This window comes from Pseudomonas sp. GW821-FHT05H12 (assembly GCF_059419385.1).
In genome coordinates, this window is record NZ_JBWKRS010000031.1 from 1 (window position 1) to 57,671 (window position 57,671).

48 protein-coding genes are annotated in these 57,671 nt (G+C 60.0%); 11 read left to right on the plus strand and 37 right to left on the minus strand.

The window, feature by feature from the left end; translation table 11 throughout:
• Positions 1-67: 67 nt before the first annotated feature.
• The gene (locus AC07SU_RS23325) at positions 68-541 is read right to left on the minus strand and encodes an Lrp/AsnC family transcriptional regulator (RefSeq protein ID WP_494998388.1); all 474 of its coding nucleotides are present in this window, start codon (positions 539-541) and stop codon (positions 68-70) included.
• Positions 542-677: 136 nt separating this feature from the next.
• On the opposite strand from AC07SU_RS23325, the gene AC07SU_RS23330 reads away from it, so the two are divergent.
• From AC07SU_RS23330 to pbpC, 3 genes are all read left to right on the plus strand, one after another.
• A complete protein-coding gene (locus AC07SU_RS23330) occupies positions 678-1,307 on the plus strand; it encodes a LysE family translocator (RefSeq protein WP_494998353.1) in 630 nt (209 codons plus the stop codon).
• A 78-nt stretch (positions 1,308-1,385) separates the two neighbouring features.
• The gene (locus tag AC07SU_RS23335; protein WP_494998354.1) at positions 1,386-7,196 is read left to right on the plus strand and encodes an alpha-2-macroglobulin; all 5,811 of its coding nucleotides are present in this window, start codon (positions 1,386-1,388) and stop codon (positions 7,194-7,196) included.
• Positions 7,177-9,474 carry a penicillin-binding protein 1C gene (pbpC, locus tag AC07SU_RS23340; protein ID WP_494998355.1) on the plus strand — a complete coding sequence of 766 codons (2,298 nt, stop codon included), beginning with the start codon at positions 7,177-7,179 and terminating at the stop codon, positions 9,472-9,474. Before AC07SU_RS23335 ends, pbpC begins: the two co-directional genes overlap by 20 nt.
• Here pbpC and AC07SU_RS23345 read toward each other — a convergent pair whose 3' ends face one another.
• The 27 genes from AC07SU_RS23345 to rpmH form a co-directional block, all read right to left on the minus strand.
• Entirely contained in the window at positions 9,475-10,641 is a 1,167-nt protein-coding gene (locus AC07SU_RS23345) for a hypothetical protein (protein WP_494998356.1), read from the minus strand.
• Positions 10,638-11,219 carry a LemA family protein gene (locus AC07SU_RS23350; RefSeq protein ID WP_494998357.1) on the minus strand — a complete coding sequence of 194 codons (582 nt, stop codon included), beginning with the start codon at positions 11,217-11,219 and terminating at the stop codon, positions 10,638-10,640. The genes AC07SU_RS23345 and AC07SU_RS23350 overlap by 4 nt, the downstream gene beginning before the upstream one ends.
• A gap of 98 nt (positions 11,220-11,317) precedes the next feature.
• Positions 11,318-12,829, minus strand: a complete 1,512-nt coding sequence (locus AC07SU_RS23355; RefSeq protein WP_494998358.1) for a class I adenylate-forming enzyme family protein — start codon at positions 12,827-12,829, stop codon at positions 11,318-11,320.
• A gap of 145 nt (positions 12,830-12,974) precedes the next feature.
• Positions 12,975-14,084 carry an alkene reductase gene (locus AC07SU_RS23360; protein ID WP_494998359.1) on the minus strand — a complete coding sequence of 370 codons (1,110 nt, stop codon included), beginning with the start codon at positions 14,082-14,084 and terminating at the stop codon, positions 12,975-12,977.
• Positions 14,085-14,117: 33 nt separating this feature from the next.
• A complete protein-coding gene (locus AC07SU_RS23365; protein WP_494998360.1) occupies positions 14,118-14,867 on the minus strand; it encodes an SDR family NAD(P)-dependent oxidoreductase in 750 nt (249 codons plus the stop codon).
• 137 nt (positions 14,868-15,004) lie between these two features.
• Positions 15,005-15,904, minus strand: a complete 900-nt coding sequence (locus AC07SU_RS23370) for a LysR family transcriptional regulator (RefSeq protein WP_494998361.1) — start codon at positions 15,902-15,904, stop codon at positions 15,005-15,007.
• A gap of 6 nt (positions 15,905-15,910) precedes the next feature.
• Complete coding sequence (gene glmS, locus AC07SU_RS23375; protein ID WP_178920934.1) at positions 15,911-17,743, minus strand: glutamine--fructose-6-phosphate transaminase (isomerizing); 1,833 nt, start codon at positions 17,741-17,743, stop codon at positions 15,911-15,913.
• Between the two features lie 10 nt (positions 17,744-17,753).
• Positions 17,754-18,521: a DeoR/GlpR family DNA-binding transcription regulator gene (locus tag AC07SU_RS23380; protein WP_122716288.1), complete on the minus strand. Its 768-nt coding sequence runs from the start codon at positions 18,519-18,521 to the stop codon at positions 17,754-17,756.
• Between the two features lie 229 nt (positions 18,522-18,750).
• On the minus strand, positions 18,751-20,118 hold the full coding sequence (gene glmU, locus AC07SU_RS23385; protein ID WP_176994568.1) for a bifunctional UDP-N-acetylglucosamine diphosphorylase/glucosamine-1-phosphate N-acetyltransferase GlmU: 1,368 nt from the start codon (positions 20,116-20,118) through the stop codon (positions 18,751-18,753).
• A 123-nt stretch (positions 20,119-20,241) separates the two neighbouring features.
• Positions 20,242-20,658 (minus strand): F0F1 ATP synthase subunit epsilon, encoded by a 417-nt coding sequence (locus AC07SU_RS23390; RefSeq protein ID WP_178920930.1) that lies wholly within the window; start codon positions 20,656-20,658, stop codon positions 20,242-20,244.
• A 44-nt stretch (positions 20,659-20,702) separates the two neighbouring features.
• The gene (gene atpD, locus AC07SU_RS23395; RefSeq protein WP_176994569.1) at positions 20,703-22,079 is read right to left on the minus strand and encodes a F0F1 ATP synthase subunit beta; all 1,377 of its coding nucleotides are present in this window, start codon (positions 22,077-22,079) and stop codon (positions 20,703-20,705) included.
• 27 nt (positions 22,080-22,106) lie between these two features.
• Positions 22,107-22,967 (minus strand): F0F1 ATP synthase subunit gamma, encoded by an 861-nt coding sequence (gene atpG / locus AC07SU_RS23400; protein ID WP_010207685.1) that lies wholly within the window; start codon positions 22,965-22,967, stop codon positions 22,107-22,109.
• A gap of 50 nt (positions 22,968-23,017) precedes the next feature.
• Positions 23,018-24,562 (minus strand): F0F1 ATP synthase subunit alpha, encoded by a 1,545-nt coding sequence (gene atpA / locus AC07SU_RS23405; RefSeq protein ID WP_016970694.1) that lies wholly within the window; start codon positions 24,560-24,562, stop codon positions 23,018-23,020.
• Between the two features lie 21 nt (positions 24,563-24,583).
• Positions 24,584-25,120 (minus strand): F0F1 ATP synthase subunit delta, encoded by a 537-nt coding sequence (locus AC07SU_RS23410; protein WP_176994570.1) that lies wholly within the window; start codon positions 25,118-25,120, stop codon positions 24,584-24,586.
• A 12-nt stretch (positions 25,121-25,132) separates the two neighbouring features.
• On the minus strand, positions 25,133-25,603 hold the full coding sequence (locus AC07SU_RS23415) for a F0F1 ATP synthase subunit B (RefSeq protein ID WP_060756576.1): 471 nt from the start codon (positions 25,601-25,603) through the stop codon (positions 25,133-25,135).
• Positions 25,604-25,659: 56 nt separating this feature from the next.
• Positions 25,660-25,917, minus strand: a complete 258-nt coding sequence (atpE, locus tag AC07SU_RS23420; protein ID WP_002555987.1) for a F0F1 ATP synthase subunit C — start codon at positions 25,915-25,917, stop codon at positions 25,660-25,662.
• A 133-nt stretch (positions 25,918-26,050) separates the two neighbouring features.
• Positions 26,051-26,920, minus strand: a complete 870-nt coding sequence (gene atpB, locus AC07SU_RS23425) for a F0F1 ATP synthase subunit A (protein ID WP_058424360.1) — start codon at positions 26,918-26,920, stop codon at positions 26,051-26,053.
• Between the two features lie 16 nt (positions 26,921-26,936).
• Complete coding sequence (locus AC07SU_RS23430; protein ID WP_071485335.1) at positions 26,937-27,344, minus strand: F0F1 ATP synthase subunit I; 408 nt, start codon at positions 27,342-27,344, stop codon at positions 26,937-26,939.
• Positions 27,345-27,492: 148 nt separating this feature from the next.
• On the minus strand, positions 27,493-28,365 hold the full coding sequence (locus AC07SU_RS23435) for a ParB/RepB/Spo0J family partition protein (RefSeq protein WP_016970690.1): 873 nt from the start codon (positions 28,363-28,365) through the stop codon (positions 27,493-27,495).
• Between the two features lie 9 nt (positions 28,366-28,374).
• Complete coding sequence (locus AC07SU_RS23440) at positions 28,375-29,172, minus strand: ParA family protein (RefSeq protein ID WP_494998362.1); 798 nt, start codon at positions 29,170-29,172, stop codon at positions 28,375-28,377.
• Between the two features lie 18 nt (positions 29,173-29,190).
• Positions 29,191-29,835, minus strand: a complete 645-nt coding sequence (gene rsmG, locus AC07SU_RS23445) for a 16S rRNA (guanine(527)-N(7))-methyltransferase RsmG (RefSeq protein ID WP_494998363.1) — start codon at positions 29,833-29,835, stop codon at positions 29,191-29,193.
• Positions 29,832-31,724 (minus strand): tRNA uridine-5-carboxymethylaminomethyl(34) synthesis enzyme MnmG, encoded by a 1,893-nt coding sequence (gene mnmG / locus AC07SU_RS23450; RefSeq protein WP_494998364.1) that lies wholly within the window; start codon positions 31,722-31,724, stop codon positions 29,832-29,834. The genes rsmG and mnmG overlap by 4 nt, the downstream gene beginning before the upstream one ends.
• 551 nt (positions 31,725-32,275) lie before the next feature.
• Positions 32,276-33,646: a tRNA uridine-5-carboxymethylaminomethyl(34) synthesis GTPase MnmE gene (mnmE, locus tag AC07SU_RS23455; protein WP_494998365.1), complete on the minus strand. Its 1,371-nt coding sequence runs from the start codon at positions 33,644-33,646 to the stop codon at positions 32,276-32,278.
• Positions 33,647-33,725: 79 nt separating this feature from the next.
• On the minus strand, positions 33,726-35,408 hold the full coding sequence (gene yidC, locus AC07SU_RS23460) for a membrane protein insertase YidC (RefSeq protein ID WP_176994575.1): 1,683 nt from the start codon (positions 35,406-35,408) through the stop codon (positions 33,726-33,728).
• A 2-nt stretch (positions 35,409-35,410) separates the two neighbouring features.
• Positions 35,411-35,656: a membrane protein insertion efficiency factor YidD gene (gene yidD, locus AC07SU_RS23465; RefSeq protein WP_003213574.1), complete on the minus strand. Its 246-nt coding sequence runs from the start codon at positions 35,654-35,656 to the stop codon at positions 35,411-35,413.
• Complete coding sequence (gene rnpA, locus AC07SU_RS23470; protein WP_020302575.1) at positions 35,649-36,056, minus strand: ribonuclease P protein component; 408 nt, start codon at positions 36,054-36,056, stop codon at positions 35,649-35,651. The genes yidD and rnpA overlap by 8 nt, the downstream gene beginning before the upstream one ends.
• A 13-nt stretch (positions 36,057-36,069) precedes the next feature.
• Complete coding sequence (gene rpmH / locus AC07SU_RS23475; RefSeq protein ID WP_003213577.1) at positions 36,070-36,204, minus strand: 50S ribosomal protein L34; 135 nt, start codon at positions 36,202-36,204, stop codon at positions 36,070-36,072.
• Positions 36,205-36,790: 586 nt separating this feature from the next.
• Between rpmH and dnaA the strand changes: the two genes are divergently transcribed.
• From dnaA to gyrB, 4 genes are read left to right on the plus strand one after another with little or no spacing between them, the layout of a single operon-like run.
• On the plus strand, positions 36,791-38,308 hold the full coding sequence (gene dnaA, locus AC07SU_RS23480) for a chromosomal replication initiator protein DnaA (protein ID WP_494998366.1): 1,518 nt from the start codon (positions 36,791-36,793) through the stop codon (positions 38,306-38,308).
• Between the two features lie 38 nt (positions 38,309-38,346).
• Positions 38,347-39,450 carry a DNA polymerase III subunit beta gene (gene dnaN, locus AC07SU_RS23485; protein WP_176994578.1) on the plus strand — a complete coding sequence of 368 codons (1,104 nt, stop codon included), beginning with the start codon at positions 38,347-38,349 and terminating at the stop codon, positions 39,448-39,450.
• A 20-nt stretch (positions 39,451-39,470) separates the two neighbouring features.
• A complete protein-coding gene (gene recF, locus AC07SU_RS23490) occupies positions 39,471-40,574 on the plus strand; it encodes a DNA replication/repair protein RecF (RefSeq protein ID WP_101265038.1) in 1,104 nt (367 codons plus the stop codon).
• Positions 40,575-40,578: 4 nt separating this feature from the next.
• Complete coding sequence (gyrB, locus tag AC07SU_RS23495) at positions 40,579-42,996, plus strand: DNA topoisomerase (ATP-hydrolyzing) subunit B (RefSeq protein ID WP_176994579.1); 2,418 nt, start codon at positions 40,579-40,581, stop codon at positions 42,994-42,996.
• Between the two features lie 104 nt (positions 42,997-43,100).
• Here gyrB and AC07SU_RS23500 read toward each other — a convergent pair whose 3' ends face one another.
• Positions 43,101-43,823, minus strand: a complete 723-nt coding sequence (locus AC07SU_RS23500) for a response regulator transcription factor (RefSeq protein WP_494998367.1) — start codon at positions 43,821-43,823, stop codon at positions 43,101-43,103.
• 284 nt (positions 43,824-44,107) lie between these two features.
• Here AC07SU_RS23500 and AC07SU_RS23505 point away from each other — a divergent pair, with 284 nt between their 5' ends.
• The gene (locus AC07SU_RS23505; protein ID WP_494998368.1) at positions 44,108-45,043 is read left to right on the plus strand and encodes a FecR family protein; all 936 of its coding nucleotides are present in this window, start codon (positions 44,108-44,110) and stop codon (positions 45,041-45,043) included.
• Between the two features lie 3 nt (positions 45,044-45,046).
• Positions 45,047-47,326 (plus strand): CHASE2 domain-containing protein, encoded by a 2,280-nt coding sequence (locus tag AC07SU_RS23510; RefSeq protein WP_494998369.1) that lies wholly within the window; start codon positions 45,047-45,049, stop codon positions 47,324-47,326.
• 181 nt (positions 47,327-47,507) lie between these two features.
• Here AC07SU_RS23510 and AC07SU_RS23515 read toward each other — a convergent pair whose 3' ends face one another.
• From AC07SU_RS23515 to glyQ, 4 genes are all read right to left on the minus strand, one after another.
• Positions 47,508-48,278 (minus strand): lysophospholipid acyltransferase family protein, encoded by a 771-nt coding sequence (locus AC07SU_RS23515; RefSeq protein ID WP_176994582.1) that lies wholly within the window; start codon positions 48,276-48,278, stop codon positions 47,508-47,510.
• Positions 48,279-48,360: 82 nt separating this feature from the next.
• Positions 48,361-48,897 carry a D-glycero-beta-D-manno-heptose 1,7-bisphosphate 7-phosphatase gene (gene gmhB / locus AC07SU_RS23520; protein ID WP_012721458.1) on the minus strand — a complete coding sequence of 179 codons (537 nt, stop codon included), beginning with the start codon at positions 48,895-48,897 and terminating at the stop codon, positions 48,361-48,363.
• Positions 48,898-48,899: 2 nt separating this feature from the next.
• On the minus strand, positions 48,900-50,954 hold the full coding sequence (glyS, locus tag AC07SU_RS23525; protein ID WP_494998370.1) for a glycine--tRNA ligase subunit beta: 2,055 nt from the start codon (positions 50,952-50,954) through the stop codon (positions 48,900-48,902).
• Positions 50,951-51,904: a glycine--tRNA ligase subunit alpha gene (gene glyQ / locus AC07SU_RS23530; RefSeq protein ID WP_003187265.1), complete on the minus strand. Its 954-nt coding sequence runs from the start codon at positions 51,902-51,904 to the stop codon at positions 50,951-50,953. The genes glyS and glyQ overlap by 4 nt, the downstream gene beginning before the upstream one ends.
• 81 nt (positions 51,905-51,985) lie before the next feature.
• Here glyQ and AC07SU_RS23535 point away from each other — a divergent pair, with 81 nt between their 5' ends.
• Both AC07SU_RS23535 and AC07SU_RS23540 read left to right on the plus strand, forming a co-directional pair.
• Complete coding sequence (locus AC07SU_RS23535) at positions 51,986-52,543, plus strand: DNA-3-methyladenine glycosylase I (protein ID WP_494998371.1); 558 nt, start codon at positions 51,986-51,988, stop codon at positions 52,541-52,543.
• Between the two features lie 40 nt (positions 52,544-52,583).
• Complete coding sequence (locus AC07SU_RS23540; protein WP_494998372.1) at positions 52,584-53,471, plus strand: lysophospholipid acyltransferase; 888 nt, start codon at positions 52,584-52,586, stop codon at positions 53,469-53,471.
• 131 nt (positions 53,472-53,602) lie between these two features.
• On the opposite strand, the gene AC07SU_RS23545 is transcribed toward AC07SU_RS23540, so the two are convergent.
• The 4 genes from AC07SU_RS23545 to fmt are packed head-to-tail and all read right to left on the minus strand — an operon-like array spanning position 53,603 to position 57,610.
• Complete coding sequence (locus AC07SU_RS23545) at positions 53,603-53,914, minus strand: hypothetical protein (RefSeq protein WP_176994587.1); 312 nt, start codon at positions 53,912-53,914, stop codon at positions 53,603-53,605.
• Positions 53,915-53,956: 42 nt separating this feature from the next.
• The gene (gene trkA, locus AC07SU_RS23550) at positions 53,957-55,330 is read right to left on the minus strand and encodes a Trk system potassium transporter TrkA (protein WP_176994588.1); all 1,374 of its coding nucleotides are present in this window, start codon (positions 55,328-55,330) and stop codon (positions 53,957-53,959) included.
• A 22-nt stretch (positions 55,331-55,352) separates the two neighbouring features.
• Complete coding sequence (gene rsmB, locus AC07SU_RS23555; protein ID WP_494998373.1) at positions 55,353-56,663, minus strand: 16S rRNA (cytosine(967)-C(5))-methyltransferase RsmB; 1,311 nt, start codon at positions 56,661-56,663, stop codon at positions 55,353-55,355.
• On the minus strand, positions 56,660-57,610 hold the full coding sequence (gene fmt, locus AC07SU_RS23560; protein WP_494998374.1) for a methionyl-tRNA formyltransferase: 951 nt from the start codon (positions 57,608-57,610) through the stop codon (positions 56,660-56,662). Before fmt ends, rsmB begins: the two co-directional genes overlap by 4 nt.
• Positions 57,611-57,671 lie beyond the last annotated feature (61 nt).

A 57,671-nucleotide genomic window follows, 5' to 3' on the forward strand; every position in this document is an offset into this window, starting at 1 on the left:
GCGATGGCGTCCTTAAGGGCCTCATCGCCGGCAAGCCGGCTCCTACAGGGGGTGGCGTGGTGGGCCGTTAGGTGGGTAGATGGCCCAACGGCAACGCTCCGGGGGTCTTCACGGTCTGGATCGCGAAGTTGCTGCGGATATCCCTCACCCCCGGCAGCTTCAAAAGGCTGCCGGTGACAAACCGTTCATACCCGCGCAAATCCGGCACCACCACCTGCAACAGAAAGTCCGACTCCCCCGACACCAGGAACGCCGAGATCACCTCGGGCAGTGCCGTCACCGCCTCACGAAAGGAATTGGCCTCGGTGTCGTTATGCCGCTCTACCTTCACGCCCACAAACACCATCATGCCCAGGCCCACTTCATCGCGATCCAGTGTGGCCTGGTAGCCCCGAATGACCCCGGCTTCTTCGAGCAGACGCACGCGGCGCAGGCAAGGTGATGCAGAAAGGCCAATCTCGTCGGCCAGTTGCACGTTGCTCAGGCGACCATCCCGTTGCAGGGCTTCTAGAATCTTGCGGTCAAAGGCATCGAGTTTCAGATTTGGCATAAGTGAATGGTCTTTGTAGTTGTTAGTGGTAGATAGTGCCAAGACTAGCCGATTTATCAGCTGACTACGCAACCACCTGCCCCACCCTTGCGCCCTAGAATTTGCCAACTATTCAAGGGGGTGAAACATGGCGGAACTCTGGTTGTTTTTGGTGGCTCTTTCGGTGGTGTATCTGCTGCCGGGGCCGGACATGATCCTGCTGCTGCAAACCGGCGCCCGCCAGGGCAAGGCTTTGGCGTTGACCACGGCGATTGGCCTGGGGGCTGCCCGGGCGTGCCACGTGGCGTTGGCCGGCATGGGCTTGGCGACGCTGTTCAAGGTGGCGCCGTGGACGTTTGACGTGGTGCGCCTGGGCGGTGCGGCCTACCTGTTGTGGTTGGGTGTGCAATGCCTGCGCGCGAACCTGTTGCCCAACCTCGACCCGACACACGCCATCACACAGGCCCACGCCTGGCGCGAAGCCTTCCAGCGTGGCCTGTTGACCAACCTGCTCAACCCCAAGGCGCTGCTGTTCTGTTCGGTGCTGCTGCCGCAGTTCATCAACCCGCAGGCCGGCCCGGTGGCGGCGCAGTTTGCCTTGCTGGGTGTGATCCTGGTGGCGGTCGGTTTTGCCTTCGACTGCTGCTACGCCCTGGCCGGTGCGCGCATCGGCCGATGGCTGGCGCGCAATCGTTCGGCGCAGCGGGTGCAACAATGGTTGTTCGGCAGTCTTTTGATCGGTTTTGCGGTACGCCTCACCTTTGTGCAACACGCCTGAGCGGTCCGGCGTATCCACGTCATCTTTTGTATCAAAGACGCGTGTAAGATACGCCGCACTTAGCCAGGGATGCTCACCATGTTCGATTCGTTGAAAGCGATCAGCCGCCGTATGACCAGTGCGTTACTGACTGTGGTGGGGGCCGTCTTTGGCGAATGGCATCCGCCGTTCTGGCTGCGCGCTATCGGCCGTGGCCTGGCGAACCTGGGCCACAAGGCCCGCGCCTATCCGCGCCAAGCCGGTGCTGGCGTGCTGGGCCTGGCGTTACTGGCCGGCGCCGGCTTCTATGGCTGGCAGTGGTATTCCCACCTGCCGCAGCCCCACACCGTGGGTTACTCGCTGCACAAGCCGAACCTGACCGACTACACCCAGCAACCACCGGTTGTGGATAACTTGCAGGTGCGCTTTGCCGAGTCCGTGGCCCCACTGGCTGCCATTGGCAAGCCGGTCACAGAAGGCATCACCCTCAAACCACCGGTGGCGGGCGCCTGGCGCTGGTCCGATGACCGCACCCTGCAGTTCGTGCCGGAAAAAGACTGGCCGATAGACGCCCATTACACCCTGGACCTGGCCAAGAAAAAGCTGCTGGCCGACGGCGTATTGCTCAGCCAGTACAGCAGCCAGTTTTCCACCCAACCGTTCCGCGCCACCCTGGCGCAAAACGAGCTGTACCAGGACCCGTCCAACCCGACGCTGAAACAACTGGTGGCGACCTTCCATTTTTCCCACCCGGTGGATGAAGACAACCTGCGTAAACGCGTGTCGGTGACCCTCGGCAAAGGCCTGGCCTACCGCGACGCCCAGTTGCCCAACCGCCCGGAAGTCACCTTCGACGACACCAGGCTCAACGCCTACGTCCGCTCCGCCGCCTTGGCGACGCCGCTGGAAAGCACGCCGGTGAGTGCCAAGCTCGATGAAGGCATCAAGGCCCGTGATGGCGGCAACGCCAGCACCGCGCCGCTGGTCTCGGAAGTCACCGTGCCCGGCCGCTATCGCCTGACGTTCACCGGCGCCGACGTGAGTTTTGTCGACAACCAACGCGGCGAGCCGGAGCCGGTGCTGATGTTCAGCAGTTCCAGCGCCGTCGCCGATGAAACCATCGCCGGTAAGGTCCAGGCCTGGTTGCTGCCGGAAAAAGCCCAGGACGACACGCGCCCCTATAACAGCAACGACATCGACGACGCCCTGCTGGCCCGCAGCACCAAGGTCACCCTGACCCACGTGCCCAGCGTCGAACCGCTGAACACCCTGCACGCCTTCAAGTTCAAGGCTCCGGCCGGTCGCGCCATTTACGTGCGCGTGCCTGCCAACCTGGAAGCCATCGGCGGCTACCTGGCGAAAAATCCTACGGCGTCGCTGATCAGCATGCCGGCGTACCCACGCACCCTGCAGTTCCTGTCTGACGGCGCGTTGCTCAGCCTCAACGGCGAAAAACGCCTGGGCTTCATGGCCCGTGGCGTGCCCGGCGCCCACGTGGAAATCGCCCGCCTGCTGCCTAACCAGTTGCAGCACCTGGTGGACCAGAGCAGCGGCAGCTTTGCCCGGCCGAACTTTGGCAACGAATACTTCGACCGCATGGTTGAGCGTCAGTCGCTGGACATTCCCCTGTCGTCCAACGACCCTGCGAAAACCGTCTACGACAATGTGGACCTCAGCCACTACCTCACCGCTAACGGCGGGCGTCGCGGCATTTTTGTGCTCAAGCTCAGCCCTCAGGATGACCCGGCCACCCGCACGTTCGAGTACGACCGCAGCAGCACCAGCGACCTGCGCTTCATCGTGGTGACGGACCTCGGCATCATCGCCAAGCGCTCCAGTGACGGCAGCCATGACGTGTATGTGCAGTCCATCGGCAACGGTTCGCCGGTGTCTGACGCCCAAGTCGACATCATTGGCCGCAACGGCTTACCGGTGAGCAGCGGCCGCACCGACGCCGAAGGCCACGCGCATTTCGCCAAGCTGGATGAACTGCGCCGTGAGAAAACCCCGCTGATGTATGTGGTCACACGGGGCAATGATCAGTCGTTCCTGCCGATTGCCCGCCAGTCCCAACAGTTGGATTTGTCGCGCTTCGACGTAGGCGGTTTGGAAGAGGACGGTGCGATTGATCGTCTCAGCGCCTACCTGTTCACCGACCGTGGCCTGTACCGGCCGGGCGAGACCGCGCACCTGGGCATGATCGTGCGCAGCGGCAACTGGAAAGGCGCCCTGCAGGGCTTGCCCGTCGAGCTGCAAATCACCGACCCACGGGGCCTGGAAGTGATTCGCCAACCCCTGAAACTGTCGGCCAGCGGCTTTGAAACCTTTGATTTCCCCAGCAGCGAAGTCGCCCCCGCCGGTGAGTACACCGCGACCTTGCAGTTGATTGGCGAGAAGCAGACCCGCACCGACCTGGGCAGTGTCAGCTTCAAGGTGCGGGATTTCGAGCCGGACCGCATGAAGGTCAGCCTGAGCCTGCACGACACGCCGGTGCTGGGTTGGATTCCACCGGACCAGGTGGTGGCCAAGGTCACCGCCATGCACCTGTTCGGCGCCCCGGCGTCCGGCCGCCGCGTCACCGCGAAAATGTCCCTGAGCCCAACGCTCGCGGCGTTCGACCGCTACCCGGATTACCGCTTCCGCCTGAACAACGCCCTGGAAGACGCCAGCACCGAAGACCTGGCCGAAACCACCGTGGATGACAACGGCCAGGCCACGCTCGACCTCAACCTGCAACGCTTCGCCAACAGCACCTATCGCCTGCAGGTGATGACCCAGGTGTTCGAAGCCGAGGGCGGTCGTAATGTGGCGGCGCAAAACGCCTTGCTGGTGTCGTCCGCGCCTTACCTGGTCGGTGTGAAAAGTCAGGATTCGCTGTCGTACGTCGCCAAGGATGCGCCGCGCCAGGTGCAATGGCTGGCCGTCGCGCCAGACCTTACGCCGCTCGCGGTAGACGGCCTGACCACTGAAGTGGTGGAACACCGTTACGTGTCGGTGCTGGTGAAGCAGTCCAACGGCACCTACAAATACGAGTCGCGCATCAAGAACATCAGCCAACCGGCTTCACCGCTGGTGATGACCAAAGACGGCGCCAAGCAGGCCCTGAACACCGGTACGCCGGGGGATTTCACCCTGCAACTCAAGGACGCCAACGGCAACCTGCTCAACCAGATCGACTACAGCGTGGCCGGGCGCGGCAACACTTCGCGCTCCCTGGAGCGCAACGCCGAACTGCAACTGCGCCTGGATAAACGCAGCTATGCCACCGGTGATGAGATCGCCATCAGCATCCGCGCGCCGTACACCGGCGCGGGCTTGATCACCATCGAGCGCGACAAGGTCTACACCCAGCAGTGGTTCAAGGCCGACAGCACCAACAGCGTGCAGCACATCCGTGTGCCAGCGGGGCTTGAGGGCAATGCCTACGTCAACGTGCAGTTTGTGCGGGACATGGGTTCGGCCGAGGTATACATGAGCCCGCTGTCCTATGGCGTGGTGCCGTTCAGCATCAACCTGGATGCGCGGCGCATGGCGCTGAAGGTCGAAGGCCCGGCGAAGATCGAGCCGGGGCAGACCCTGGACATCAAGGTCACCGCCGACCGCCCGGGCCGTGCCGTGGTTTACGCGGTGGACGAAGGCATCCTGCAAGTGGCGCGCTACCAGACGCCGGACCCGCTGGGCTTCTTCTTCCAGAAACGTGCGTTGGAGGTCGGCACCAGTCAGATCCTTGACCTGATCCTGCCGGAATTCAGCCGCCTGCTCAGTGGGGCAGCGCCTGGTGGTGATACAGAAGGCGCGCTGGCCAACCACCTCAATCCGTTCAAGCGTAAACACCAGCCGCCTGTGGCGTGGTGGTCCGGCTTGGTGGACCTGCCGGACGGTGAAACCGTGCTGCACTACCAGGTGCCGGACAGCTTCAACGGCAAACTGCACCTGTTTGCAGTGGCGGTGGATAACGACAGTGTCGGCGTCAACGACGCCAACACGGAAGTGCGCGGGCCGATCGTGATCACGCCAAACGTCCCCGCTTTTGTAGCGCCGGGCGATGTGTTCAACGTGAGCGCCGGGGTGTTCAGCAACCTCGACGCCGCGGCGGATGTGAAGTTTGAACTGCAGACCAGCGACGGCTTGAACGTTCAGGGCGACAAGGGCAGCACGCTGTCGCTGCAACCGCGCAAGGAAGGCACGGCTGAGTTCAAGATCAAGGTCGGCGAAACCCTGGGTTCGGCGGACCTGCGCTTTGTCGCCGTGCTGCCGGATGGCAAACGTATCCAGGTGGCGGAAACCACCTCGATCCGCCCACTGAGCGAGCACCGCGTGGCCTTGAGCCTGGGCCGTTTCGACAGCGCCAGCAAAGAGCTCAAGCCCACCCGCGAGCTGTTCAGCCAACTGCGCGATGTGCAAGTGGGCGTCGCCGCGTCGCCGCTGGTATGGGCCAACGGCCTCAAGCATTACCTGGACGACTACGGCTATGCCTGCACCGAGCAATTGGTGTCCAAGGCCATGCCGGCGCTGATCTGGGGTGGCAACGCGCCGGAAGCCGAACAGGCGTTCACAGGCGCGGTGCGCATGTTGCGCCAGCGTCAGAACGGGGCCGGTGGTTTTGGTCTGTGGGCCGCCAACCCGGACGTAGCGCCTTACGCCAGCCTGTACGCCACTGACTTCCTGATCGAAGCCAAGGAACGTGGGCTGCCAGTGCCGGAGGACCTGCTGGTGCGGTCCAATGCGTACCTGACCGACCTGGCCAACGGCCCGAGCGAAGGCTTGTCGGAATTGCGCAACCGCGCCTACGCCAGTTACCTGCTGAGTCGTCAGGGGATTCTGGTGAGCGGCGCCTTGAGTGATATCCGCGAGCGCTACGAGAGCTACTTCAAGGACACCTGGCAGAACGACCTGGGCGCCGCGTACCTGGCCGCCAGCTACAAGCTGCTCAAGCAGGATCGCCAGGCCGACACGCTGTTCCGCAAAATCCCGTGGCGCTCCCTTGTGGATAAGTGGGACAGCGACGGTCTGTACTACGACCCGCTGGTGCACGACGCAGAGCACCTGCACCTGCTGGCGCGGCACTTCCCGGAGATGATCGACGACGTGCCGACGGCGCTGCTGGATAAACTCGGCAAACGTCTCAACGAACAGCGTTACAACTCGCTGTCGGCCGCGCTGTTGCTGCGTGCGCTGGATAACTACGGCCAACGTGCGCAAAGCGACATGACCCTCAAGGCCACCGCGTGGCTGAGTGACAAACAACAGCAATTGCTGGAAATGGCTGGCCAGCCACCCCGCGCGGCCGTGCCGAGCGCCACGCAGAAACTGGTAATGGAAAAAACCGACGGCCCGGCCGCGTTCTACATGCTCAGCGAAGCCGGCTTCGACAAGGGTGCCAAGCTCAAGTCGATCACCAACGGCCTGGAAATCATCCACGAATACCTCGACCTCAAGGGCGACCCGGTGAGCAAAGTCGCCGTCGGCGATGAGTTCCTGGTGCGCCTGCGCCTGCGGGCTACCGACCGCGATCAAGTGCAACAGGTGGCCGTGGTCGACCTGCTGCCGGGCGGGGTCGAGCCTGTGTATAACCTGCCGTCGGAGCCGGAAGCCGCGAGCACCGAGGAAAGTGAAGGCGACGATGCCGAGTACGTGGAAACCAGCGAAGACAACCAAGAGGCCGATGCCTGGCAAGCGCCGATCGGCGAAACCGAGCTGAGTAACTGGCAGCCGGACTACGTCGACGTGCGTGATGACCGAGTGGTGTTGTACGGCACCGCGCTGCGCGATGTAGGCACTTTCGTGTACCGCGTGCGCGCCACCAACGCCGGGACCTTCAATACGCCACCGGCCTACGCCGAAGGCATGTACGAAACCACCCTGCAAGGGCGCGGCAAAGTAGGCCAGCTTGAAATTACCAAGCCTTAAACGCCTGGCGCCGCTGTTTGCAGCGGCGGTGGTGCTGGCGGGGTTGCGGCTTTGGCCGCACGCCCCGCTGGAACAGGCCGTGACCTCATCACGGGTGGTGCTGGCCGACGACGGCTCACTGCTGCGCATGACACTGGCGGACGACGGGCAGTACCGCTTGTGGCTACCCCTGGAGCGGATGTCGCCTTCATTGGTCGAAGCCTTGTTGCTCAAGGAAGACCGTAATTTCTACTGGCACCCGGGGGTTAATCCTCCGGCATTGCTGCGGGCGGCCATGGCTACTTACAGCGGTGGCCAGCGCCAGGGCGGCTCGACCTTGAGCATGCAGTTAGCACGACGCCTGTGGGACCTCAACACCCGCCAGGTCCCCGGCAAGGTGCAGCAGATGGCCCTGGCGCTGTGGCTGGAAGCACGCTACAGCAAGCACGACATCCTTGAGGCCTACCTGAACCTGGCGCCCATGGGCGGCAATATCGAAGGCGCCGAGGCGGCCAGCCGCATCTATTTTGGCAAGTCGGCGGCGCAGCTTTCGTTGTCTGAATCGCTGGCACTGGCCGTGATCCCTCAGCAACCCGGGCGGCGCGCGCGCTTCGGGCCGTCGCTGCAAAACGCCAGGCTGCGCTTGATGGCCGACTGGCGCGCCACTTATCCACAGGACCCGCGCAACGACAGCTTGCTGGACTTGCCCCTGGAAGCGCGCAACCGCCAGCAGATCCCGTTCCTGGCGCCGCACCTGAGTGAACAGCTGCTGGCGTCCCAGCCGGGCAACGAGCTCAACAGCACACTCAACCTACCACTGCAGCAGTTACTGGAACGCCTGATCACAGGCTTTATCGCCGAACGACGCAGCACCGGTGTGGAAAACGCCACGGCCATCCTGATCGACAGCCGCGACCAAAGCGTCAAGGCACTGGTGGGCTCGGCGGACTACTTATCCACAGGCATCCACGGCCAGGTCAACGGTGTACTGTCGCGGCGCTCGCCCGGGTCGACGCTCAAGCCGTTCCTGTATGGGCTGGCACTGGATCAGGGGGTGATTCACCCCATGAGCATCCTCAAGGACCTGCCGAGTAACTTCGGCTACTTCCAGCCGGAAAATTTCGACGGCAGTTTTGTCGGGCCACTGACGGCGCGGGATGCGTTGATCCGTAGTCGCAATATCCCGGCCGTGTGGCTGGCCAGCCAGGTGAAATCACCTTCGTTGTACGGGTTGCTGCAACGCGCCGGCATCAAGGGCCTGCGCGACGAAAGCCATTACGGCCTGGCCCTGGCGCTCGGCGGCGGCGAGATGACCCCGGAAGAGCTGGCCCGCCTGTACGTGATGCTGGCCGGCGACGGGCATTCGCGCCCGTTGCGCTATCTGCAGGAACAGCCTCAATCCACCGGCCCACAGTTGCTCACGCCCCAAGCAGCATTCATGGTGCGCGACATGTTGCGCCGCAACCCACGCCCCGACGGGTTGCCGAGCCGTCATTGGCGCACCGCCTGGAAAACAGGCACCTCCTGGGGGTTTCACGATGCGTGGAGTGCCGGCCTGGTGGGCCCCTACGTGCTGGTGGTGTGGGTGGGCAACTTCGATGGCCGGCCGAACCCGGCGTTTATCGGGGCCAAGACCGCCGCGCCGTTGTTCTTCCGCATCGCCGACGCGTTGCCCCTGGCGTTGCCCAACGTGGTGATCAAACCCGACAAGCCACCCGTGGGGCTGGTGCGCATCGACGTCTGCGCCGCGTCCGGCGAGTTGCCCAACCGCTGGTGCCCGCAAACCCGCAAGACCTGGTACATCCCCGGCGTCTCGCCGATTCGCGTGTCCAACCTGCATCGCCCGGTGCTGATCGACACCCGCACCGGCAAGGCCGCGTGCCCGCCCTTCGATGCCCAATACACCCGTGAAGAAGTCTTCGAATTCTGGCCCAGCGACGTGCAACGCCTGTACCGCGCAGCCGGCCTGCCTCGGCGCACGCCACCCAACGTGATGAAAAACTGCCAGCCCACTCGCATCAGTGACACGAGCGAAGCGCCGCAGATCCGCTCGCCACTGACCCAGGTGAGCTATCAGTTGCGCCTGTCTCAACCCCAGGAAAGCATCCCGCTGAACGCCAACGCCGCCAGCGATGCAACGACGCTGTACTGGTTCGCCGACCAGACCCTGATCGCCCAGGGCCCGCCGCAAGCCCTGTTGAACTGGCGGCCGGGCAAGTCGGGGGAGTATCGGTTGCGGGTCACCGATGATCAGGGGCGCAGCACCAGCCGGGGGCTGAAAGTGGAGTTTGTGCCCTGATCAGGCGTCTTCGTCGCTGAAACTGCCTTTGCTCACGCGCTTGGCAAAATGTTGATACGCCACGCCCATCTTGCGTTGCTCAAACAGCGAGAACGCCAGGGTGCCGAGCAAGATCAGCATCCAGATCAAAAATTGCTTCAATGCATCCACATGGGCGACAAACAGCAGCAAGGCCACCACCCCGCCGATGACCGCTCCCAACGCCGCCCACGCGCCGAGTACACGTCCCACGGCCAGGCGTATCCCTTTGGGCAGCAACAACCGGGTCCAGATCAGCACCATGAAAATCGTCAGCATGAAGCCGAACGCCGCCATGAACGGAATCGGAAAACCACCTTCGCGGTATAGCCAGGCGAGCAACTGATACACCGGACCCTGTCCGGCCATCTGTGGATAAGTGTCGGGCCCCGGTAAATGCAGTTGCGCAAAATGGGCCGGGGTCATGGCCATCACGCCGACGCCGAGCAGCCCGACTATCGCGCCATAGAAGCCACCGGCACGCCACAACGGCGCCAGCACGCGGCGGTTTTCCACATCGGCGGTCAACGCCGCGCCGAACACGGCTTTCGGGTCCTTGCCCTGTGCGATTACCGTATGGCCATCGCGCTCACAGGCGTCGCCGATCAGCATCACGTCCAGGTCCTGCACCAGCAGAAGTTCGCCCTGGCGTCGGGAACTGCCCAGCAACGCGTATTCGTCGGGCGATTTATTGCCGAACAGGTCAATACCCTCGGCAATCACCGCCACCTCACCGCTGGCGTCCTTCAGGCGAAAGTCATTGCAGCGCGCCTCGCCAGACACTCGGCTCCAGCTCCAATCGCCATCTTTGTCTTGGGTGCCCTCTTCGACAATCCACACATAACCCACGCACGGCTTGCCATTGACCGGCGACAGCATCGTCTTGTCCGCAATGACCTTGCCGCGCACCTCCACCAGGCCCATGGCCAACGAGCGTATCTGGCTGGTGGCCAGGCGCTGTTCGGTTTTGTAGAAGTTGGGGCCAAAGCTGACCAGCAGGCCGATCAGGATGAGCATCGGGAAAAACAGCGCGATCAGGATGTTCGGCGCGTACACCATCAAGGCGATAAAACCGGCGAGGAACATCAGGCCCAGCGCCGTTTTCCACTTCGGCTTTTTCACCACAACGCCCGCCTGAGTGGTTTTCATGCCCCCGGCACCTCAAGCTTCACGCCTTCGTAACGGGTTTCTTCGGCACTGATGGCCAGCAGCGGGATGCGCTGATAGCTGAGCATCCGCGCAAAGAACAGGTCGGGGAACACCGCAATGGCGATGTTGTAGAGGTTGACCGACTCATTGAAGAACTCACGGCGGTCGGCAATGCGCTCCTCCACGGCCGAGATGGCTTGCTGCAACTCGACCATGTTGGGGCCGGAGATCAACGTCGGGTAACCCTCCGCCACCGCAATCACCGACTTGAGCGCCGCGTTCAACTGGTTGGAAGCATCGACCTTGTCGTTGAGGCTGCTGGCATTCAGGTACTGCTGGCGCGCATCGCTGAGCCGGGTGAACAGCGCATGCTCGTGATTCATGGCGGTCTGCACCACACGCATCAGGTCCGGGATCTGATCGGCCCGCTGCTTGAGCAGCACATCGATGTTGGCGAACGCTTTATCCACGTCGTTACGCCGCATCACCAGGCTGTTGTAGACCCCCACCATCCAGCCCACCAGGCCGACGACAATGATCAGCACAACGATGCCGGCGATTAGCAGTTCGATATTCATGGTGAGCGCGTCCCTGGGTGAGTTATCCACAGGGGGCATTCTAGGGTTAAAGCCGGACCCTGCGCTCGGCAGTAGCCCACAGATTCGACAAGAGGTCGTTAATTGGATTGGGCCATTCGCACCACCTCATTCCGGTCCACCTTGCCCAGCGCATTACGCGGGATGGTCTGGCTCAACACGATGCGCTGGGGCAACTTGAACGGCGCCAGGCGCGTGCGCAGCCAGGCGAGAAGTTCATCCGCCGTGGTGCCGGCAGCCTCCTGTTCAAGCTTGACCAGCACCACCACGCGTTGCCCGGCGTTGCAATCCGGCGCGCCGGCCACGGCAGCGTCGGCGATTGCCGGGTGCAGGATCAGTTGGTTTTCCACTTCCACCGGGGAGATCTTGTCGGTGAAGCAGACGATCTGGTCTTTGCAGCGCCCCACAAAACGAAACTCGCCGTTGGGTTCCTGCTGCATCAGGTCGCCGGATGAAAACCAGCCATCACGGCTGTGGCTGATGATGTCGCCGGGGCCGGTCCAGTAGCCGAGGCTCAGGTTGGGGCCGCACATCTGCAATTCGCCCACCTCGCCCGGTGCCACGGCCACGCCGTTGGCATCCACCAGGCGCGCGCGCCCAGGCACGGCGGTGAGGGTGTCCCAGGCGGAGCCGAAGGCCATGCTGCCCAGGCATTCCGTCAGGCCATAGGTGTTGTTCAGGCGCAGGTCAAAGGTGTCCTGAAAAGTCTCGGCCACCATCGGCCGGCACGCGTCGCCGCCAATCCCGCAGACTTTCAACGAGCTGAGATCCCGTGGGCGCTTGCGCTGGGCGTCCACCAGCGGCGGGCAGATGAACGGCGCGACAAACAGCATGGAGCCGCCCTCTTGCTCGATGGCGTCGAGCAGTTTGTCGGCATCGAAGCGGCTGAACATGACTTCCTGGCAGCCCTTGATGATCGTCGCCATCAACACGAACGAGCCAGACACATGGGCCACCGGCGTGCTGCCGAGGGTGCACGAGTCCAGATCCAGCTGCCACGCGCCCAAGGCGCTGACCACGTGGGCAATCGCACGCTGGTTGTAGGCCACCAGCTTGGGCATGCCGGTGGTGCCAGAGGTTGCCAACAGCAGGCAGGTTGAGTCGATATCACCGGGCACTGCCGCCGTTTGCGGGCTGCCTTCGCCCAGCAGCGCGTGCCAGCTCGTGCTGCTGAAGGTGCGCGTGCGTTCGATAGCCGCGTCGTCTATCTGTGCGATGACGGATTGCAAATCCGCTTCATGGATAAACAGCCGAGGCCGCAGCCAGCCCAGGAACTCCTCCAGCTCCCGCGCAGTGAATTCAGTCTTGAGCGGCACCATGATTGCGCCGCTCATCATCGCGGCAAACAGGAACACCGCATACAGCGGCGAAGTGCGCACCAGCATGACGATACGATCACCCGGCTCGACGCCCTCACGCTTGAACCCATTGCTCAGGCGCACCACCTCACCGGCCAGGCGGTGATAGGACCACACGTCACCGTCGGCAATCAGAGCAATGGCATTGGGCCGTTCGGCCGCGTGCTGGAACAGTGCCTGCAACGGGGCTTGCGAGGCGGACAGGGCTTCAAGGGGTTCGAAACAGGTCAGCATGATGGTCTTCCAGGGGTGGCTTGGCGCGTTCTCCCCAAGGGAACACCTGGAAGGGCCGGTTTATTTCGTGAAGGTTCGTTTACGCTCAATCGTGCGTACACATCCGTGTGGCGAGGGCGCTTGTTCCCTCGCCACAAAGACAGCGTCAGGCGACGACTTCGTCGAGGAAGCTGTAATCGATGTAACCCTCACCACGGCCGCCGTAGAAGGTATTGCGGTCGTAATCATTGAGCGGCGCGCCGCTGCGCAGGCGCTCTGGCAGGTCGGGGTTGGAGATGAAGAGCCGACCGAACGCGACCAGGTCGGCATCGCCCGCCGCGATGATTTCTTCGGCGGTTTCCCGTGAGAATCCGCCGGCCGCCAGGATCGGTCCCTTGAAGATACCGCGCAGGCTTTTGGAGGCCACGGCGGGGACGTTCAGCTCGATGTCTTCGTAACCGCGAATGCGCGGCTCGATGACGTGCAGGTAGGCCAGGCCAAAGCGGTTGAGTGCCTCGGCCAGGTAACCGAAGGTCGCGGCCGGGTTGCTGTCCGACATGGTGCCGAACTGGCCGCTCGGTGAGATGCGCACGGCAACGCGATTGCCGCCCCACACCGAGACCAGTGCCTCGACGACTTCGAGCATGAACCGCGCGCGGTTCTCGATCGGGCCGCCATAAGCGTCGTCGCGGTGGTTGGAGCCGTCCTGCAGGAACTGATCCGGCAGGTAGCCGTTGGCGCCATGCAGTTCTACGCCGTCAAAGCCTGCGGCCTTGGCGCGTTCTGCGCCACGGCGGAATTCTTCGATAACGCCCGGGATCTCGTCGATCCTGAGCGCGCGTGGCACCACCTGATCCACCTCGGCGATGCTGTCGCCGTCGCGGATCACCGATTTTTCTTCACCGCGAATCGCCGAAGGGGCGACGGGTTGCGCACCGTCCAGGTTGCCCGGGTGTGCCTGGCGGCCGCCGTGCCAGATTTGCAGGTAGATGCTGGCGCCCTTGGCGTGCACGGCGTCGGTCACACGCTTCCAGCCAGCCACTTGCGCATCGGTGTAGATGCCGGGCGCGAGCGCATAAGCGATGCCCATGGGCGACACGCTGGTGGCTTCGGCGATCAGCAGCCCGCCTTTGGTGGCGCGCTGGGTGTAGTACTCGACCATCAGGTCGCCGGGTACATCGCCGGTTTCGGTGCGCAGGCGGGTAAGCGGTGCAAGCACGACGCGGTGAGCCAGGTTGAGGGTGCCGACTTGGGTGGAGCTGAATAGCTTGGTCATGATGAGTTCCGTGTTTTTGAGTGGATGCGGTGACTAGACCTGGGCGATGCCGCCATCGACAAACAGGTCGATACCGGCCACGAAGCTGCTGTCTTCAGAGGCGAGAAAGAGGGCAACCGATGCCACCTCTTCAGGCCGGCCAAGGCGTCCGAGGGGAGTGGCTTGTGCGAACTGAACGCGCAGGGCGTCAGCCTCTTCGGGCGTGGATACCTGGCTGTCCATGATCGGCGTATCGATGGCGCCCGGGCTGATGGTGTTGACCCGGATGCCGCGGTCTTTCAGCTCCATCGTCCAGGTGCGAGCAAACGAGCGGACCGCTGCCTTGCTGGCGCTGTAGGTGCCGTAGGTGGGGTAGCCTTTGACTCCGGCAATCGAGCCGGTGAGGATGACACTGGCGCCATCGCGCAGCAGCGGCAATGCCTTCTGCACGGTGAGCGCGAGGCCGCGCACGTTGACGTCGAAGGTCTTGTCGTAGTGTTCGGTAGAAAATGCTTCCAGGGGGCGAAGCTCCACCACACCTGCGTTGGCAAAGAGCACATCCAGCTTGCCCTTCGCCTGCTCGACCGTGGCGTAGAGCCGGTCGAGGTCGCGGGGTTCGGACGCGTCGCCCTGCACCGCCGTGATGTCGCCGCCAATCAGGCTGACGGCGTTGTCCAGTTCAGATTGGCGGCGGCCGAAGATGAAAACGCTGGCGCCTTCATCGACGAAACGCTTGGCCGTCGCCAGCCCGATACCGCTGTTGCCGCCTGTGATGACGGCGACCTTGCCTTGTAGCCTGGCCATGCAGTGCTCCACCTGATGAGTGCCCGTGGGTTACGGACCAAGGACTCAACGGTACTGAGGGAGGCACATGCCTTGTAGAGGGTGACCAAGCATGAAGGTTATTCCAGATCAGAATAGCTTGGCCTTGAGCAAGAGGATCAGGTCGGCGGGGATGCCGTTGCAATCCGCGATTCCACGAACGCAATAAAAGCCCGCGCCTTGGCGCTGGCCTGACGACCCGTGGGGAACACGGCCCACAGGTCGATAGGGGGCAGTGTCCAGTCTTGCAGCACGGGTTTCACGGTTCCGGCCTTTAGCTCGGGGGCGAACATCCATTCGGAGGAGATGGTGAGGCCCAGCCCCGCCAGCACCGCTTCACGAATACCTTCAGCCGCACTGATGCGCAGTCGCCCGCGAACGGTCACGGTGGTTTTTTCCGAGCCTTGCTGGAACGCCCACACCGCGCCACCGCCCCGTTGGTCGTAGACGACGGCTTGATGGGACGCTACATCTGCAGGTACCTGCGGCTCGCCAGCGCTTTCGAAATAGGCCGGCGTGCCGAGCACCAGGCGGCGAGACTGGGCGATTTTCCTGGCGGTCAAACCGGAGTCGACCAGGTCGCCCATCCTCAGCGCCACATCGATCCCGGCTTCGATGAGGTCCACGTTGCGGTCATCCAACACCACCTCGACCTCCAGCGACGGGTGCTCCGCGAGGAACTGCCCCAGGTGCGGCACGATATGCAGCCGTGCAAAGGTCACGGCGGCGCAAATCCGCAAACGGCCGGTGAGCGCCGTCGCGGCACCCCGCGCGGCCATGTCCGCCTCGTCGGCCTCTTCGATCGAACGTTTGGCGTGTTCGTAGAAGTTTTGTCCGGCTTCGGTGGGCGTCAGGCCGTGGGTCGAACGCAACAGCAGGCGCACACCCAGCCGCTCTTCGAGCTGGGCGATGGCTTTTGAAATCGCCGGCTGCCCCACGTGAAGCTGGCGTGCCGCACCGGAAAACGAACCGGTTTCGATGACGCGTACCAGGGCTTCCATGGCAGCCAGTCGATTCATGACGGGTTACTCCACGGTCACCGACTTCGCCAGGTTGCGCGGCTGGTCGACGTCGGTGCCTTTGAGCACGGCGACGTAGTACGACAGCAACTGCAGCGGGATGGTGTAGAGGATCGGCGACAAGGTGTCGTGGATGTGCGGCATGTTGATAACGTGGGTGCCTTCACCGTTGGTCATGCCAGCTTTTTCGTCGGCGAACACGATCAATTGGCCGCCACGGGCGCGCACTTCCTGCAGGTTCGACTTGAGCTTCTCCAGCAGTTCGTTGTTAGGCGCAACGGTGACCACCGGCATGTCGTCATCCACCAGGGCCAGTGGGCCGTGTTTCAGCTCGCCGGCCGGGTAGGCTTCGGCGTGGATGTACGAAATTTCCTTGAGTTTGAGCGAACCTTCCATCGCCACCGGGTACTGCGCGCCACGGCCGAGGAACAGGGTGTGGTTCTTGTCGGCAAACAGCTCGGCGACTTTTTCCACGGTGCTGTCCATCGCCAGGGCTTCGCCCAGACGGGTCGGCAAACGACGCAGTTCTTCTACCAGCGTGGCTTCGACGCCCTCGGCGAGGGTGCCGCGCACTTGGCCCAGGGACAAGGTCAGCAGCAGCAGGCCGACCAACTGGGTGGTGAAGGCCTTGGTGGACGCTACGCCGATTTCGCGACCGGCCTGGGTCAGCAGGGTCAGGTCGGATTCACGCACCAGCGAGCTGATGCTGACGTTGCAGATCGCCAGGCTGCCGAGGAAACCCAGCTCCTTGGCATTGCGCAGCGCGGCCAGGGTGTCGGCGGTTTCGCCGGACTGGGAGATGGTCACAAACAGGGTGTCAGGCTGCACCACCACCTTGCGGTAGCGGAACTCACTGGCGACTTCGACCTGGCACGGGATACCGGCCAGTTCTTCCAGCCAGTAACGCGCAACCATCCCGGCGTGGTAGCTGGTGCCGCAGGCAACGATCTGCACATTGCGTACTTTGGCGAACAGCTCGGCGGCTTGCGGGCCGAAGGCATTGACCAGCACCTGGTTCTGGCTCAGGCGACCTTCGAGGGTGCGTTGCACCACGGAAGGCTGCTCGTGGATTTCCTTGAGCATGAAGTGGCGGAACTCGCCCTTGTCGGCAGCCTCGGCACCGTCACGGTATTGCACGGCTTCGCGCTCGACGGAATTGCCGTTGACGTCCCAGATCTGCACGCTTTCACGGCGGATGTCGGCAATGTCGCCTTCTTCCAGGTACATGAAGCGGTCAGTGACCTGGCGCAGGGCCAGTTGGTCGGATGCGAGGAAGTTTTCCCCCAGGCCCAGGCCGATCACCAGCGGGCTGCCACTGCGGGCGGCAACCACGCGGTCGGGTTGGCTGGCGGACACGACGGCCAGGCCGTAGGCACCGTGCAGTTCCTTCACGGTGGCTTTCAGGGCCACGGTCAGGTCGCCCAGGGTCTTGAGCTTGTGGTTCAGCAGGTGAGCGATGACTTCGGTGTCGGTGTCCGAGGTGAACGCGTAGCCCAAGCCCTTGAGTTGTTCACGCAGTACTTCGTGGTTCTCGATGATGCCGTTATGCACCACGGCCAAGTCGCCGGAGAAATGCGGGTGGGCGTTACGCTCGCAGGGCGCACCGTGGGTGGCCCAACGGGTGTGGGCGATGCCCAAACGGCCCACCAACGGCTCGCCGGCCAGGGCCTGTTCCAACTCGCTGACCTTGCCCGGGCGACGCATGCGCTCAAGCTTGCCGGCGTTGGTAAATACGGCCACGCCGGCGCTGTCGTAGCCGCGGTATTCGAGGCGCTTGAGGCCTTCGAGCAGGATGGCGGTAACGTTGCGTTCAGCGACTGCGCCTACAATTCCACACATGGTGTTTCTCCTAGATGATTGCCGCGCATATCAGCGTAATGCCGCGGGCTTGGATCTGGTCGCGGGCCTCAAGCGGCAGGCGATCATCGGTAATAAGGGTATGGACGCTGCTCCAGGGCAGTTCCAGGTTGGGAATCTTGCGGCCGATCTTGTCGGATTCGACCATCACCACCACTTCACGGGCGACCTCAGCCATCACACGGCTCAGGCCCAACAGTTCGTTGAAGGTGGTGGTACCACGCTGCAGGTCGATGCCGTCGGCGCCGATGAACAGTTGATCAAAGTCGTAGGAACGCAGCACCTGCTCGGCAACCTGGCCCTGGAACGAGTCCGAATGCGGGTCCCAGGTGCCGCCGGTCATCAGCAGCACCGGTTCGTGCTCCAACTCACTCAAGGCGCTGGCCACATGCAGGGAGTTGGTCATCACCACCAGGCCAGGCTGGTGGCCCAACTCCGGGATCATGGCGGCGGTGGTGCTGCCGCTGTCGATGATGATGCGGGCGTGCTCACGCAAGCGCATCACGGCGGCACGGGCGATGGCGCGCTTGTACACCGAGATGGGCTGGGCGGCGTCACCCACCAGTTCCTGGGGCATGGTGATTGCACCGCCGTAGCGGCGCAGCAACAGACCATTGCTTTCGAGGGCAGCCAAGTCCTTACGGATGGTGACTTCCGAGGTTTCGAAACGCTTGGCCAATTCGTCCACGCTGACTTCGCCCTGTTCATTGAGCAAAGTCAGAATGTTGTGGCGCCGTTGGGGTGTATTTCGTTTCGACATGGTGATTATAAGTTTCGTTTCGAAAGATAACGAAGGCAATAAAAACCTATTGGCGAAAGATCGTCAAGCAGGGCGAGCAAATTTTTTGGGTCATCACAAACCAAATGTGGGAGCTGGCTTGCCTGCGATGGCGGAGTGTCAGGCGACACCCATCTTGGATGTCAGACCGCTATCGCAGGCAAGCCAGCTCCCACAGGGAACCGCACTAGGCCATAGAGCTGTGGATAACTCAGCTCTTTTTGATTTTGACCGGGCGTTTCCAGCCGTCGATGTTGCGCTGGCGGGCACGGGCCACGCCGAGCTGCAAGTTATCCACATCCACGTTGATGGTTGAGCCGGCCGCCGTAGTGGCGCCGTCGCCTACTTTCACCGGAGCGACCAACGAGTTGTTGGAGCCGATGAACACGTCTTCGCCCAATACGGTCTGGTGCTTGTTGGCCCCATCGTAGTTGCAGGTGATGGTACCCGCGCCAATGTTGGTGCGCGCGCCAACCACAGCATCCCCCAGGTAGGTCAAATGACCGGCCTTGGCGCCCTCGCCCAGGTGGGCGTTTTTCAGTTCGACAAAGTTACCCACATGGGCCTTGGCCTCCAGCACGCTGCCAGGGCGCAGGCGTGCAAACGGGCCGGCATCGCTGCCCTCGCCCATCACGGCACCTTCCAGGTGGCTGTTGGCTTTGACCACCACGCCTTTGCGCAGGGTGCTGTCCTTGATCACGCAGTTAGGCCCGATCACCACGTCGTCTTCGATGATCACGCGGCCTTCGAGGATCACGTTGATATCGATCAGCACGTCACGGCCGACGGTGACTTCGCCGCGTACATCAAAGCGAGCCGGGTCGCGCAGGGTTACGCCCTGAGCCATCAGGCGGCGGCCTTCACGCAGCTGGTAGTGACGCTCAAGCTCCGCAAGCTGCTTGCGGTCGTTGGCGCCCTGCACTTCCATCGGGTCGTGGGGCTGTTCCGTGGCAACCAGCAGGCCATCGCTCACGGCCATCTCGATGACGTCAGTGAGGTAGTACTCGCCCTGGGCGTTGTTGTTGGACAGGCGGCTCATCCAGTCGGCGAGCTTGTTGCCAGGCACCGCCATAATGCCGGTGTTGCCTTCGGTGATGGCGCGCTGGGCTTCGCTGGCATCTTTGTGCTCGACGATGGCGGCAACCTTTCCGCTGGCGTCACGCACGATGCGACCGTAGCCGGTGGGGTCATCCAGCTCTACGGTGAGTAGGCCCATTTGGCCAGGCACCACGTGCTTGAGCAGGCGCTGCAAGGTTTCGACTTCGATCAGCGGCACATCGCCGTAGAGGATCAGCACGGTGTCGGCGGTAATAAATGGCACGGCTTGCGCAGTGGCGTGGCCGGTGCCGAGTTGTTTGTCTTGCAATACGAAATTCAGGTCGTCGGCCGCCAGGCGTTCACGCACCACATCGGCACCGTGGCCGATCACCACGTGGATGCGCTGTGGATCAAGTTGCCGGGCGCTGTGGATAACGTGGCCCAGCATGGAATTGCCGGCAACCGGGTGCAGCACCTTGGGCAGGGCTGAACGCATGCGGGTGCCCTGGCCTGCGGCGAGAATGACGATTTCAAGAGACATGAATGGCTACCAATCCTGGGCGGTCCGTCTTCAGACCAGAGAAGTGTTTTGCTGAAAAAGAAAAAGGGTAGCCGAGGCTACCCTTTTTAATCAATCGCGCTTGAAGCATGACGGCGTGGCCGCTTACTTCTTGCGGATCTGCTGGAGCGTGCGCAGCTGGGCTGCAGCCTCGGCCAGACGTACAGCAGCAGCGCTGTAGTCGAAGTCCGCACCCTTTTCGTTCAGGGCCTTCTCAGCAGCCTTGACGGCTTCCTGAGCGGAGGCTTCATCCAGGTCGCCAGCACGTTGCACGGTGTCGGCAAGTACCTTGACCATGTTCGGCTGAACCTCGAGGAAACCACCGGAGATGTAAAACACCTCCTTGTCCCCGCCTTGCTTGGTCAGAGTGATCGGACCTGGCTTCAAGCTGGTGATCAGCGGTGCGTGGCCCATGGCAATACCAAGGTCACCCAGTTCGCCGTGTGCAATCACCATCTCTACCAGACCGGAGAAAATTTCCCCTTCCGCGCTGACGATATCGCAATGGACTGTCATAGCCATCTGATTGCCTCAACCTGATGAGCGCCCGTTTCCGGGCGCTTGGATTACAGTTTCTTGGCTTTCTCGATCGCTTCTTCGATGCCGCCGACCATGTAGAACGCTTGTTCTGGCAGGTGGTCGTAGTCACCGTTGAGGATGCCTTTGAAGCCAGCAATGGTGTCTTTCAGGGAAACGTATTTACCCGAGGCACCGGTGAAGACTTCAGCCACGAAGAACGGCTGCGACAAGAAACGCTGGATCTTACGAGCACGGTTTACCAACTGCTTGTCGGCTTCCGACAGCTCGTCCATACCCAGGATCGCAATGATGTCCTTCAGTTCTTTGTAACGCTGCAGCACGTACTGAACGCCGCGAGCGGTGTCGTAGTGCTCCTGGCCGATCACGTTCGGGTCCAGCTGGCGCGAAGTCGAGTCGAGTGGATCGACCGCTGGGTAGATACCCAGGGAAGCGATGTCACGGGACAGTACGACGGTGGCGTCCAAGTGGGCGAAGGTGGTCGCAGGCGACGGGTCAGTCAAGTCATCCGCAGGTACGTATACCGCTTGGATCGAGGTGATCGAACCTTCTTTGGTCGAAGTGATACGTTCTTGCAGAACGCCCATCTCTTCGGCCAGGGTCGGCTGGTAACCTACTGCCGAAGGCATACGGCCCAGCAGTGCGGATACTTCAGTACCGGCCAGGGTGTAACGGTAGATGTTGTCGACGAACAGCAGAACGTCGTTACCTTCGTCACGGAACTTCTCGGCCATGGTCAGGCCAGTCAGTGCTACGCGCAGACGGTTTCCCGGCGGCTCGTTCATCTGACCGTAAACCAGTGCCACTTTGTCCAGAACGTTGGAATCCTTCATCTCGTGGTAGAAGTCGTTACCCTCACGAGTACGCTCACCCACACCGGCGAACACGGAATAACCGCTGTGCTCGATGGCGATGTTACGGATCAGTTCCATCATGTTTACGGTCTTGCCTACACCGGCACCACCGAACAGACCGACTTTACCGCCCTTGGCGAACGGGCAAACCAGGTCGATAACCTTGATGCCGGTTTCCAGCAGGTCGTTGCCGCCAGCTTGCTCCGCGAACGAAGGTGCTGGACGGTGAATGCCCCAACGCTCTTCGGTGTCGATCGGGCCCGCTTCGTCAATCGGGTTGCCCAGTACGTCCATGATCCGGCCCAGGGTCGCTTTACCGACCGGTACGGAGATGGCTGCGCCAGAGTCGACAACGTCCAGACCGCGCTTCAAGCCTTCGGTGGAACCCATCGCAATGGTACGAACTACGCCGTCGCCCAGCTGCTGCTGAACTTCCAGAGTAGTTTCCGCGCCTTGTACTTTCAGCGCGTTGTAGATGCTCGGTACGCTGTCGCGTGGAAATTCCACGTCGATAACGGCGCCGATGATTTGAACGATACGTCCGCTACTCATAGCTGGATCCTCTGAATATTTGAACCGTTAAACCGCGGCAGCGCCGCCGACGATTTCCGAGATCTCTTGGGTGATCGCAGCCTGACGCGCCTTGTTGTAGATCAGCTGCAAATCGCTGATCAGATCACCGGCGTTATCGGTAGCGTTTTTCATCGCGATCATCCGCGCCGCTTGTTCAGCTGCGTTGTTCTCGACCACCGCCTGGTACACCTGCGACTCCACGTAGCGCACCATCAAGCCGTCAAGCAGCTCTTTGGCGTCTGGTTCGTAGAGGTAGTCCCAGTGGTGCTTGAGTTCCTGATCCGGAGTCGCCACCAGTGGAATCAATTGCTCCACGGTTGGCTGCTGGGTCATGGTGTTGATGAACTTGTTGGATACCACGGACAGGCGGTCAATCCGGCCTTCCAGGTAAGCATCCAGCATCACCTTCACACTGCCGATCAAATCATTGATCGACGGCTCTTCACCCAGGTGGCTGATAGCTGCAACGACGTTACCGCCGAAGTTGCGGAAAAAGGCCGCACCCTTGCTACCAACAACACACAGATCGATCTCGACGCCCTTTTCGCGGTTTACCGCCATGTCCTTGACCAGGGCCTTGAACAGGTTGGTATTCAAACCACCGCACAAACCACGGTCACTGCTCACTACCACATAACCCACACGCTTAACTTCGCGGTCGATCATGAACGGGTGGCGGTATTCCGGGTTGGCGTTGGCCAAATGCCCAATTACCTGGCGGATACGCTCCGCATAAGGACGGCTAGCAGCCATGCGCATTTGTGCCTTGCGCATTTTGCTGACCGCCACTTTTTCCATGGCGCTGGTAATTTTTTGCGTGCTTTTGATGCTCGCAATCTTACTGCGAATCTCTTTTGCGCCTGCCATGTAACACCTATCAGGTTAGCAAGCGGGAGCCTTGCGGCTCCCGCTGCGGCTTACCAGGTTTGGGTGGCCTTGAACTTCTCGATACCGGCTTTCATGCCAGCGTCGATTTCGTCATTGAAGTCACCCTTCACGTTGATCTTGGCCAACAAGTCGGCGTGATCGCGGTTGAAGTAAGCAATCAGCGCTTGTTCGAAGCTGCCGACCTTGGTGATTTCGACGTCAGTCAGGAACCCACGCTCAGCGGCATAAAGCGACAACGCCATGTCAGCGATCGACATAGGGGCGTATTGCTTCTGCTTCATCAGCTCGGTAACGCGCTGACCATGCTCAAGTTGCTTACGGGTCGCTTCGTCCAGGTCAGAAGCGAACTGGGCGAATGCCGCCAGTTCACGGTACTGAGCCAGAGCGGTACGGATACCACCGGAGAGCTTCTTGATGATCTTGGTCTGAGCGGCACCACCCACACGGGATACCGAAACACCGGCGTTCACTGCAGGGCGGATGCCCGAGTTGAACATGGCCGATTCCAGGAAGATCTGACCGTCGGTGATGGAAATCACGTTGGTCGGAACGAACGCGGAAACGTCGCCAGCCTGGGTTTCGATGATCGGCAGTGCGGTCAGGGAACCGGTTTTGCCGGTCACTGCGCCGTTGGTGAACTTCTCTACATACTCTTCCGAAACGCGGGATGCGCGCTCCAGCAGACGGGAGTGGAGATAGAACACGTCGCCTGGGTAAGCTTCACGGCCTGGTGGACGGCGCAGCAGCAGGGAAATCTGGCGGTAAGCCACTGCTTGCTTGGACAGATCGTCATAAACGATCAGCGCGTCTTCACCGCGGTCGCGGAAGTATTCGCCCATGGTGCAACCGGAGTACGGTGCCAGGAATTGCAGCGCAGGAGATTCCGAAGCACTGGCAGCCACGATGATCGTGTTGGCCAGGGCGCCGTTTTCTTCCAGCTTGCGAACCACGTTGGCGATGGTCGATTGTTTCTGACCGATGGCTACGTAGACGCAGAAAATGCCGCTGTCTTTCTGGTTGATGATCGCGTCGATCGCCAGAGCGGTCTTACCGATCTGACGGTCACCGATGATCAGCTCACGCTGGCCACGGCCGACTGGGATCATGGCATCGACAGCCTTGTAGCCAGTCTGTACAGGCTGGTCTACCGACTTACGCCAGATCACGCCTGGAGCAACTTTCTCGACCGCGTCGGTCTCGGTGTTGCCCAGTGGACCTTTACCGTCAACAGGGTTACCCAGTGCGTCGACTACGCGACCCAGCAGTTCCTTACCAACAGGAACTTCCAGGATGCGGCCTGTGCACTTGGCGCTCATGCCTTCAGCCAGACTGGTGTACGCGCCCAATACAACGGCACCTACGGAGTCTTGCTCCAGGTTGAGGGCCATACCGTAGACGCCGCCCGGAAACTCGATCATCTCGCCGTACATGACGTCGGCCAGACCGTGAATCCGCACGATGCCGTCAGATACGCTGACGACAGTGCCTTCGTTACGGGCTTGGGAGGTCACATCGAGCTTGTCGATGCGGCCCTTGATAATTTCACTTATTTCGGAAGGATTGAGTTGCTGCATTGCTCTGCTGCCCCTTCAAACTCAAGATTTCAATGCTTCGGCAAGTTTCGCGATTTTGCCGCGAATCGAGCCATCGATAACCAGGTCGCCGGCGCGAATGACAACACCCCCGATCAGGGATGCATCCTCCGCAGCATGCAGGCGCACTTCCCGGTTGAGTCGTGCACTGAGAACCTTGGCGAGTTTGTCTTGCTGTTCTTGGTTCAATGCGAAAGCACTGGTCACTTCAACGTCTACCGACTTCTCTTGCTCGGCCTTGTACAGGTCGAACAGAGCGGCGATCTCCGGCAACAGCGGGAGACGGTCGTTTTCGGCAACGACATTGATGAAGTTCTGTGCCTTCACATCAAACTTGTCGCCGCACACTTCAATAAAAGTGGCGGCCTTGTCTGCGCTCGTCAGGCGCGGGGCCTTGAGCACGCGCTGCATGGTGTCGTCTTGCGACACCGCTGCTGCCAGGCCGAGCATGGCTGACCAAGAGGCCAGCTGCTGGTGGGCCTGGGCGTGCTCGAAGGCTGCCTTGGCGTAAGGTCGGGCCAACGTGGTCAGTTCTGCCATGATCGCCCTCGCTTAAATTTCAGCAGCCAGTTTGTTAACCAGCTCCGCGTGCGCGTTTTGATCGATTGTGGCACCGAGGATCTTCTCAGCACCGCCGACCGCCAGAGCACCCAGTTGGGCACGCAGCGCGTCTTTGACGCCGTTCAGTTCCTGTTCGATCTCGGCATGAGCCGAAGCCTTCACACGGTCAGCTTCGACGCGGGCTTTTTCAACAGCCTCTTCGACGATCTGGTTACCGCGTTTCTTGGCTTGCTCAATGATTTCAGCTGCCTGTGCCTTAGCTTCGCGCAGTTGGTGACCCGCTTTCTCTTGGGCCAACTCCAGGTCGCGAGCTGCACGGGTGGCAGCGTCCAAACCGTCCGCGATCTTCTTCTGACGTTCGTGCAAAGCCGCGATGACCGGAGGCCACACGAACTTCATGCAAAACACTACAAAAATGAAGAACGCAACGGATTGGCCAATCAGGGTTGCATTAATGTTCACGCCAACACCTCGCTCATTCGTTGTCCATCACCCCAATCACTCGAAAAGTCGAGTAATTAGCCAGCGAGTTGACCAACGAAGGGGTTCGCGAAGGTGAAGAACAGAGCGATACCAACGCCGATCATGGTCACGGCGTCGAGCAGGCCGGCGACGATGAACATTTTAACTTGCAGCATTGGGACCATTTCTGGCTGACGCGCTGCGCCTTCCAGGAATTTGCCGCCCAGCAGGCCGAAACCAATGGCAGTACCCAGGGCGCCCAGGCCGATCAACAGTGCAACAGCGATAGCGGTTAGACCAACTACAGTTTCCATCTTTCCTCCCGACTTTTACGTCGTATGGTTTAGGTTTTTTAGATTTTAAAGCGGTAAAACAAATCGTTTCATAGCCCTGTTGGGCCACCTTCCCGTTTCACCGGGAAGGACATCAGACTAGTCGAGACTGGTCTTAATGGTTCTCTTCGTGCGCCATCGACAGGTAGACGATGGTCAGCATCATGAAGATGAAGGCCTGCAGGGTGATGATCAGGATGTGGAACACAGCCCACGCCCACTGCAGAACGACGCCCAGGCCGCTAAGCCAGAGCAGGCCGCTGCCGAACATCACAGCGATCAGGATGAACACCAGTTCGCCGGCATACATGTTGCCGAACAGTCGCAGGGCCAGGGAGATCGGCTTGGCGACCAGGGTCACGAACTCCAGCAGGAAGTTCACCGGGATCAGCAGCGCTTGAACGAAGATGTTCTTGCTGCCGAACGGGTGCAGGGTCAGTTCGCCGATGAAGCCGCCGATGCCCTTGACCTTGATGCTGTAGAAAATGATCAACGCGAACACCGACAGGGCCATGCCCAGGGTGGCGTTAGGGTCCGTGGTGGAAACCGCACGGAATGGAATGTGGTGATCGCCGGAGATCAGGATGGCCAACTGAGGAATCCAGTCGACCGGTACCAGGTCGACGGCGTTCATCAGGAACACCCAGACGAAGATGGTCAGTGCCAGCGGTGCAATCACCGGGCTACGGCCATGGAAGCTGTCTTTCACGCTGCCATCGACGAATTCGACCAATACTTCAACGAAGTTCTGCAAAGCACCTGGCTGACCGGAAGTCGCCTTCTTTGCCGCCATGCGGAAAATCAGGACGAAGATCAGACCCAATGCGACCGACCAGCCCAGAGTATCCAGGTGGAAAGCCCAGAAGCCCATTTCTTTGGCTTCTGCTGCGGAGTGGGCAAAGCCCCAGCCGCCATTGGGTAGCTGACCGAAGGTCAGGTTCTGCAAGTGGTGCTGGATATAGCCCGAAGCGGTTGTTTCTGCCATGGTTGCCTCAAACGCCCTAAGGTCTCGAAAGTCTTGTTTTCATTAGCAGGGGAGCGAACCAGCTGACCAGTTGGGTCAACACGAAGACGCCGAATACAGCCAGCGGCGCCAATGGCTTCACACCTGCAAAGGTCAGTGCAAACAGCACTGCCGTCAAAATCAGTTTCCCCGCCTCGCCGGCATAAAAAGACCGGACGATAGCCTGGGCTGCTCGGGCGCCGGAAAACCGAAAGGCCCTGTGAGCAAAATACATATTGGGCAGCAAGGCTATCAGGCCTCCGCAGAGTCCTGAATATCCGGCAACGACTCCATGCCAATACCAAAGCGCCAATGCGGCGATCAGCAAAATGACAAATTGAGCCAATAAAACCGGAAAAACGGCCAAGCGATGGAACGGCAACGTGTTTGGCGTGCGGGTTTCCATCACTCTTGCTCCTCAATGGTCGGCTGCCGGAAATCAATAACTTGGCATAATTTGTGCCGACAAAATGCGCGCAGAGTATAGGGGCGGTTCAGCCCCTATTCAACTGTCGGGTAGTGTTTTCCGATCGCGCGCTACATAAGCAAATGTTTCAACGGATGTGGGCAAGGACGCCCTGAAGCTCGTCGAGTGAGTTATATCCGATCACCAATTGCCCTTTGCCCTTCTTGCCGTGGCGAATTTGCACCGCAGAGCCTAGGCGCTCGGCCAGGCGCTGCTCGAGACGCGCGATATCCGGATCAGGTTTGGCCGTTTCGACCGGTGCAGGTTTGCCGCTGAGCCACTGGCGAACCAGCGCTTCAGTCTGACGAACGGTGAGCCCCCGTGCGACAACGTGTCGCGCCCCTTCAACCTGTTGATTTTCGGGCAAACCGAGCAAAGCACGGGCATGGCCCATTTCCAGGTCGCCGTGGGACAACATGGTCTTGATGACTTCCGGCAGTGCGATCAGGCGCAGCAGGTTGGATACGGTCACGCGGGATTTACCCACCGCCTCGGCCACTTGTTGCTGGGTCAGCTGGAATTCCTGCTGCAGCCGCTGCAACGCAATCGCTTCTTCGATCGGGTTGAGGTCTTCACGCTGGATGTTCTCGATCAACGCCATGGCGATGGCGGTTTCATCCGGCACGTCGCGCACCATGGCCGGAATGGTTTCCTTGCCGGCCTGCTGGCTAGCGCGCCAGCGACGTTCACCGGCGATGATCTCGAAGCGCCCGCCACCGATCGGGCGGACCACGATCGGCTGCATCACGCCCTGAGCCTTGATCGAATTGGCCAGTTCTTCCAGCGCCTGGGGGTCCATGTCCCGGCGTGGCTGGTATTTGCCACGCTGGATCAGGTCCAGGGGCAGGTGCTGCAACTCGCGCTCGTCGGCCTGCACCGCTTGTTCTTCAAGCGATGTGACGGTCGGACCACTCAGCAGTGCATCCAGTCCACGTCCGAGACCTCGTTTCTTGACGGCCATGGGGATTCCTTAAGTTGGCTGGGCAGCAGCGGTGCGTGAGTTGCGGCGTTGGCGACGAACCATCTCGCCGGCAAGGGCCAGGTAGGCTAGTGCGCCACGGGATTGTTTGTCATACGCCAGCGCCGGCATGCCGTAACTGGGCGCTTCGGCCAAACGGATGTTGCGTGGGATCACTGTGTCGTACAACTGGTCGCCAAAGTGTTCCTTGAGCTGCGCCGACACATCGTTCATGAGGCTCAGGCGCGGATCGAACATGGTGCGCAAAAGACCTTCGATCTGCAGGTTCGGGTTGAGCAACTCGGCGATACGCTTGATGTTATCCACAAGGTCGCTCAACCCTTCCAGTGCGTAGTACTCGCACTGCATAGGGATAATCACCCCATCGGCGGCCACCAGCGCATTGAGCGTGAGCATCGACAGCGACGGCGGGCAGTCGATCAAAATGTAATCGTAATTCTCGCGGATCGGCGCCAAAGCGCTGCGCAGACGGCTTTCTTTCATCTGCATTTCCAGCAACACCACTTCCGCCGCGGTCAAATCGCGGTTGGCCGGCAGCAGTTGATAACCACCGTGCTCGGAGTAGTGCATGGCCTGGGCCAGGTCGCACTCGCCAATCAGCAAGTCGTAGACCGAGTTTTCCAGGCCGTGTTTATCCACACCGCTACCCATGGTGGCGTTGCCCTGTGGATCAAGATCGATCAACAGCACCCGGCGCTTGGTAGCGACCAGGGATGCTGCGAGGTTGATGCAGGTGGTGGTTTTACCCACGCCACCTTTCTGGTTCGCTATCGCGAATACCTTAGCCATTCTTGCTTGTGTTCCCAATCATGCCGTGCGGCGCAGTATCAGCAGATGGCGTTGGCCTTGGCAACCGGGTACGGCCAAGGCGTGTTCGCTATCGAGGTGGAAGTCTGCCGGCAATGCTAACAGCTCATCGCTTGGATGGACGCCCTTCATTGCCAGCCAGCGGGTGTCACGGTCGCCCAGGTGGCGAGTCCAGTTGCTGAAGTTCTCCATGCTGCTGAACGCCCGGGAAACAATTCCGTTAAAGGGCAATTCAGGCGTGAAGGCTTCGACGCGACTGTGGATAACTTGCAGGTTATCCAGCTTGAGTTCGAGTTTGACCTGGGTCAGGAAGCGGGTTTTCTTGCCGTTGCTGTCCAGGCAGGTCACTTGCGACTCCGGAAACAGGATCGCCAGTGGGATACCCGGCATGCCGCCGCCACTGCCGACGTCGAGCCAGCGGCCGTTTTCGATGAATGGCATCACGCTCAAACTGTCGAGCAAGTGACGGGACACCATTTCGTCCGGATCACGCACGGCGGTCAGGTTGTAGGCCTTGTTCCATTTGATCAACAGGGCCAGGTAGCCCAGCAGCAGTTCGTGCTGGGCTGCAGTCAGTTCAACGCCCAATTGGCGCGCACCTGTGGATAACTCTTCGGCGTGTTGCGAGGTGACCAACGAACTCAAGCGCTTTGCTCCAACTGACGGCCCGCGCCGCGTTTTTTCAAATGGATCATCAACAGCGAAATCGCTGCCGGGGTGACGCCGGGAATACGGGAAGCCTGGCCCAAAGTTTCAGGGCGAGTTATCCCCAGCTTGCTTTGAATCTCTTTCGACAACCCGGAAATCCCGGTGTAGTCGATATCCGCAGGCAGCTTGGTGTCTTCACTGGCGCGCAGGCGAGCAATTTCATCCTGTTGGCGATCAATGTAACCGGCGTATTTGGTCTTGATTTCGACCTGTTCCGCGACCTGTGGATCTTGCGCGCCATTGCCTGTCACTTCGACCAGACCAACGTAGTCGATTTCCGGACGGGACAGCAGGTTCAGCAAGTTGTATTCGTGAGTCAGCGGCGTGCCGAATTTTTCGGCAATCGCATCGCCCTGCTCCGTACCGGGGCGAACCCAGGTGCTTTTCAAGCGTTGCTCTTCCAGCTCGATGCTTTCGCGTTTTTTGCAGAAGGCCGCCCAGCGCACGTCGTCGACCAAGCCCAGCTCACGGCCTTTTTCGGTCAGACGCAGGTCGGCGTTGTCTTCGCGCAGGATCAGACGGTATTCCGCCCGGGAAGTGAACATCCGGTACGGTTCCTGGGTACCCAGAGTAATCAGGTCGTCGACCAACACGCCGATGTACGCTTCATCGCGACGCGGACACCAGCTGTCTTTGCCCTGGGCGCGCAGTGCTGCGTTGGTCCCGGCCAGCAAACCTTGGGCGCCGGCTTCTTCGTAACCGGTGGTGCCGTTGATTTGCCCGGCAAAGAACAGGCCGCCGATCACTTTGGTTTCCAGGCTGTACTTCAGGTCACGCGGGTCGAAGTAGTCGTACTCGATGGCGTAGCCCGGGCGCACGATGTGAGCATTTTCCATACCGCGAATCGACTGCACGATCTGGATTTGCACGTCGAACGGCAGGGAAGTGGAAATCCCGTTCGGGTACAGCTCGTGGGTGGTCAAGCCTTCGGGTTCGATGAAGACCTGGTGGCTTTGCTTGTCGGCAAAGCGGTGGATCTTGTCTTCAATCGACGGGCAATAACGTGGGCCAATACCTTCGATCACCCCGGAATACATCGGCGAACGGTCGAGGTTCGCAGCGATGATTTCGTGGGTGCGGGCGTTGGTGTGGGTAATCCAGCAACTGACCTGTTTCGGGTGTTGTTCTTTGGAGCCCATGAACGACATCACAGGGATAGGCGTATCACCGGCTTGCTCGGTCATTACCGAAAAGTCCACAGAACGTCCGTCGATACGCGGCGGGGTCCCGGTTTTCAGGCGGCCGACACGCAGCGGCAATTCACGCAGGCGTTTTGCCAGGGCAATCGATGGCGGATCACCGGCGCGGCCGCCGGAATAGTTCTGCATACCGATGTGGATAAGTCCGCCGAGGAACGTACCGGTGGTCAACACCACGGATTCTGCAAAGAAACGCAGGCCCATCTGGGTCACAACACCGCGTACCTGATCCTGTTCGACGATCAGGTCATCCGCGGCCTGTTGAAATATCCACAGGTTCGGCTGGTTTTCCAGGGTTTCGCGCACCGCTGCCTTGTACAGGATACGGTCGGCTTGAGCCCGAGTCGCACGCACGGCCGGGCCTTTGCGGCTGTTCAGCACGCGAAATTGAATACCACCCTTGTCGGTAGCCATGGCCATCACGCCGCCGAGGGCGTCGATTTCTTTGACCAAGTGGCTTTTGCCGATCCCACCAATGGCGGGGTTGCAACTCATTGCACCGAGGGTTTCCACGTTATGCGTCAGCAACAGGGTTTTTACGCCCATGCGTGCTGACGCCAGTGCTGCCTCGGTACCGGCATGACCGCCGCCGATGACGATCACTTCAAAACGGGAAGGGAAATCCACCACGCACCTCGTGCCTGCTTATGTAGGTAATCAGGAATTGTTTGTTGAAAGGGTTTTAGAGCTTTGGCGGCAAGTATAGGGACTTAGCCCTTCCTAAAGAACCCTTTGCACAAAATTTAACCAGCTGTGGATGAATCACAGACAATAGAAATTAAAAGAGAGAAATTTATTAAATCTTTGTTTTTATGTTTATTTATACTGACCTACCTTTCTGTGGATAGATTTACACAAGCCTCGATTTACGTGATGTACAGCGATTCAAAAGTCTGTGGTCATGTGCCAATGAGGCCCTTGGATAAGTGCTTTAAGCCTGTGGATGAAAGAGGTGGTTATCCACAGACGGGTTTTTACTCAGGTTTCAGGCCCTGTTATCAACTGGGCACAGAGGCGGTTATTCACAGGGCTTAATCCACAGAAATCCACTTCTCGGGGCAAATTGCGTCCACGCCAATGCCTCCAAAGTCTTGGTGATAGAAGGAAAATTCGTGAGGTGTCGGGCGAAAGGGGGAAAACAGACAGGCACGAATGGCCTGTCTGTGGATAACGGAAGGTTATTTACCGATGCAAAAGCTGGAAAAGATTCGACCGAGCAGGTCATCAGAGCTGAATGCCCCGGTGATTTCCCCTAACAGCTGCTGTGCTTGACGCAGATCCTCGGCCAACAGCTCTCCAGCACCTGCCAGGGTCAGCTGCGCCCGACCGTGCTCCAACGCCGCGCTGGCGTGTCGCAGGGCTTCCAGGTGCCTACGACGTGCACTGAAGCTGCTTTCCGAGGTCTGTTCGTATCCCATGCAGGCCTTGAGGTGCTCTCGCAACAGCTCGAGGCCATCGCCGGCCGCCTTGGCACTTAAGCTGATGGTGACATGCCCGTCCGCACTGGTTTCCATCGCGATGACTTCACCGGTCAGGTCCGCCTTGTTGCGGATCAAGGTGACTTTGGCCGGGTCCGGCCTTTGCTCAAGAAATTCCGGCCACAATGCAAAGGGATCTACAGCCTCAGGCGCCGTGGCATCCACCACCAACAGCACGCGATCCGCTTCACCGATTGCCTTGAGAGCACGCTCCACACCAATTTTTTCCACCTGGTCATCGGTATCGCGCAAGCCGGCCGTGTCGACCACGTGCAGTGGCATGCCATCGATGTGGATATGTTCGCGCAGGATATCCCGCGTGGTGCCGGCAATCTCGGTAACGATCGCCGCTTCACGGCCCGCCAACGCGTTCAGCAGGCTGGATTTACCCGCGTTCGGCCTGCCGGCAATCACTACCGTCATACCGTCACGTAACAACGCGCCCTGGCCTGCCTCGCGCAGGACGGTGGATAACTCATCACGGACCTTATCCAGCATCGTCAGGACGTGGCCATCGGCGAGAAAATCGATTTCTTCTTCCGGGAAATCGATCGCCGCCTCGACGTAGATACGCAGGCTGATCAGTTGTTCGGTCAAGTTATGCACACGCAGGGAGAATGCGCCCTGCAGTGAACGCAGTGCATTGCGCGCAGCCTGTGCGGAACTGGCTTCGATCAAGTCGGCAATCGCCTCAGCCTGGGCCAGGTCGAGCTTGTCATTCAGGAAAGCCCGCTCGCTGAATTCCCCAGGGCGTGCCAGGCGGCAACCCAATTGCAGGCAGCGCTGCAACAACATATCCAGCACCACCGGACCACCGTGGCCCTGCAGTTCCAGAACATCCTCACCCGTAAACGAGTTAGGTCCCGGGAAATAGAGGGCCAGGCCCTCGTCCAACACGCTTTCGTCGGCATCCAGAAACGGGCCGTAATGGGCATAACGTGGCTTCAGCTCGCGGCCACTGATGGCCATGGCTGCCACGCTCGCAAGCGGTCCGGAAATACGAACGATACCGACACCGCCGCGACCTTGAGCGGTAGCGACAGCAGCGATGGTTTCACGAGGAGCGCTCATCAGCAGGTTCCAGAACAAAAGTGACGGAAAGCAAAACGCCCCACTAGGGGGCGTCTTGAGTGGTTATCCACAGAGTAAATTACGCCGCAGCTTTTTTGGTAGCCGCTTCGATTTTACGTGTGATGTACCACTGTTGAGAGATCGACAACACGTTGTTGACCACCCAGTACAGCACCAGACCAGCAGGGAACCACAGGAAGAAGAAGGTGAAGATGATTGGCATCATTTTCATGACCTTGGCCTGCATCGGATCCGGCGGAGTCGGGTTCAGTCGCTGCTGGATGAACATGGTTGCGCCCATGATGATCGGCAGGATAAAGAACGGGTCTTTGATCGACAGGTCAGTTATCCACAGCATGAACGGAGCCTGGCGCATTTCCACGCTTTCCAGGAGTACCCAGTAAAGCGAGAGGAACACCGGCATCTGTACGAGAATCGGCAAGCAACCGCCCAACGGGTTGATCTTCTCTTTCTTGTACAGCTCCATCATGGCCTGCGACATTTTCTGCCGGTCATCACCATGTTGTTCTTTCAGAGCCGCCAGTTTCGGAGCCACGGCACGCATGCGCGCCATCGACTTGTAGCTGGCTGCCGACAGCGGGAAGAAGATCCCTTTGATCAGCATGGTCAGGAAGATGATCGAGAAGCCCCAGTTACCCACAATGCTGTGGATGTGTTGCAGCAGCCAGAAGATCGGCTGGGCAATGAACCACAGAATGCCGTAATCCACAGTCAGTTCCAGACCTGGGGACAACTCTTTCAGCACAGCCTGGCTTTTCGGGCCGGCGTACAGGGTAGCGCTGGTTTCAGCCTTGGCGCCTGGTGCCACGGTCAACGCCGGGCCAGTAAAACCAATGATGTAGTTGCCTTGGCTGTCTTTGCGGGTTTGAACCAGGTTGGCTTCACCCTTGTTCGGGATCCAGGCGGTCACGAAGTAGTGTTGCAACCAGGCAACCCAGCCACCTTGTACGGTTTCTTTCAGCGCGCCCTTGTCGATATCTTTCATCGACACTTTTTTGTACGGCTCGCTACTTGTCCACAGGGCGGCGCCCAGGTAAGTCGCGGTGCCGGTGGCGGTGCTGGAAGAAGGATCGGCGCTGTTGTCACGCTTCAGTTGGGCAAACAGGTTGCCGGTCCATGCCTTGTCGCTTTCGTTGTCGATCAGATAAGTGACCTTCAAGTCGTACAAACCACGGGTGAAGCTGAAACGCTTGATGTAGTTGACGCCGTCGAGGCTGAATTTCAGGTCGACATTCAGCTGGTTCTGGCCATCAGCCAGTTGATAAGTCTTCTGTTCAGTCGAATAAACCGGACGACCGGTCGCACGTGCATCCGGACCGTTGGTGCCGGTCAGGCCACTTTGTGCCAGATAAATACGTTCGCCACCGTTATCGAACAGTTGGAACGGAACATCCGGGTGATCCTGGCGACGTGGATACAGCGGCAGCTTCAGCTGGGCGATATCACCACCTTGAGGGTCGATTGCCAGGTCGAGCACATCCGTTTTTACGTGGATGAGGTCTTTATTGGTGATAACCGGCGTTTCAACTGGGGTGCTGGTATCGGCATTCGCGCTGGGTACATCGGCACTGGCGGAAGCATTGTTACCCAACGGGGTGTCCGGAATAGCCGGCGCAGCCTGATTGGTAGCAACATTCTGAGTCGGCAGGGCAGCCTGGCCATAGTCCTGGTTCCAGTTAAGAACCATGACGTAGGACACGATTGCCAGGGCGACGATCAGGATCGTGCGTTTAATATCCATGATTACTCGGCCATCGAAGAAGAACGGGAGGTAGGGATAGGTGGAACCGGGTCATAACCACCGGGATTCCACGGATGACAGCGACCTAAACGACGAAAGGTCAGCCAGCCACCGCGCAGAAGACCATGATTTTCTATGGCCTCTAACGCGTAGCAAGAACAACTGGGGTAGAAACGACAGTGGTTGGCCATCAGAGGACTAATGGCGTAGCGATAAAACTGGATCGGAACGAGGGCCAGTTTACGCATCAAGGCTGTCTACCCCTACAGTTTCGGTGCTGACTGCTGGTGCTGGCTTGTGGGTACGCGCCAAACGTTTCCAGAGCTTGCCGAAATGCTGAATCAATTCGGGGTTTTCTACATCCCCCAAGCCTTTGCGCGCGACGATAACAATATCCCAACCAACCAGAGTGTCCTGGTGAAGGCGAAACGATTCGCGCATCAGACGCTTGAGGCGATTGCGCTCAACGGAGAGCTTTACGCTCTTCTTGCCAATCACCAACCCGAGACGGGGGTGATCAAGATCGTTGTTACGCGCAAGGAGCAGGAGATTTTTCCCCGGAACCTTGCCGGTGGGGGAGTCAAAGACTGCCTTGAAGTGCCGGGGGGTTAGCAGACGCTTTTCCCGACTGAAGTCCTGACTCACCACCAGTACCGGATTATCAAACTGCCAGACGCGCACGACCTTTGGCGCGGCGACGCGACAGGACTGCACGGCCGTTCTTGGTAGCCATGCGAGCACGGAAACCGTGGGTACGGGCGCGTTTGATGGTGCTTGGTTGGAAAGTACGTTTCATGGCGTTGTTACCTGGTTCGTCCACAACGGGCCGGAATGGCCCCCGTTTTAAGAGACCGGCGATTCTAGAGAAAGCAAGCCTCTAGGTCAATTTCCAACCAGCTTTTCCTTTAATTAGATCTCTATAGGCCAGGAAGCCCTTTTCTGTGTGCCTGCCTTTCATGAGACTGGGCATAGATATAAAAATAAAGAAGGAAGTTATTTAAAGCTTTTCTGTAAAGCTTATAAAAGCTAGAGAGGTCTTCACCTGTGGATAACTGCCTTTAGCCCTTATTTCATCTGCTGTACAGAGAATGACAACTACGGGGGAAAACGGTGCTCTCCCTGTGCTGCGCTGTCGGATAAGCTGTGCGTGAAATAGGTTGTTATCCACAGGCCAGTTACCCACAGACTTTCGACCCCACTTGTACAACGAGCTCAGGTGCGTTTATCCACAGAGCTTATGCACAGACCATTGGTCGTATTTTTTGTGGTTAAGGCATTGATTTTGGGTGTGCTGTGAGCAACCTACATGTGGATAAGTGGGCGTCTCGCCGCTACAATGGCGGCTGTTTTTGCCTCACCGGCTTTCAACTTAGGGGATATCCGTGTCAGTGGAACTTTGGCAGCAGTGCGTGGAGCTTTTGCGCGATGAGCTGCCTGCCCAGCAATTCAACACCTGGATCCGTCCGCTACAGGTCGAAGCCGAAGGCGACGAGTTGCGTGTCTACGCGCCGAATCGTTTTGTTCTCGATTGGGTCAACGAGAAGTACCTGAGCCGCGTTCTCGAATTGCTCGACGAACATGGCAACGGCCTCGCGCCTGCGCTTTCCTTATTAATAGGCAGCAAACGCAGTTCCGCACCTCGCGCCGCACCCAATGCACCGCTGGCTGCTGCTGCGTCGCAAGCCCAGGTAGCGACCGCTCCGGTTGCTACGGCGCCTGCCCCAGCACCTGCGGCGTCAAAATCGTCTGCGCAGAAGAATGCTCCAGAGCACGAAGAGCCGTCCCGCGACAGCTTCGACCCGATGGCCGGCGCCAGCTCACAACAGGCCCCGGTGCGTGCCGAACAACGCACGGTCCAGGTCGAAGGCGCGCTCAAGCACACCAGCTATCTGAATCGCACCTTTACCTTTGAGAATTTCGTCGAAGGTAAATCCAACCAGTTGGCCCGCGCGGCTGCCTGGCAAGTCGCCGATAACCCCAAGCACGGTTACAACCCACTCTTCCTTTATGGTGGCGTAGGCTTGGGTAAGACGCACTTGATGCACGCTGTGGGTAACCACCTATTAAAGAAGAACCCGAATGCCAAGGTCGTGTACCTGCACTCGGAACGCTTCGTGGCTGACATGGTCAAGGCCTTGCAGCTCAACGCCATCAACGAGTTCAAGCGGTTTTATCGCTCCGTTGATGCCTTGCTGATCGATGACATTCAATTCTTCGCGCGCAAGGAACGTTCCCAGGAAGAGTTCTTCCATACCTTCAACGCCCTGCTCGAAGGTGGCCAGCAGGTCATCTTGACCAGTGACCGTTACCCGAAGGAAATCGAAGGCCTGGAAGAACGTTTGAAATCCCGTTTCGGTTGGGGCCTGACCGTTGCGGTCGAGCCGCCAGAATTGGAAACCCGCGTTGCGATCCTGATGAAGAAGGCCGACCAGGCCAAAGTCGATCTGCCACACGATGCGGCATTCTTTATTGCTCAACGCATTCGCTCCAACGTGCGTGAACTGGAAGGTGCGCTCAAGCGCGTCATCGCTCACTCGCACTTCATGGGCCGCGACATCACCATCGAGCTGATTCGCGAATCCTTGAAAGACTTGTTGGCGCTGCAAGACAAGCTGGTGAGTGTGGATAACATCCAGCGCACCGTGGCCGAGTACTACAAGATCAAGATTTCCGACCTGCTGTCCAAGCGCCGTTCGCGCTCGGTCGCACGTCCTCGGCAGGTGGCCATGGCGCTCTCCAAAGAGTTGACCAACCACAGCCTGCCGGAAATCGGTGATGTGTTTGGCGGTCGCGACCACACCACGGTCTTGCACGCGTGCCGCAAGATCAACGAACTTAAGGAATCCGACGCGGATATTCGCGAGGACTACAAGAACCTGCTGCGTACACTGACTACTTGATGACACCAGCGCAGCTTATTAAGGCAAGGGACTAGACCATGCATTTCACCATTCAACGCGAAGCCCTGTTGAAACCCCTGCAACTGGTCGCAGGCGTCGTCGAGCGCCGACAGACCTTGCCGGTGCTCTCCAACGTATTGCTGGTGGTCGAAGGCCAGCAATTGTCCCTGACCGGTACCGACCTGGAAGTCGAATTGGTTGGTCGTGTGCAGCTGGAAGAACCCGCCGAACCTGGCGAGATCACCGTGCCGGCGCGCAAGCTGATGGACATCTGCAAGAGCTTGCCGAACGACGCGCTGATCGACATCAAGGTCGATGAAGCCAAATTGGTGGTCAAGGCCGGTCGCAGCCGCTTCACCTTGTCCACACTGCCGGCCAATGACTTCCCAACCGTGGAAGAAGGCCCAGGCTCTCTGACCTGCAGCCTGGAGCAAAGCAAGCTGCGCCGTTTGATCGAGCGCACCAGCTTCGCCATGGCCCAGCAGGATGTACGCTACTACCTCAACGGCATGCTGCTGGAAGTGTCCGAAGGCATTATCCGCGCTGTGGCTACAGACGGTCACCGCCTGGCGATGTGCTCGATGCGTGCTGATATTGGTCAGCCTGACCGCCACCAGGTCATCGTGCCGCGTAAAGGTATCCTGGAGCTGGCCCGCTTGCTCACTGAGCCGGAAGGCATTGTCAGCATCGTGTTGGGCCAACACCACATCCGCGCAACCACCGGCGAATTCACCTTCACTTCCAAGTTGGTCGACGGCAAGTTCCCGGACTACGAGCGCGTCCTGCCTAAAGGTGGCGACAAGCTGGTACTGGGCGATCGTCAGGCGCTGCGTGAAGCTTTCAGCCGTACTGCGATCCTGTCGAACGAAAAGTACCGCGGCATTCGCCTGCAACTGGCCAATGGTCAGCTGAAAATCCAGGCCAACAACCCGGAGCAGGAAGAAGCGGAAGAAGAAGTGGGCGTCGACTACAACGGAGGCTCGTTGGAAATCGGCTTCAACGTAAGCTACTTGCTCGACGTGCTGGGTGTGATGACCACCGAACAGGTTCGCCTGATTCTGTCCGACTCCAACAGCAGCGCGCTGGTGCAAGAATCTGATAACGACGACTCGGCTTACGTTGTCATGCCGATGCGTCTGTAATCATGCTCAGCAGAAGCTAGATGTCCCTCAGTCGCGTCTCGGTCACCGCGGTGCGCAATTTGCACCCGGTGACCTTCTCCCCCTCCCCCCGCATCAATATCCTCCACGGCGCCAACGGCAGTGGCAAAACCAGCGTGCTGGAAGCCATTCACCTGCTAGGCCTTGCCCGTTCGTTTCGCAGTGCTCGCTTGTTGCCGGTGATTCAGTACGAACAACTGGCGTGCACGGTATTCGGCCAGGTCGAATTGGCTGAAGGTGGGCACAGCGCCCTGGGGATATCCCGTGATCGTGGTGGGGAGTTTCAGATTCGTATCGATGGTCAAAACGCGCGCAGCGCGGCGCAGTTGGCAGAAATCCTGCCGCTGCAATTGATCAACCCTGACAGCTTCAGGCTGTTGGAAGGTGCGCCAAAAATCCGCAGGCAATTCCTCGATTGGGGAGTGTTCCACGTGGAACCGCGTTTCATGGCCACTTGGCAGCGCCTGCAGAAGGCCCTGCGGCAGCGGAACTCATGGCTGCGGCATGGTACACTTGACGCCGCTTCACAAGCGGCCTGGGACCGGGAACTGTGCCTGGCCAGCGACGAAATAGATGAATACCGACGCGCCTATATCAAAGCCTTGAAACCAGTCTTTGAGCAGACCTTGAGTGAGCTATTGGACCTCGAGGGGCTGACGCTGAGCTACTACCGTGGTTGGGACAAAGAGCGTGAACTGAGTGCGGTGCTTGCCACGTCCTTGCAACGGGATCAGCAAATTGGCCATACCCAGGCCGGACCCCAACGGGCTGACTTGCGCCTTAGACTCGGCGCACATAATGCTGCGGATATCTTGTCCCGCGGTCAGCAGAAGTTGGTGGTGTGTGCACTGCGTATTGCCCAGGGCCACCTGGTTAGCCAGGCTCGGCGCGGTCAGTGTATTTATCTGGTGGATGACTTGCCGTCAGAACTCGACGAGCAACACCGCCGTGCGTTATGCCGCTTGTTGGAAGACTTACGCTGCCAGGTATTTATCACCTGTGTAGACCACGAATTATTGAGGGAAGGCTGGCAGACGGAAACGCCAGTCGCTTTGTTCCACGTGGAACAGGGCCGTATCACCCAGACCCACGACCATCGGGAGTGAAGGCATGAGCGAAGAAAACACGTACGACTCGACCAGCATTAAAGTGCTGAAAGGTTTGGATGCCGTACGCAAACGTCCCGGTATGTACATCGGCGACACCGATGATGGTAGCGGTCTGCACCACATGGTGTTCGAGGTGGTCGATAACTCGATCGACGAAGCTCTGGCCGGTTACTGCGACGATATCAGCATCATCATCCACCCGGACGAGTCCATCACCGTGCGCGACAACGGTCGTGGCATTCCGGTAGACGTGCACAAAGAAGAAGGCGTTTCGGCAGCAGAGGTCATCATGACCGTGCTCCACGCTGGCGGTAAGTTCGACGATAACTCCTATAAAGTTTCTGGCGGTTTGCACGGTGTAGGTGTTTCGGTAGTAAACGCCCTCTCCGAAGAATTGGTGTTGACTGTTCGCCGTAGCGGCAAGATCTGGGAACAGACCTACGTGCACGGTGTGCCTCAAGCACCGATGGCGATTGTGGGTGACAGTGAAACCACGGGTACCCAGATTCACTTCAAGGCCTCCAGCGAGACCTTCAAGAACATCCACTTCAGCTGGGACATCCTGGCCAAGCGTATTCGTGAGCTGTCCTTCCTCAACTCCGGCGTAGGTATCGTCCTTAAAGACGAGCGCAGCGGCAAGGAAGAGCTGTTCAAGTACGAAGGTGGCTTGCGTGCGTTCGTTGAATACCTGAACACCAACAAGACTGCGGTCAACCAGGTGTTCCACTTCAACATCCAGCGTGAAGACGGCATCGGCGTAGAAATCGCCCTGCAGTGGAACGACAGCTTCAACGAGAACCTGTTGTGCTTCACCAACAACATTCCGCAGCGCGATGGCGGTACTCACTTGGTGGGTTTCCGTTCCGCACTGACGCGTAACCTGAACACCTATATCGAAGCCGAAGGCCTGGCCAAGAAGCATAAAGTTGCCACCACCGGTGACGACGCGCGCGAAGGCCTGACTGCGATTATCTCGGTTAAAGTGCCGGACCCTAAGTTCAGCTCCCAGACCAAAGACAAGCTGGTGTCTTCCGAAGTGAAGACCGCAGTGGAACAAGAGATGGGCAAGTACTTCTCTGACTTCCTGCTGGAGAACCCGAACGAAGCCAAGCTGGTTGTCGGCAAGATGATCGACGCCGCACGTGCTCGTGAAGCGGCGCGTAAAGCCCGTGAGATGACCCGCCGTAAAGGTGCGCTGGATATCGCTGGCCTGCCGGGCAAATTGGCCGACTGCCAGGAGAAGGACCCTGCCCTCTCCGAACTGTACCTGGTGGAGGGTGACTCTGCTGGCGGTTCCGCCAAGCAGGGTCGTAACCGTCGCACTCAGGCCATCCTGCCGTTGAAGGGTAAGATCCTCAACGTTGAAAAAGCCCGCTTCGACAAGATGATTTCCTCTCAGGAAGTCGGCACCTTGATCACGGCGTTGGGCTGCGGTATCGGCCGCGAAGAGTACAACATCGACAAGCTGCGCTATCACAACATCATCATCATGACCGATGCTGACGTCGACGGTTCGCACATTCGTACCCTACTGCTGACCTTCTTCTTCCGTCAGTTGCCGGAGCTGATCGAACGCGGCTACATCTACATCGCCCAGCCGCCGTTGTACAAAGTCAAAAAGGGCAAGCAAGAGCAATACATCAAAGACGACGACGCCATGGAAGAGTACATGACGCAGTCGGCCCTGGAAGATGCCAGCTTGCACCTGAACGACGAAGCCCCGGGCATTTCCGGTGAGGCGCTGGAGCGTCTGGTTAACGACTTCCGCATGGTGATGAAGACTCTCAAGCGTCTGTCGCGTCTGTATCCGCAGGAACTGACCGAGCACTTTATCTACCTGCCGGCCGTCAGCCTGGAACAGTTGGGCGATCATGCAGCAATGCAGGATTGGCTGGCCCAGTACGAAGTACGCCTGCGCACTGTCGAGAAGTCTGGCCTGGTTTACAAAGCCAGCCTGCGTGAAGACCGTGAACGTAACGTATGGCTGCCAGAGGTCGAGCTGATCTCCCACGGCCTGTCGAACTACGTCACTTTCAACCGCGACTTCTTCGGCAGTAACGACTACAAAACCGTGGTGACCCTGGGCGCGCAACTGAGCACCCTGCTGGACGACGGCGCTTACATCCAACGTGGCGAACGCAAGAAGCAGGTCAAGGAATTCAAGGAAGCCCTTGACTGGCTGATGGCCGAAAGCACCAAGCGCCACACGATCCAGCGATACAAAGGTCTGGGCGAAATGAACCCGGATCAACTGTGGGAAACCACCATGGACCCAAGCCAGCGTCGTATGCTGCGCGTGACCATCGAAGACGCCATTGGCGCAGACCAGATCTTCAACACCCTCATGGGTGATGCGGTCGAACCTCGCCGTGACTTCATCGAAAGCAACGCATTGGCGGTTTCCAACCTGGACTTCTGATCAGGCAAACCGGCAAAACAAAAAGGCCAACGCTTAGCGTTGGCCTTTTTTATTGGGTGCTCGAACAAGCATTTTTGAAATGCTCCACGTGGAACATCTTCGTTTCACCCCGGAGTCGTTGCGGCCACACTCTCCAACCGATAGCCGTATCCGTAGATCGTCAGCAGTTGCCAGCCGCGATCTGCCGTCAGCCCAAGCTTGTTACGCAGACGGTAGATGTGGGTATCCAGTGGCCGCGACGACACCATTTCCTCGTGAGTCCAGAAACGCTCGTACAGGTATTCCCGAGACAGCGGGCGTGCCAGGTTGGCAAACAAGCAGCTAGCGAGTCGATACTCGCGCTCGGTCAGGTTGATCGGTTTGCCCGCACGGGTAACGGTCAACTCGGCATCATCAAAGGTCAGGTCATTGAAACTCTGCACTTCATGAGTGTTGGTTTTTTGTAGGCCGTGGCGGCGCAAAACGGCCGAGACCCGGGCCTTCAATTCATTGGGACGGAAGGGCTTGCTGACGTAGTCATCGGCGCCGCTGTTCAATGCGGTAACGATATCGCTCTCTGCATCACGGCTCGTCAGCATGATCACTGCGGGGGGCGACTCCATGTGTTCGCGAGTCCAGCGCAACAGAGCAATGCCGGTGATATCGGGCAACTGCCAATCGAGTATCAGCAGATCAAACGTTTCCCGGCGCAGTTGGCGCAGCAGGTCTTCACCCCGTTCAAAAAAATGCAGGGACCAAGGCTGTTCCGTGGTGCTGGGGATTTGTCGCAGTGTCTGTTCAACCCGACGCAATTCCGCGGGCTCGTCATCCAGTATTGCGACACGCATGGGTGGGTCCTTTCTACTAAAAAATACGGCGGCCAACTTCGGGCTAGGCTGCTCAATTACCGGCCTTTGAATCTGAAGAATTGTGGTCAGAATTAACGGCCTTATGATTCCCTCGGTAGGCTGATATCAAAGAGCCCTTAACCTACTGAAAGACTTCAAAACCGATGTAGGAAAGATACCGGCTCCTGCCCCTGAGGAAAAGGATCAGCCGACACATGCGCTGCCGTCATCCTGTGCGCGTCGGTGTCAGATGCCTTCTGGAACCCCTAACCTTGATGAGCACCATGACCTTTTCCCCTAACCGATTGTGCTACGCCCTCTCCTCATTGCTGGGTTTGGTGGTGGGGGCGGCGCATGCTTCTGCTGTGGTTCGCCCGCCCTATATTGATGACCCATGGATGTGTCGAGCGCAGCCGCTACCGGCCGTTGTGCAGCACCTGACGGGAGAAGCCTGGAAGCTCGACACCAAGGGCCAATTACGCCCATTGCAGGAAGGCATGACGATTGATGAGAAGGAAGGCGTGAAAACCTCGGCCTCGGCGTTTGTCAGCCTGTTGCTGGGCGATGGCTCCCGGGTGGTGTTGCCGTCCAGTTCGCAGGTGCGTTTGCATATGGAGCAGAGGCAATCGATTCCCCAGGTCATCCTGGAACAGGGTCAGGCCGAGGCCTATGTGATCAAGCGGCCCAGTGAGCATGACCGGCTCCAGATCGTGACACCCGTTGGCGTGCTGGGCGTGCGCGGTACGCACTTTCGGGTGCGGGACGACGGCGAGCAATCCGTGCTTGAGGTGCTGGATGGGCAGGTAGCCGCCAACCGGGACACCCGGAAAAAACCTGATGAAGACGAAGTAAAAGTCGGTGCTCGCCAAGGCCTGCTGTTCAAGAAGCAAGGCGATCTGAACACCGTGACACTCCTGCCCGCACCCAAGTTGGTGGGTCAGGATGGGCAAAAAGGTGATGCACCTATGTGGACGTTGTACGTGCGGCCCTTACCCGGCGCCCAGCGCTATCGCGCCCAAGTCGCCACCGACCAAGCCTTTATGAACATCAAGCAGGAAAACTTTTCCAGCGAGCCGAAAATGAGCTTCACTGGGCTCAAAGCATCGTTCTATCACGTGCGATTGTCGGCTTACGACGAACAGGGCCTGGAGGGAGAAACCGGGGTTTATGACATCTTCTACTATCCGCCCGCAACGCAGGCCAAGGCCTCTGGTGGCTAATCAATGATGCTCTGGCGCAAGGCCGAGAAACGCCAACCCACCCATGCACAGCGCCTGTTCCACGGTTTGGTCCGTGAGTGGCTGTGGATAGGCTTGCTGCTCTTGCCTATCACTGCTTACCTGTCGCTCAGCCCAGGACTGGCGCTGAACAACCCGCTGTATGACAGCCTGCGCCGCCTCACCCCGCTGCCGGTAGACCCGCGCATCCTGTTGGTCACCATTGATGACAAGAGTTTGAAAGACCTCGGCCGATGGCCCTGGCCGCGCAGCCTGCACGCAGACCTGATCGACCGCCTGAATGCTGCACAGCCCGCAGCCATCCTGTTCGATGTGATTTTCAGCGAGCCCGGTGAGCCGGCCAATGATCGGCGTCTTGCCCAATCAGTGTGCGAGGCCGGTAACGTGTTGCTGCCGCTGTTGCGTGAAGACGCCACCCGCTACAGCCAGCCCGGCGCACAACTACTGCCGCTGCTCAAATGTGCCAAGGGCGTAGGGCATATCAATGTCGAGGCCGACAGTGACGGTGTGGTGCGCAACCTGTACATGCGTGAAGGCCCACCTGATGACACCACGCCGCAACTGGCGTGGATGGCGTACACGCTGAGTGGCCAGGCGGACGAGATGCCTGGTGAGGCGCTGGAGCCGATCAGTGCGCACTGGCACCGTGAACACGCCATACGTATTCCGTTCATTGGTGCCCATACGCACTTTCCGAGTGTGTCCTACGCCAGCGTCCTACGGGGTGAGGTGCCTGCTGAGCAACTGCGTGATCGGCTGATTCTTGTCGGTGCCACGGCGTCTGGCATGGGCGATCGTTTTGTCACCCCGCTCTCTTCTACCGTCGGTACCACGGCTGGGGTAGAGATCCAGGCGAACGTCCTCAATGGACTGCTTCAAGGCCGAAGCATCGTCGACCTTCCCGGTTGGCTGGCTGCGTTGATGGCGACTTCAGGGGTGGCGTTGCTGCTGGGTCTATTGCTCTACCGGCCGCGTTACGCCCTGTGGATGACCCTGGGCTGCATGGCTGCTGCGTTGCTGGGCTCTTGGGCTTTGCTGCGCCTGGGTCATTGGTGGTCGCCTGCGGCGTGCCTGATTGGCCTTTTGCTCAGCTACCTGATCTGGAACTGGCGCCGCCTCAGTGTGATCCTTGCCTACTTCGGCTGGGAACTGGCTAGGTTGGATAACGAACCCAAAGTGCTGCCTGAGCGCCGCAGGGCACCCGCCAGCAAAGGCGACGTGCTGCAAGCGCGTATCTTTGCCCTGGAGCAAGCCGTAAGCCGTACACGGGATACCCGGCGCTTCATGGCTGACGGCCTGGAATGCCTGCCGGTGGCCACCCTGATTACCGACCCCCAAGGCAATATCTTGCTGGCCAACCGCATTGCCCGCGACGTATTTGGCCATGACTTGATCACCGCAAACCTGCTCGAAGAACTGGCCGACTTGGGCTATCCGCCGCTGCACAATGGCGTGCGCCCTGCCCTGTCAGCGTTGGAGCTGGTCGAGTTCCGGGACATCCACCAGCGCAGCCTGCGCATGGAGCTGGCCCCCATGTTGCCGGCTGACGGCGACGTCGCGCTCGGCTGGCTGCTGAGCCTTACAGACCTGAGTAAGGAACGTAACGCCCAGCAGCACCGGGAGACCATGTTGCGTTTCTTGTCCCACGACCTGCGCGCCCCCCATTCAGCGATCCTCGCGCTGCTGGATGTGCACAATGGCGAATCCCCGGTATTCGCCCAGATCGAGCAACAAGTGCGGCGGGCCTTGAGCCTTACCGAATCCTTCGTACAACTGGCCAAGGCCGAGGCTGACGGTTACCAATTCCAGCCAACCCTGTTCGCCATGTTGGTCATGGATGCCTTCGACCAGGTGGCGGTGATCGCGCAGCTCAAGGGCATTCACTTGGTCCACGACCTGGATGAGGCCGACGAGGGCATGATCCTGGCCGACCAATCGTTGCTGACCCGGGCGTTATTCAACGTACTGGAGAATGCGATCAAATATTCCCCCTCCGGCACCACCGTTCGGTTGAGCCACGCCAGCGTGCAGGGATGGCTTGAGTGCCGCATCAGCGACCAGGGGCCCGGGATCGCGCCAGCGGATCTGCCGGAGTTGTTCAGTCAATACCGACGCTTCGATTCGGCCCAGGGCAGCGAGGGGCTGGGGTTGGGCCTGACCATGGTCAAGGCCGTGCTGGAACGTCATGGCGGGCGCATTCGATGCGACAGCGAACTCGGCATAGGCACAACATTCAGCCTGCAACTGCCCTTGCTGGACGACTAAAAAACGTACTTTTCTGCTGTGCATAAAAAACCGGTCACAAGGACCGGTTTTTTAATGCTGAAAAAACTTATGCACGTTTTTCGTGATTTTATGAGCTGAAGAAATATGTAATTAAATCAGCCTGTTATGAATCAAAAAAGCCAATTCGCCAACAAACCGTACACAGGTTATCCACAGATCCTCAAACCGCCGGCGTCTCGACCACAACCGGCTCCGGCGGCAACGAACCCATGGCGCGTTGCTGGGCTTCATTCCACGCCTGGGCACGGTCATTCAGTGCCGCAATGGCGCGTGGTCCTTCACCTTCGGCGTACATCGGCTCGCCGATGACCACGGTGATGGTGCCTTCGCGTTTGGCCCAGCCGGTCTTTGGCCAAAACTTGCCAGCGTTGTGCGCAATCGGCAGCACCGGCAGGTTGGCGTTGACTGCCAGAGCCGTACCGCCGCGTGAGAACTTGCCTACGGTGCCGTAGGGAACGCGCGTACCTTCCGGGAAGATCAGTACCCAAACGTTGTCCTTGAGCAGCTCATCGCCCTTCTTGGCCACGTGCTTGAGGGCGGCCTTGGGGTTGTCGCGGTCGATGGCGATCGGCCGCAGCATGGCCATGGCCCAGCCGAAGAACGGCACGTACAACAGTTCACGCTTGAGCACCTGGCTCAGGGGTGAGAAGTAGGCCGAGAGAAAGAACGTCTCCCAGGTGCTCTGGTGGTTCGACAGAATCACGCAGGGCTGGTCCGGTACGTTTTCAGCACCCTTGACCTCGAAACGGATATTCAGGAACACCTTGGTCAGCCACAACGCGCAGCGGCACCAATAGACGTTGATAAAGCGATAGCGCGCCTTGAACGGCAGGAAGGGCGCAATAAAAAAGCTCAGGGTGCACCAGAGGAACGAACTGGTGCCCAGCAGCAGGTAAAAGAAAAAGGTTCTGATGGCCTGCAAAATCGACATGGCGGCATTTACCGTTGCGGGACGCGGCCCGCCTGCTAAAAGCGCACTCCCGAGCAATCCTTGTTCAGGAAGTCGAGGGCGGCTAGTTGTTGATAAGTTCTGCGGCAACGGCCGCCAGATCGTCAAAAATCAAGGTGCCTACCGGCAGGTTTTTCGCCTGGGTCTTTTCGCCTTTCCCGGTCTTAACCAAAACTGGCTGAGAGTCGACGGCTTTGGCCGCCTCCAAGTCACCGAGGCTGTCCCCGACGAACCATATCCCAGCCAAGGGCACCTTGTAATGTTCTGCAATGGTTTTCAACATGCCAGGCTTGGGTTTGCGGCAATCGCAGCCCTCGTCCGGCCCATGGGGACAGTACACCACCAGCCCCACCTCACCGCCCTGCTCAGCCACCAACGTGCGCAAGCGCGCGTGCATGGCGTCCAGGGTGGCGATGTCGTAGTAACCACGAGCGATGCCGGACTGGTTGGTGGCGATGGCCACCGTCCAGCCGGCTTTGCTCAACTGCGCGATAGCCTCGATCGAACCGGGCAGTGGAATCCATTCCGCCACCGACTTGATGTAAGCGTCGGAGTCGTAATTGATCACTCCGTCCCGATCGAGAATCAGCAGTTTCAACATGGTCAGCTCAGCGTCGAAATGTCAGCGATGTTGACGAACAGGCCGCGCAGGCGCGCCAGCATGGCGTAACGGTTTTTCCGCACACCGGCATCGTCGGCATTGATCATCACGGCTTCGAAAAACGCATCCACCGGCTCACGCAAGGTGGCCAGGCGTGCCAGGGCTTCGGCGTAGTTGCGTTCGGCGATCAGCGGTTTCACCGCGTTTTCTGCCTTGGCGATGGCCGAGTTCAGCGAGAACTCCTTGGCGTCGGCAAACAGGCCAGGGTCGACTTCGGCGTTGCCCAGGCCTTCGGCCTTGCTCAGCAGGTTCGACACGCGCTTGTTCACGGCGGCCAGGGCATCGGCTTCCGGCAATTTGCGGAAGGCCTGTACGGCTTGTACGCGTTGGTCGAAGTCCAGCGCCGAACCCGGCTGCAGGGCACGTACCGACAGGTACACCGACACGTCCACGCCTTCGTCTTCATAACGCGCACGCAGGCGGTCGAACACGAACTCCAGCACCTGCTCGGCCAGGCCGGCTTGCTTGACCTTGCCGCCGAACTGGCCAACCGCGAACACCACGGCCTGGGTCAGGTCGAGATCCAGCTTCTTGTCGATCAGGATGCGCAGCACACCCAGGGCGGCACGGCGCAGGGCATACGGGTCTTTGCTGCCGGTGGGCAGCATGCCGATACCGAAGATACCCACAAGCGTATCCAGCTTGTCGGCGATCGCCACTGCGGCACCGGTCAAGGTGCTTGGCAGTTCAGCGCCAGCACCACGCGGCATGTACTGCTCGTTCAGGGCCAGGGCCACATCATCCGGCTCGCCGTCGTTGAGGGCGTAGTAGTAGCCGGCAACGCCTTGCATTTCCGGGAACTCGCCGACCATCTCGGTGGCCAGGTCGCACTTGGACAGCAGGCCCGCACGCGCAGCCCATGCAGCGTCACCGCCAATGCGTGGCGCAATGTAGGCGGCCAGCTTGGAAACACGTACGGCCTTGTCGTAGACGCTGCCGAGTTTTTCCTGGAACACCACGTTCTGCAGGCGCAGGTTGAAGTCTTCCAGCTTCTGCTTCTTGTCTTGCTTGAAGAAGAACTCGGCGTCGGTCAGGCGCGGGCGAACGACTTTCTCGTTACCGGCGATGATCTGCTGCGGGTCCTTGCTCTCGATGTTGGCCACGGTGATGAAGCGCGGCAGCAACTTGCCGTCCACGTCCAGCAGGCAGAAATACTTCTGGTTGTCCTGCATGGTGGTGATCAGGGCTTCCTGCGGCACGTCGAGGAAACGTTCTTCGAACGAGCACACCAGCGGCACCGGCCATTCAACCAGGGCGGTCACTTCATCCAGCAGGCTTGGCGGCACGATGGCGGTGCCTTCCTGCAGGCGGGCCAGTTCTTCGGTGCGCTTGCTGATCAGCTCGCGACGCTCGTTCGCGTCGGCCAGCACGTAGGCAGCACGCAGGTCGGCGGCGTAGTTGGCCGGCGAAGTGATGCGTACAGCTTGCGGATGATGGAAGCGGTGACCACGGGAGTCACGACCGGCTTTCTGGGCGAGAATGGTGCAATCGATGATTTGGTCACCGAGCAGCATCACCAGCCACTGGGTCGGACGCACGAATTCTTCTTTGCGCGCACCCCAGCGCATGCGCTTGGGGATAGGCAGGTCGTTCAACGAGTCTTCAACGATGGTCGGCAGCAGGCTCGCGGTCGGTTTGCCGGTGATGACCTGGCTGAAACGCAGTTTCGGGCCGCTCTGGTCGATCTCGCTCAGCTCGACGCCACACTTCTTGGCGAAGCCCAGTGCCGCTTGAGTCGGGTTGCCTTCGGCGTCGAAAGCGGCCTGGCGCGGCGGGCCGTCGAGGTTGATGCTGCGGTCCGGCTGCTGGGTTTCCAGCGCGGTCAGCAACACCGCCAGGCGACGTGGCGCGGCGTAGACTTTTTTCGCTTCGAATTTGAGGCCAGCGGTTTGCAGGCCTTTTTCGATACCGGCCAGGAACGCGTCGGCCAGGGTATTCAGTGCCTTGGGTGGCAGCTCTTCGGTGCCCAGTTCAACCAGGAAATCTTGAGCACTCATTGTGCAGCCTCCAGCTTAGCCAACACTTCATCACGCAGGTCCGGGGTTGCCATCGGGAAGCCCAGCTTGGCGCGAGCCAGCAGGTAGGCTTGGGCGACGGAACGCGCCAGGGTGCGTACACGCAGGATGTATTGCTGGCGCGCGGTTACCGAGATGGCACGGCGGGCGTCCAGCAGGTTGAAGGTATGGGAGGCCTTCAACACCATTTCATAGCTTGGCAACGGCAGCGGCTGGTCCAATTCGATCAGGCGCTTGGCTTCGCTTTCGTAGAAGTCGAACAGTTCGAACAGCTTGTCGACGTTGGCGTGTTCGAAGTTGTAGGTGGACTGCTCCACTTCGTTCTGGTGGAACACGTCGCCGTAAGTAACCTTGCCGAACGGGCCGTCTGCCCACACCAGGTCGTAGACCGAGTCCACGCCCTGCAGGTACATGGCCAGGCGCTCCAAACCGTAGGTGATTTCGCCGGTCACCGGGTAGCACTCGATACCACCGGCCTGCTGGAAGTAAGTGAACTGCGTCACTTCCATGCCGTTGAGCCAGACTTCCCAGCCCAGGCCCCAGGCGCCCAGGGTCGGCGATTCCCAGTTGTCTTCAACAAAACGGATATCGTGGACCAGTGGGTCCAGGCCCACGTGCTTGAGCGAGCCCAGGTACAGTTCCTGGAAATTGTCCGGGTTCGGCTTCAATACCACCTGGAACTGGTAGTAGTGCTGCAGACGGTTCGGGTTTTCGCCGTAGCGGCCGTCAGTCGGGCGACGACTGGGCTGCACATAAGCGGCGTTCCAGGTTTCCGGGCCGATGGCCCGCAGGAATGTTGCGGTGTGGAAAGTGCCGGCGCCTACTTCCATATCGTAGGGCTGAAGTACCACACAACCTTGCTCGGCCCAGTATTGCTGGAGGGCGAGGATCAAGTCTTGGAAGGTACGCACGGCTGGCGTAGGCTGGCTCACGAAATTCACCTGTTACTTGGGCTGCGATTTAAAGAGCGGGAGTATACCCGATTCGGCCGCGCCACCATCCCCTGGAGCCTTATGCCACGCTGCTTTTGGTGTTCTGAAGATCCGCTGTACATGGCTTATCACGATCAGGAGTGGGGAACGCCGCTGCGCGACGCACAGGGCTTGTTCGAGTTGCTTTTGCTCGAAGGGTTCCAGGCTGGCCTTTCCTGGATCACCGTTTTACGCAAACGCGAGCATTATCGAAAGGTCTTGTTTGGTTTTGATGCGCAGCGCCTGGCGCGCTTGACCGATGACGAGATCGAAGCGCTGATGCAGGACCCGGGTATCGTGCGCAATCGCCTGAAGCTCAACGCCACCCGTCGCAATGCCGCCGCCTGGCTGGCGCTGGAGGACCCGGTAGGGTTGCTCTGGTCCTTCGTTGGCGGCAAGCCCAAGGTCAATCATTTCAAGGATCGCAGCGAAGTCCCGGCGATCACCCCCGAGGCCGAAGCCATGAGCCGTGCCTTGAAAAAAGCCGGCTTTACCTTCGTCGGCCCGACCATTTGCTACGCGTTCATGCAGGCCTCCGGCATGGTCATGGACCACACTCAGGACTGCGACCGTTACGCGGACCTGGCCAACGCCGGTTAGAATGCCGGCTTTGCGCACCACACACGATCAGGAGTGACCTGTGGAAAAGTTTAAAGGCGCCTTGCTGGTAGGCGCTCTCCGGTTGTTTGCCCTGCTGCCTTGGCGCGCCGTCCAGGCCGTCGGCACGGCGATTGGCTGGATCATGTGGAAAACCCCCAACCGCTCCCGCGACACGGTGCGGATCAACCTGTCCAAATGCTTCCCGGACATGGACCCCGTCGAGCGTGAAGCTTTAGTCGGCCGCAGCCTGATGGACATCGGCAAGTCCCTGACCGAAAGCGCCTGCGCCTGGATCTGGCCGGCCCAGCGCTCCATCGACCTGGTGCGTGAAGTCGAAGGCTTGGAAGTGCTGCACGAAGCCCTGGCCTCGGGCAAAGGCGTGGTCGGTATCACCAGCCACCTGGGCAACTGGGAAGTGCTGAACCACTTCTATTGCAGCCAGTGCAAACCGATCATTTTCTACCGTCCGCCCAAGCTCAAGGCGGTGGACGAGTTGCTGCGCAAGCAGCGCGTGCAGTTGGGCAACCGCGTGGCGGCCTCCACCAAGGAAGGCATCCTCAGCGTGATCAAGGAAGTGCGCAAAGGTGGCCAGGTGGGCATTCCCGCCGACCCGGAACCGGCTGAATCGGCCGGAATCTTCGTACCGTTCTTCGCCACCCAGGCACTCACCAGCAAGTTCGTGCCGAACATGCTGGCGGGCCACAAGGCTGTTGGCGTGTTCCTGCACGCGCTGCGGCTGCCGGACGGTTCGGGTTACAAAGTGATTTTGGAAGCAGCACCGGAAGACATGTACAGCACCGACACTGCCACGTCCTGCGCGGCGATGAGCAAGGTGGTGGAGCGTTATGTCGGCGCCTACCCAAGCCAGTACATGTGGAGCATGAAGCGCTTCAAGAAGCGCCCACCGGGTGAGGCGCGGTGGTACTGATTAACCGCTGACCTCCCTGCCAATGGAGGTCAAATGTGGGAGCTGGCTTGCCTGCGATAGCATCACCTCGGTGCAACTGACAGACCGAGTTGCTTGCATCACAGGCAAGCCAGCTCCCACAGGGGATCGCCTCAGGCCTGGCGGTCGAGTTTCTTCAGGAATACCGTCATTTCTTTTTCGGCCTGTTTATCGCCATGGGCCTGGGCCGCCACAATCCCCTGCTCCCACGCCAACCGGGCCGCTGCGCGGTCTTCCAGCCCCAACTGCGCCTTGCCCAATAGCTTCCACGCCGCCGAATATTTCGGGTCGAACTCCACGCACTTGCGCAAATGCTCCGCCGCCCTGGCGTTGTCCTTCAAATCCAGATAACCCTTGCCCAGCCCAAAGCGCAGCAGCGAATTATCCACACCCTTGGCCAGCATTTTCTCGAGTGACTCAAGCATACGAAGAACCCTGTAGGAGCCGGCTTGCCGGCGATAGCGTCATCAGAAAAAGCTCAGCCCCACGTGGAACAACTTCTCCACATCGCGGATATGTTTCTTATCCACCAGGAACAGGATCACATGGTCACCGGTTTCGATCACCGTGTCGTCGTGGGCGATGATCACCTCTTCGTCACGAATGATCGCGCCAATGGTGGTGCCCGGCGGCAAGCCGATATCGCGGATGGCCTTGCCGATCACCTTGCTCGATTTGGAGTCACCGTGGGCAATCGCCTCGATGGCCTCCGCCGCGCCACGGCGCAGGGAATGCACACTCACGATGTCGCCGCGGCGCACGTGGGCGAGCAACGTACCGATGGTGGCCAGTTGCGGGCTGATGGCGATGTCGATATCGCCGCCCTGGATCAGGTCGACATAGGCCGGGTTATTGATGATGGTCATCACCTTCTTCGCCCCGAGCCGTTTGGCCAGCAGTGACGACATGATGTTGGCTTCGTCATCGTTGGTCAGCGCCAGGAAGATATCCGCGTCGGCGATGTTTTCTTCCATCAGCAGGTCGCGGTCCGAGGCACTGCCTTGCAGTACGACAGTGCTGTCCAGCGTGTCGGACAAATGCCGGCAACGTGCCGGGCTCATCTCGATGATCTTCACCTGGTAGCGGCTTTCGATGGCCTCGGCCAAACGCTCACCGATCTGCCCACCGCCGGCGATGACGATGCGCTTGTAGGTTTCATCAAGGCGGCGCATTTCGCTCATCACGGCGCGAATATTCGCCTTGGCGGCAATGAAGAATACTTCGTCGTCGGCCTCAATCACCGTGTCGCCCTGGGGCAGGATCGGCCGGTCACGGCGGAAAATCGCCGCGACGCGGGTTTCCACATTCGGCATGTGTTCGCGCAACTGGCGCAGTTGCTGGCCGACCAGCGGGCCACCGTAGTACGCCTTCACGGCCACCAGTTGGGCCTTGCCTTCGGCGAAGTCGATCACCTGCAAGGCGCCGGGAATTTCGATCAGGCGCTTGATGTAGTGGGTAACCACCTGCTCCGGGCTGATCAGCACGTCGACCGGAATTGCGTCGTTGTCGAACAGGCCGGCGCGGGTCAAGTAGGCCGCTTCGCGCACGCGGGCGATCTTGGTCGGGGTGTGGAACAGGGTGTGGGCGACCTGGCACGCGACCATGTTGGTCTCGTCGCTGTTGGTCACCGCCACCAGCATGTCGGCGTCGTCGGCACCCGCCTGGCGCAGCACGGTCGGGAACGACGCGCGGCCTTGTACGGTGCGGATGTCCAGGCGGTCGCCGAGGTTGCGCAGGCGCTCGCTGTCGGTGTCGACCACCGTGATGTCGTTGGCTTCGCTGGCCAAATGTTCAGCCAGCGTGCCGCCGACCTGCCCTGCCCCAAGGATGATGATTTTCATCCGGTCACTCCCTTAAAACCGTTCAGCCGCGAGCGGCGGCGATCTTGATCAGTTTGGCGTAGTAGAAGCCGTCGTGGCCGCCTTCCTGGGCGAGCAATTGGCGACCGTGGGGCTGCTTGATGCCGGCCGTGGTCGCCAGGTCCAACTCGCGTGCGCCGCTGGTACGGGCAAGGAAGGCTTCGATGACCTCGGTGTTCTCGGTCGGCAGCGTGGAGCAGGTGGCGTAGAGCAGGATGCCGCCGACTTCCAGGGTTGGCCACATCGCGTCGAGCAATTCGCCTTGCAGCACAGCCAGGGCGGCGATGTCGTCGGGTTGGCGCGTGAGCTTGATGTCCGGGTGACGGCGAATCACACCGGTGGCGGAGCACGGCGCGTCCAGCAGGATGCGTTGGAAGGGTTTGCCGTCCCACCAGGTGGCGGTGTCGCGGCCGTCGGCGGCGATCAGCTCGGCGTTCAAGCCCAGGCGTGCGAGGTTCTCGCGCACGCGCACCAGGCGTTTGGCTTCCAGGTCGACCGCGACCACACCGGCGAGGTCTTTTTCGACTTCCAGGATGTGACACGTCTTACCGCCCGGCGCGCAGCAGGCGTCGAGTACTCGTTGGCCGGGCGCCAGGTCGAGCAGGTCGGCGGCGAGTTGCGCCGCTTCGTCCTGCACGCTGATCCAGCCTTCGGCAAAGCCCGGCAGGCTGCGCACATCGGTGGCGGCTTCGAGCACGATACCGTCGACGCTGTACACGCACGGCGTGGCGTTGATACCGGCGTGGGTGAGCAATTGCAGGTAGGCGTCGCGGCTGTGATGACGACGGTTGACCCGCAGGATCATCGGCGGGTGCGCATTGTTGGCGGCGCAGATGGCTTCCCATTGCTCAGGCCAGAACGCCTTCAGCGACTTCTGCAGCCAGCGCGGGTGGGCGGTGCGCACCACCGGGTCATGTTCCAGCTCGGCCAGCAGCGCTTCGCTTTCGCGCTGGGCGCGGCGCAGCACGGCATTGAGCAGGGCCTTGGCCCACGGCTTTTTCAGTTTGTCGGCGCAACCGACCGTCTCGCCGATGGCGGCGTGGGCCGGCACGCGGGTGTAAAGCAGTTGGTAGAGACCGACCAGCAACAGCGCTTCCACATCCGCATCCGCCGCCTTGAACGGTTTTTGCAGCAGCTTGGCCGCCAGCGCCGACAAGCGTGGCTGCCAACGGGCGGTGCCAAAGGCCAGGTCCTGGGTGAAACCGCGATCACGGTCTTCGACCTTGTCCAGCTGGGTGGGCAACGAACTGTTCAGCGAAGCCTTGCCGTTGAGGACGACGGCCAGAGCCTTGGCGGCGGCCAGACGTGGGTTCATTGGGCAGCACCCAAGACAGTGCCCAGGGCAAATTTCTCACGACGGCTATTGAACAAATCGCTGAAATTAAGCGCCTTGCCGCCAGGCAATTGCAGACGGCTCAGGCACAGCGCCTGTTCGCCGCAGGCCACCAACAGGCCCTCTTTGCTGGCGCCGATGATTTCACCGGGTGCGCCTTTGCCTTCTGCCAGGGTCGCGGCCAGTACTTTCAAGGCTTCGCCGTTGAGGGTGCTGTGGCAGATTGGCCACGGGTTGAAGGCGCGTACCAGGCGCTCCAGCTCCACGGCCGGGCGGCTCCAATCGATGCGTGCTTCGTCTTTGTTCAGCTTGTGGGCGTAAGTGGCCAGGCTGTCGTCCTGCACTTCGCCTTCCAGGGTGCCAGCCGCCAAGCCGGCGATGGCCTGGGTCACAGCGGGCGGGCCCAGCTCGGCGAGGCGGTCGTGCAGGCTGCCACCGGTGTCTTGGCCGGTGATCGGGGTGGTCACCTTGAGCAGCATCGGGCCGGTGTCCAAACCCGCCTCCATGCGCATCACGGTCACACCGCTTTCGCTGTCGCCGGCTTCCACGGCGCGTTGGATCGGCGCCGCACCACGCCAGCGGGGCAGCAGCGAGGCGTGGCTGTTGATGCAGCCCAGGCGCGGTATATCCAGCACCGCTTGCGGCAGGATCAGGCCATAAGCCACAACTACCAACAGATCGGGTTTCAGTGCAGCCAACTCGGCCTGGGCCTCGGCGTTGCGCAGGGTCGGCGGCTGCAGCACGGGGAGGTTGTGCTCCAGCGCCAGTTGCTTGACCGGGCTCGGCATCAGTTTTTGCCCGCGACCGGCCGGGCGATCCGGCTGGGTGTACACCGCGACGATGTCATAAGGGCTGGCAAGCAGGGCCTTGAGGTGTTCGGCGGCAAATTCGGGAGTGCCGGCAAAAACAATGCGCAGTGGCTCGGTCATGGGAGGTCTCGGTTAAAAACAGTCACAAAAGAAAAAGGCTTGCCGCAGCAAGCCTTTGGAA

Excerpts from the sequence above, each read along its gene's own strand:
- AC07SU_RS23380 (WP_122716288.1), bottom strand. The coding sequence starts at position 18,521 with ATGTCGAAACGAAATACACCCCAACGGCGCCACAACATTCTGACTTTG.
- AC07SU_RS23330 (WP_494998353.1), top strand. The coding sequence starts at position 678 with ATGGCGGAACTCTGGTTGTTTTTGGTGGCTCTTTCGGTGGTGTATCTG.
- AC07SU_RS23510 (WP_494998369.1), top strand. The coding sequence starts at position 45,047 with ATGATGCTCTGGCGCAAGGCCGAGAAACGCCAACCCACCCATGCACAG.
- AC07SU_RS23370 (WP_494998361.1), bottom strand. The coding sequence starts at position 15,904 with ATGAATCGACTGGCTGCCATGGAAGCCCTGGTACGCGTCATCGAAACC.
- trkA (WP_176994588.1), bottom strand. The coding sequence starts at position 55,330 with ATGAAAATCATCATCCTTGGGGCAGGGCAGGTCGGCGGCACGCTGGCT.
- AC07SU_RS23360 (WP_494998359.1), bottom strand. The coding sequence starts at position 14,084 with ATGACCAAGCTATTCAGCTCCACCCAAGTCGGCACCCTCAACCTGGCT.
- atpA (WP_016970694.1), bottom strand. The coding sequence starts at position 24,562 with ATGCAGCAACTCAATCCTTCCGAAATAAGTGAAATTATCAAGGGCCGC.
- glyS (WP_494998370.1), bottom strand. The coding sequence starts at position 50,954 with ATGAGTGCTCAAGATTTCCTGGTTGAACTGGGCACCGAAGAGCTGCCA.
- AC07SU_RS23535 (WP_494998371.1), top strand. The coding sequence starts at position 51,986 with ATGCCACGCTGCTTTTGGTGTTCTGAAGATCCGCTGTACATGGCTTAT.
- AC07SU_RS23545 (WP_176994587.1), bottom strand. The coding sequence starts at position 53,914 with ATGCTTGAGTCACTCGAGAAAATGCTGGCCAAGGGTGTGGATAATTCG.
- AC07SU_RS23435 (WP_016970690.1), bottom strand. The coding sequence starts at position 28,365 with ATGGCCGTCAAGAAACGAGGTCTCGGACGTGGACTGGATGCACTGCTG.
- glmS (WP_178920934.1), bottom strand. The coding sequence starts at position 17,743 with ATGTGTGGAATTGTAGGCGCAGTCGCTGAACGCAACGTTACCGCCATC.
- AC07SU_RS23350 (WP_494998357.1), bottom strand. The coding sequence starts at position 11,219 with ATGAATATCGAACTGCTAATCGCCGGCATCGTTGTGCTGATCATTGTC.
- AC07SU_RS23345 (WP_494998356.1), bottom strand. The coding sequence starts at position 10,641 with ATGAAAACCACTCAGGCGGGCGTTGTGGTGAAAAAGCCGAAGTGGAAA.
- atpG (WP_010207685.1), bottom strand. The coding sequence starts at position 22,967 with ATGGCAGGCGCAAAAGAGATTCGCAGTAAGATTGCGAGCATCAAAAGC.
- mnmE (WP_494998365.1), bottom strand. The coding sequence starts at position 33,646 with ATGAGCGCTCCTCGTGAAACCATCGCTGCTGTCGCTACCGCTCAAGGT.
- gyrB (WP_176994579.1), top strand. The coding sequence starts at position 40,579 with ATGAGCGAAGAAAACACGTACGACTCGACCAGCATTAAAGTGCTGAAA.
- glmU (WP_176994568.1), bottom strand. The coding sequence starts at position 20,118 with ATGTCTCTTGAAATCGTCATTCTCGCCGCAGGCCAGGGCACCCGCATG.
- gmhB (WP_012721458.1), bottom strand. The coding sequence starts at position 48,897 with ATGTTGAAACTGCTGATTCTCGATCGGGACGGAGTGATCAATTACGAC.
- fmt (WP_494998374.1), bottom strand. The coding sequence starts at position 57,610 with ATGACCGAGCCACTGCGCATTGTTTTTGCCGGCACTCCCGAATTTGCC.
- AC07SU_RS23335 (WP_494998354.1), top strand. The coding sequence starts at position 1,386 with ATGTTCGATTCGTTGAAAGCGATCAGCCGCCGTATGACCAGTGCGTTA.
- dnaN (WP_176994578.1), top strand. The coding sequence starts at position 38,347 with ATGCATTTCACCATTCAACGCGAAGCCCTGTTGAAACCCCTGCAACTG.
- AC07SU_RS23365 (WP_494998360.1), bottom strand. The coding sequence starts at position 14,867 with ATGGCCAGGCTACAAGGCAAGGTCGCCGTCATCACAGGCGGCAACAGC.
- yidC (WP_176994575.1), bottom strand. The coding sequence starts at position 35,408 with ATGGATATTAAACGCACGATCCTGATCGTCGCCCTGGCAATCGTGTCC.
- atpB (WP_058424360.1), bottom strand. The coding sequence starts at position 26,920 with ATGGCAGAAACAACCGCTTCGGGCTATATCCAGCACCACTTGCAGAAC.
- recF (WP_101265038.1), top strand. The coding sequence starts at position 39,471 with ATGTCCCTCAGTCGCGTCTCGGTCACCGCGGTGCGCAATTTGCACCCG.
- AC07SU_RS23500 (WP_494998367.1), bottom strand. The coding sequence starts at position 43,823 with ATGCGTGTCGCAATACTGGATGACGAGCCCGCGGAATTGCGTCGGGTT.
- AC07SU_RS23410 (WP_176994570.1), bottom strand. The coding sequence starts at position 25,120 with ATGGCAGAACTGACCACGTTGGCCCGACCTTACGCCAAGGCAGCCTTC.
- atpE (WP_002555987.1), bottom strand. The coding sequence starts at position 25,917 with ATGGAAACTGTAGTTGGTCTAACCGCTATCGCTGTTGCACTGTTGATC.
- atpD (WP_176994569.1), bottom strand. The coding sequence starts at position 22,079 with ATGAGTAGCGGACGTATCGTTCAAATCATCGGCGCCGTTATCGACGTG.
- AC07SU_RS23505 (WP_494998368.1), top strand. The coding sequence starts at position 44,108 with ATGACCTTTTCCCCTAACCGATTGTGCTACGCCCTCTCCTCATTGCTG.
- rsmB (WP_494998373.1), bottom strand. The coding sequence starts at position 56,663 with ATGAACCCACGTCTGGCCGCCGCCAAGGCTCTGGCCGTCGTCCTCAAC.
- AC07SU_RS23430 (WP_071485335.1), bottom strand. The coding sequence starts at position 27,344 with ATGGAAACCCGCACGCCAAACACGTTGCCGTTCCATCGCTTGGCCGTT.
- yidD (WP_003213574.1), bottom strand. The coding sequence starts at position 35,656 with ATGCGTAAACTGGCCCTCGTTCCGATCCAGTTTTATCGCTACGCCATT.
- AC07SU_RS23440 (WP_494998362.1), bottom strand. The coding sequence starts at position 29,172 with ATGGCTAAGGTATTCGCGATAGCGAACCAGAAAGGTGGCGTGGGTAAA.
- AC07SU_RS23355 (WP_494998358.1), bottom strand. The coding sequence starts at position 12,829 with ATGCTGACCTGTTTCGAACCCCTTGAAGCCCTGTCCGCCTCGCAAGCC.
- rpmH (WP_003213577.1), bottom strand. The coding sequence starts at position 36,204 with ATGAAACGTACTTTCCAACCAAGCACCATCAAACGCGCCCGTACCCAC.
- AC07SU_RS23515 (WP_176994582.1), bottom strand. The coding sequence starts at position 48,278 with ATGTCGATTTTGCAGGCCATCAGAACCTTTTTCTTTTACCTGCTGCTG.
- AC07SU_RS23390 (WP_178920930.1), bottom strand. The coding sequence starts at position 20,658 with ATGGCTATGACAGTCCATTGCGATATCGTCAGCGCGGAAGGGGAAATT.